Origin of the sequence: Pararoseomonas baculiformis, from assembly GCF_017813395.1 — a bacterium.
GTDB lineage: Bacteria > Pseudomonadota > Alphaproteobacteria > Acetobacterales > Acetobacteraceae > Roseomonas > Roseomonas baculiformis.
Window position 1 is genome coordinate 1 of the sequence record NZ_JAGIZB010000022.1, and the last position, 56,151, is coordinate 56,151.

At 70.5% G+C, this 56,151-nt stretch carries 51 protein-coding genes and 1 tRNA gene (1 of these 52 only partly in view); 27 read left to right on the plus strand and 25 right to left on the minus strand.

Annotated features, from left to right (window positions below; all coding sequences use genetic code 11):
* From J8J14_RS19020 to J8J14_RS19035, 4 genes are all read right to left on the minus strand, one after another.
* On the minus strand, window positions 1–330 hold a 330-nt coding region (locus J8J14_RS19020; protein WP_245215968.1), incomplete at its 3' end, for a 3-hydroxyacyl-CoA dehydrogenase NAD-binding domain-containing protein.
* 105 nt (window positions 331–435) lie between these two features.
* On the minus strand, window positions 436–1,308 hold the full coding sequence (galU, locus tag J8J14_RS19025) for a UTP--glucose-1-phosphate uridylyltransferase GalU (RefSeq protein ID WP_209381132.1): 873 nt from the start codon (window positions 1,306–1,308) through the stop codon (window positions 436–438).
* A 93-nt stretch (window positions 1,309–1,401) separates the two neighbouring features.
* A complete protein-coding gene (locus J8J14_RS19030; RefSeq protein WP_245215969.1) occupies window positions 1,402–2,088 on the minus strand; it encodes a J domain-containing protein in 687 nt (228 codons plus the stop codon).
* On the minus strand, window positions 2,085–2,774 hold the full coding sequence (locus J8J14_RS19035) for a vWA domain-containing protein (protein WP_209381133.1): 690 nt from the start codon (window positions 2,772–2,774) through the stop codon (window positions 2,085–2,087). The genes J8J14_RS19030 and J8J14_RS19035 overlap by 4 nt, the downstream gene beginning before the upstream one ends.
* 99 nt (window positions 2,775–2,873) lie before the next feature.
* On the opposite strand from J8J14_RS19035, the gene J8J14_RS19040 reads away from it, so the two are divergent.
* Window positions 2,874–4,544, plus strand: coding sequence for a hypothetical protein (locus J8J14_RS19040; protein ID WP_209381134.1), 1,671 nt, complete (start codon window positions 2,874–2,876; stop codon window positions 4,542–4,544).
* 47 nt (window positions 4,545–4,591) lie between these two features.
* On the opposite strand, the gene J8J14_RS19045 is transcribed toward J8J14_RS19040, so the two are convergent.
* Window positions 4,592–6,856: an NADP-dependent malic enzyme gene (locus J8J14_RS19045; RefSeq protein WP_209381135.1), complete on the minus strand. Its 2,265-nt coding sequence runs from the start codon at window positions 6,854–6,856 to the stop codon at window positions 4,592–4,594.
* A 135-nt stretch (window positions 6,857–6,991) separates the two neighbouring features.
* Here J8J14_RS19045 and J8J14_RS19050 point away from each other — a divergent pair, with 135 nt between their 5' ends.
* The gene (locus J8J14_RS19050; RefSeq protein ID WP_209381203.1) at window positions 6,992–7,192 is read left to right on the plus strand and encodes a hypothetical protein; all 201 of its coding nucleotides are present in this window, start codon (window positions 6,992–6,994) and stop codon (window positions 7,190–7,192) included.
* A 106-nt stretch (window positions 7,193–7,298) separates the two neighbouring features.
* Here the strand turns inward: J8J14_RS19050 and J8J14_RS19055 are convergent.
* Window positions 7,299–7,384, minus strand: a tRNA-Leu gene (locus J8J14_RS19055).
* A gap of 48 nt (window positions 7,385–7,432) precedes the next feature.
* Between J8J14_RS19055 and lipB the strand changes: the two genes are divergently transcribed.
* Both lipB and J8J14_RS19065 read left to right on the plus strand, forming a co-directional pair.
* Complete coding sequence (gene lipB, locus J8J14_RS19060) at window positions 7,433–8,104, plus strand: lipoyl(octanoyl) transferase LipB (RefSeq protein WP_209381136.1); 672 nt, start codon at window positions 7,433–7,435, stop codon at window positions 8,102–8,104.
* Window positions 8,105–8,273: 169 nt separating this feature from the next.
* Window positions 8,274–10,064 carry a cation:proton antiporter domain-containing protein gene (locus J8J14_RS19065; protein WP_245215970.1) on the plus strand — a complete coding sequence of 597 codons (1,791 nt, stop codon included), beginning with the start codon at window positions 8,274–8,276 and terminating at the stop codon, window positions 10,062–10,064.
* Between the two features lie 66 nt (window positions 10,065–10,130).
* On the opposite strand, the gene J8J14_RS19070 is transcribed toward J8J14_RS19065, so the two are convergent.
* Complete coding sequence (locus J8J14_RS19070) at window positions 10,131–11,513, minus strand: DEAD/DEAH box helicase (RefSeq protein ID WP_209381138.1); 1,383 nt, start codon at window positions 11,511–11,513, stop codon at window positions 10,131–10,133.
* A 274-nt stretch (window positions 11,514–11,787) separates the two neighbouring features.
* Between J8J14_RS19070 and mtgA the strand changes: the two genes are divergently transcribed.
* Complete coding sequence (mtgA, locus tag J8J14_RS19075) at window positions 11,788–12,504, plus strand: monofunctional biosynthetic peptidoglycan transglycosylase (RefSeq protein ID WP_209381139.1); 717 nt, start codon at window positions 11,788–11,790, stop codon at window positions 12,502–12,504.
* 315 nt (window positions 12,505–12,819) lie between these two features.
* On the opposite strand, the gene J8J14_RS19080 is transcribed toward mtgA, so the two are convergent.
* Window positions 12,820–13,584 carry a GntR family transcriptional regulator gene (locus tag J8J14_RS19080; protein WP_209381140.1) on the minus strand — a complete coding sequence of 255 codons (765 nt, stop codon included), beginning with the start codon at window positions 13,582–13,584 and terminating at the stop codon, window positions 12,820–12,822.
* 99 nt (window positions 13,585–13,683) lie between these two features.
* Here J8J14_RS19080 and J8J14_RS19085 point away from each other — a divergent pair, with 99 nt between their 5' ends.
* From J8J14_RS19085 to J8J14_RS19095, 3 genes are all read left to right on the plus strand, one after another.
* A complete protein-coding gene (locus J8J14_RS19085) occupies window positions 13,684–14,682 on the plus strand; it encodes a Bug family tripartite tricarboxylate transporter substrate binding protein (RefSeq protein WP_209381141.1) in 999 nt (332 codons plus the stop codon).
* A gap of 45 nt (window positions 14,683–14,727) precedes the next feature.
* Window positions 14,728–16,080 carry a 3-carboxy-cis,cis-muconate cycloisomerase gene (gene pcaB / locus J8J14_RS19090; RefSeq protein ID WP_209381142.1) on the plus strand — a complete coding sequence of 451 codons (1,353 nt, stop codon included), beginning with the start codon at window positions 14,728–14,730 and terminating at the stop codon, window positions 16,078–16,080.
* An 84-nt stretch (window positions 16,081–16,164) separates the two neighbouring features.
* Window positions 16,165–17,280, plus strand: a complete 1,116-nt coding sequence (locus J8J14_RS19095) for an NADH:flavin oxidoreductase/NADH oxidase (RefSeq protein WP_209381143.1) — start codon at window positions 16,165–16,167, stop codon at window positions 17,278–17,280.
* 6 nt (window positions 17,281–17,286) lie between these two features.
* Here the strand turns inward: J8J14_RS19095 and J8J14_RS19100 are convergent, their stop codons facing one another.
* The 3 genes from J8J14_RS19100 to J8J14_RS19110 form a co-directional block, all read right to left on the minus strand.
* Window positions 17,287–18,120 (minus strand): alpha/beta hydrolase, encoded by an 834-nt coding sequence (locus J8J14_RS19100; protein WP_209381144.1) that lies wholly within the window; start codon window positions 18,118–18,120, stop codon window positions 17,287–17,289.
* A gap of 157 nt (window positions 18,121–18,277) precedes the next feature.
* Entirely contained in the window at window positions 18,278–18,553 is a 276-nt protein-coding gene (locus J8J14_RS19105; protein WP_209381145.1) for an acylphosphatase, read from the minus strand.
* Window positions 18,550–19,251: an ATP12 family chaperone protein gene (locus tag J8J14_RS19110; RefSeq protein WP_209381146.1), complete on the minus strand. Its 702-nt coding sequence runs from the start codon at window positions 19,249–19,251 to the stop codon at window positions 18,550–18,552. The genes J8J14_RS19105 and J8J14_RS19110 overlap by 4 nt, the downstream gene beginning before the upstream one ends.
* A 47-nt stretch (window positions 19,252–19,298) precedes the next feature.
* On the opposite strand from J8J14_RS19110, the gene J8J14_RS19115 reads away from it, so the two are divergent.
* Window positions 19,299–19,628: a YnfA family protein gene (locus tag J8J14_RS19115; RefSeq protein WP_209381147.1), complete on the plus strand. Its 330-nt coding sequence runs from the start codon at window positions 19,299–19,301 to the stop codon at window positions 19,626–19,628.
* 23 nt (window positions 19,629–19,651) lie between these two features.
* Here J8J14_RS19115 and J8J14_RS19120 read toward each other — a convergent pair whose 3' ends face one another.
* The 5 genes from J8J14_RS19120 to J8J14_RS19140 all read right to left on the minus strand — a co-directional run bounded on the left by J8J14_RS19120 (window position 19,652) and on the right by J8J14_RS19140 (window position 27,123).
* Entirely contained in the window at window positions 19,652–21,610 is a 1,959-nt protein-coding gene (locus J8J14_RS19120) for a putative bifunctional diguanylate cyclase/phosphodiesterase (protein ID WP_209381148.1), read from the minus strand.
* Between the two features lie 128 nt (window positions 21,611–21,738).
* Window positions 21,739–22,971 (minus strand): metal-dependent hydrolase family protein, encoded by a 1,233-nt coding sequence (locus J8J14_RS19125; protein ID WP_209381149.1) that lies wholly within the window; start codon window positions 22,969–22,971, stop codon window positions 21,739–21,741.
* Window positions 22,972–23,007: 36 nt separating this feature from the next.
* Window positions 23,008–24,846, minus strand: coding sequence for a gamma-glutamyltransferase family protein (locus J8J14_RS19130; RefSeq protein WP_209381150.1), 1,839 nt, complete (start codon window positions 24,844–24,846; stop codon window positions 23,008–23,010).
* 1 nt (window position 24,847) lies between these two features.
* The gene (locus tag J8J14_RS19135; RefSeq protein ID WP_209381151.1) at window positions 24,848–26,092 is read right to left on the minus strand and encodes an NAD(P)/FAD-dependent oxidoreductase; all 1,245 of its coding nucleotides are present in this window, start codon (window positions 26,090–26,092) and stop codon (window positions 24,848–24,850) included.
* Between the two features lie 5 nt (window positions 26,093–26,097).
* A complete protein-coding gene (locus J8J14_RS19140) occupies window positions 26,098–27,123 on the minus strand; it encodes a 4-hydroxyproline epimerase (protein WP_209381152.1) in 1,026 nt (341 codons plus the stop codon).
* A gap of 133 nt (window positions 27,124–27,256) precedes the next feature.
* Here J8J14_RS19140 and J8J14_RS19145 point away from each other — a divergent pair, with 133 nt between their 5' ends.
* From J8J14_RS19145 to J8J14_RS19230, 18 genes are all read left to right on the plus strand, one after another.
* On the plus strand, window positions 27,257–28,117 hold the full coding sequence (locus J8J14_RS19145; protein ID WP_209381153.1) for an ABC transporter permease: 861 nt from the start codon (window positions 27,257–27,259) through the stop codon (window positions 28,115–28,117).
* Window positions 28,117–29,214: an ABC transporter ATP-binding protein gene (locus J8J14_RS19150; RefSeq protein WP_209381154.1), complete on the plus strand. Its 1,098-nt coding sequence runs from the start codon at window positions 28,117–28,119 to the stop codon at window positions 29,212–29,214. Before J8J14_RS19145 ends, J8J14_RS19150 begins: the two co-directional genes overlap by 1 nt.
* Before the next feature lie 23 nt (window positions 29,215–29,237).
* Window positions 29,238–30,290, plus strand: a complete 1,053-nt coding sequence (locus J8J14_RS19155) for an extracellular solute-binding protein (protein ID WP_209381155.1) — start codon at window positions 29,238–29,240, stop codon at window positions 30,288–30,290.
* Window positions 30,287–31,141 (plus strand): ABC transporter permease, encoded by an 855-nt coding sequence (locus J8J14_RS19160; protein ID WP_209381156.1) that lies wholly within the window; start codon window positions 30,287–30,289, stop codon window positions 31,139–31,141. Before J8J14_RS19155 ends, J8J14_RS19160 begins: the two co-directional genes overlap by 4 nt.
* Window positions 31,142–31,143: 2 nt before the next feature.
* Window positions 31,144–31,833, plus strand: a complete 690-nt coding sequence (locus tag J8J14_RS19165) for a GntR family transcriptional regulator (protein ID WP_209381157.1) — start codon at window positions 31,144–31,146, stop codon at window positions 31,831–31,833.
* A 212-nt stretch (window positions 31,834–32,045) separates the two neighbouring features.
* Window positions 32,046–33,059, plus strand: a complete 1,014-nt coding sequence (locus tag J8J14_RS19170; protein WP_209381158.1) for an ABC transporter ATP-binding protein — start codon at window positions 32,046–32,048, stop codon at window positions 33,057–33,059.
* Window positions 33,056–34,138, plus strand: a complete 1,083-nt coding sequence (locus J8J14_RS19175; protein ID WP_342452489.1) for an ABC transporter ATP-binding protein — start codon at window positions 33,056–33,058, stop codon at window positions 34,136–34,138. The genes J8J14_RS19170 and J8J14_RS19175 overlap by 4 nt, the downstream gene beginning before the upstream one ends.
* Window positions 34,135–35,652 carry an ABC transporter substrate-binding protein gene (locus tag J8J14_RS19180; RefSeq protein ID WP_209381160.1) on the plus strand — a complete coding sequence of 506 codons (1,518 nt, stop codon included), beginning with the start codon at window positions 34,135–34,137 and terminating at the stop codon, window positions 35,650–35,652. The genes J8J14_RS19175 and J8J14_RS19180 overlap by 4 nt, the downstream gene beginning before the upstream one ends.
* 3 nt (window positions 35,653–35,655) lie before the next feature.
* A complete protein-coding gene (locus J8J14_RS19185; RefSeq protein WP_209381161.1) occupies window positions 35,656–36,603 on the plus strand; it encodes an ABC transporter permease in 948 nt (315 codons plus the stop codon).
* Window positions 36,600–37,490, plus strand: a complete 891-nt coding sequence (locus J8J14_RS19190) for an ABC transporter permease (protein WP_209381162.1) — start codon at window positions 36,600–36,602, stop codon at window positions 37,488–37,490. Before J8J14_RS19185 ends, J8J14_RS19190 begins: the two co-directional genes overlap by 4 nt.
* A gap of 200 nt (window positions 37,491–37,690) precedes the next feature.
* Complete coding sequence (locus tag J8J14_RS19195) at window positions 37,691–38,449, plus strand: IclR family transcriptional regulator (RefSeq protein WP_209381163.1); 759 nt, start codon at window positions 37,691–37,693, stop codon at window positions 38,447–38,449.
* Window positions 38,446–40,161: a hypothetical protein gene (locus tag J8J14_RS19200; protein WP_209381164.1), complete on the plus strand. Its 1,716-nt coding sequence runs from the start codon at window positions 38,446–38,448 to the stop codon at window positions 40,159–40,161. Before J8J14_RS19195 ends, J8J14_RS19200 begins: the two co-directional genes overlap by 4 nt.
* Window positions 40,158–40,916, plus strand: a complete 759-nt coding sequence (locus J8J14_RS19205) for a hypothetical protein (RefSeq protein WP_209381165.1) — start codon at window positions 40,158–40,160, stop codon at window positions 40,914–40,916. The genes J8J14_RS19200 and J8J14_RS19205 overlap by 4 nt, the downstream gene beginning before the upstream one ends.
* The gene (locus J8J14_RS19210) at window positions 40,906–41,880 is read left to right on the plus strand and encodes a dipeptidase (protein WP_209381166.1); all 975 of its coding nucleotides are present in this window, start codon (window positions 40,906–40,908) and stop codon (window positions 41,878–41,880) included. Before J8J14_RS19205 ends, J8J14_RS19210 begins: the two co-directional genes overlap by 11 nt.
* Window positions 41,881–41,890: 10 nt before the next feature.
* A complete protein-coding gene (locus J8J14_RS19215; protein ID WP_209381167.1) occupies window positions 41,891–42,943 on the plus strand; it encodes an ABC transporter substrate-binding protein in 1,053 nt (350 codons plus the stop codon).
* The gene (locus J8J14_RS19220; RefSeq protein ID WP_209381168.1) at window positions 42,940–43,782 is read left to right on the plus strand and encodes an ABC transporter permease; all 843 of its coding nucleotides are present in this window, start codon (window positions 42,940–42,942) and stop codon (window positions 43,780–43,782) included. Before J8J14_RS19215 ends, J8J14_RS19220 begins: the two co-directional genes overlap by 4 nt.
* A gap of 4 nt (window positions 43,783–43,786) precedes the next feature.
* A complete protein-coding gene (locus J8J14_RS19225) occupies window positions 43,787–44,575 on the plus strand; it encodes an ABC transporter permease (protein ID WP_209381169.1) in 789 nt (262 codons plus the stop codon).
* Complete coding sequence (locus tag J8J14_RS19230; protein WP_209381170.1) at window positions 44,572–45,639, plus strand: ABC transporter ATP-binding protein; 1,068 nt, start codon at window positions 44,572–44,574, stop codon at window positions 45,637–45,639. The genes J8J14_RS19225 and J8J14_RS19230 overlap by 4 nt, the downstream gene beginning before the upstream one ends.
* A 45-nt stretch (window positions 45,640–45,684) precedes the next feature.
* Here J8J14_RS19230 and J8J14_RS19235 read toward each other — a convergent pair whose 3' ends face one another.
* From J8J14_RS19235 to hutH, 9 genes are all read right to left on the minus strand, one after another.
* The gene (locus tag J8J14_RS19235) at window positions 45,685–46,395 is read right to left on the minus strand and encodes a metal-dependent hydrolase (protein WP_209381171.1); all 711 of its coding nucleotides are present in this window, start codon (window positions 46,393–46,395) and stop codon (window positions 45,685–45,687) included.
* A 90-nt stretch (window positions 46,396–46,485) separates the two neighbouring features.
* Window positions 46,486–46,767, minus strand: coding sequence for a formate dehydrogenase subunit delta (locus tag J8J14_RS19240; protein ID WP_342452490.1), 282 nt, complete (start codon window positions 46,765–46,767; stop codon window positions 46,486–46,488).
* Window positions 46,764–47,579, minus strand: a complete 816-nt coding sequence (gene fdhD / locus J8J14_RS19245) for a formate dehydrogenase accessory sulfurtransferase FdhD (RefSeq protein ID WP_209381172.1) — start codon at window positions 47,577–47,579, stop codon at window positions 46,764–46,766. The genes J8J14_RS19240 and fdhD overlap by 4 nt, the downstream gene beginning before the upstream one ends.
* The gene (gene fdhF / locus J8J14_RS19250) at window positions 47,560–50,409 is read right to left on the minus strand and encodes a formate dehydrogenase subunit alpha (protein WP_209381173.1); all 2,850 of its coding nucleotides are present in this window, start codon (window positions 50,407–50,409) and stop codon (window positions 47,560–47,562) included. Before fdhF ends, fdhD begins: the two co-directional genes overlap by 20 nt.
* A gap of 13 nt (window positions 50,410–50,422) precedes the next feature.
* Complete coding sequence (locus J8J14_RS19255) at window positions 50,423–51,982, minus strand: formate dehydrogenase beta subunit (protein WP_209381174.1); 1,560 nt, start codon at window positions 51,980–51,982, stop codon at window positions 50,423–50,425.
* Window positions 51,979–52,485 (minus strand): formate dehydrogenase subunit gamma, encoded by a 507-nt coding sequence (locus tag J8J14_RS19260; protein WP_209381175.1) that lies wholly within the window; start codon window positions 52,483–52,485, stop codon window positions 51,979–51,981. Before J8J14_RS19260 ends, J8J14_RS19255 begins: the two co-directional genes overlap by 4 nt.
* Before the next feature lie 101 nt (window positions 52,486–52,586).
* The gene (locus tag J8J14_RS19265; protein ID WP_209381176.1) at window positions 52,587–53,483 is read right to left on the minus strand and encodes a LysR family transcriptional regulator; all 897 of its coding nucleotides are present in this window, start codon (window positions 53,481–53,483) and stop codon (window positions 52,587–52,589) included.
* Between the two features lie 31 nt (window positions 53,484–53,514).
* Window positions 53,515–54,711: an imidazolonepropionase gene (hutI, locus tag J8J14_RS19270; RefSeq protein ID WP_209381178.1), complete on the minus strand. Its 1,197-nt coding sequence runs from the start codon at window positions 54,709–54,711 to the stop codon at window positions 53,515–53,517.
* Window positions 54,704–56,151: the 3' portion of a histidine ammonia-lyase gene (hutH, locus tag J8J14_RS19275; RefSeq protein ID WP_209381179.1), read on the minus strand. Its footprint extends 49 nt past the window's final position; only the last 1,448 of its 1,497 coding nucleotides appear in the window; its start codon lies off the right edge, out of view; its stop codon occupies window positions 54,704–54,706. The genes hutI and hutH overlap by 8 nt, the downstream gene beginning before the upstream one ends.

The following is a 56,151-nucleotide window of genomic DNA, read 5'->3' on the forward strand; positions in this document are numbered from 1 at the left end:
CGCGCGCGCCACCTGCTCGGCCGCGGCGAACACATAGCTCAGATCCGCATGCCCGTCCCCGCGCCGCGACGGCGTGCCCACCGCCAGGAACACCGCATCCGCACCCTCCATCGCCTCCGACAGATCGGTCGTGAAGGACAGCCGCCCATCCCGCACGTTCTCGGCCACCAGCTTGTCCAGACCAGGCTCGTAGATCGGAATGCGACCACCCCGAAGCGCCTCAACCTTGGACGCCTCCGTGTCCACCACGCATACATCCACCCCGAACTCGGCAAAGCAGGCCCCGGAGACCAGGCCAACATAGCCCGCCCCGATCATCGCTACGCGCATCCTATCCCCCTGATACCGCCCCCGATGTCCAGGGGGTGACCGGTCGTTCCTATCGTTTCGCCTCTGCGGGGCCGATATGCGGCGGCACCGCGCGGGTGCCGGCTCTCACCCCATGTACTGGGGAAGGAAGGCGCGCACGGCATCCGCCAGGTCGGGGCGCTTGAGCGCGAAGGCGATCTGCGCCTCCAGGAAGCCCGCCTTGTCGCCGCAGTCGAAGCGCCGGCCCTGGTAGCGCAGGCCATGGAACGGCTGCCGGCCGATCAGCTTCGCCATGCCGTCGGTCAGCTGCACTTCGCCACCCGCGCCCTTTTCCATGGCCGAGAGCGCCTCGACCACCTCGGGCATCAGCACGTAACGGCCGATGATGGTGAGGTTGGAGGGCGCCTGTTCCACCGGCGGCTTCTCCACGAGCCCCTTCACCGAGACGAGCCGGCCCTTGTCCTCCAGCACGTCCAGCACGCCATACTTGTTGACGCGCTCCATCGGCACTTCCTCGATGGCGACGACGTTCCCGCCCGTCTCCATATAGGCGTCGGCCAGCTGCTTGGTGCAGGAGACCTCGCACTGCATCAGGTCATCCGGCAGCAGGATGGCGAAGGGGTCGTTCCCGATGAAGCTGCGGGCGCACCAGATGGCGTGGCCCAGGCCCATCGGCACCTGCTGGCGCACGGTGGTGATGGAGCCCGGCTCCACCGCGCTTGCGCGCAGCTCGGCCAGGATCTGGTCCTTGTTGCGCTCCTTGAGGGTGCGCTCCAGCTCATAGGCCACGTCGAAATGTTCGACGATCGCGGTCTTGCCGCGGCCGGTGATGAAGCAGAACTGCTCGATGCCGGCGTCGCGCGCCTCCTCCACCGCGTATTGGATGAGGGGCTTGTCCACGATGGGCAGCATCTCCTTCGCCAGCGCCTTGGTGGCGGGCAGGAAACGGGTACCCAGGCCCGCAACGGGCAGGACGGCCTTCTTCAGCGGCTTCGGCACGGGAGGCGATTCCCCTGTCACTATGTTCGGCGGCAGATGTGCCATGCCCGTTGAAACTTGGGAATGTGGCTGCCCTGTGGTCCCCTTCCGCGATCAGGCGCCGGTTCCGGCCAGCAGGATATCCCGCGCCGCGTTCACCCGCGCCGCAAGCCAGTCCGAGCCGCCGGCATCGGGATGCGCGCTCCTCATCAAGCGCGCGTGAGCAGCCCTGATATCGGCCCGGCTGGCGCCCTCCTGCAGCCCCAGGATGGCCAGCGCCTCCGCCCGGTCCATCACCGGATTCGCGGCCGCGGCCCCGGCTCCCGCCGTCCGCCAGCCCGCATGGGCCCGGTCCAGCCAGGCTTCCAGCAGCGGAACGCTCTCCGGATCCTCCGCCGCCGCTTCCTCAAGAAGGGCGCGCAACTCGGCCAGGGTGAGGTCCGCAAGGTCCCGCCCGGCCTGGACGCCGCGCGTTACCCGGCCGGAGAGCGTGCCCGCCGCGGGGTCGAGGCGCATGGAGAGCATGCCCGTCTGAACCGCATCCGCCGGCGCGGAGCCGAGCTGCGTCGGGGGCTGGCGAGACCGCCACCAGCGCCAGAGCGCCGGCCCGAACAGGGCGCCCGCCCAGATCAGCTGCCCCCCACGCCCGGTGAGCAGCAGCACCACCCCCAGCAGCAGGCCGATCCCTGCCAGCAGGGCCGCAGCGGCCCATTTCACCTGCGCCACGCTGGCCGTGCTGAAGCCGCGCAGCCCCAGCAGGCCCAGCGCCAGGATGGCCGCCCCGGCCGCGAGCCAGATCATGCCCGCGGCGCCGGCAGCTGCGCGAGAAGGGCGGCGGCGCCGGGCAGCCTTGCCAGGGCGGCCCGCCCGCCGCTGGCGAAGGCGGCGGCTCCCCGCAGCAGGGCCGCCAGCGTGCCGGGGCTGCGATGGTCGAAGGGCGCCCAGGCCCCGCCGGATTGCCGCGCGATGCCCCGCAGCACCGGGGTGGCCAGGGGATCGTCCCCCTCCTGGAATACAAAGGCAGGGGTTCCCCGCGCCCCCAGCCGCGACGCGGCGGCAAGAATCGGCCCGGCCTCCTCCTCCACGGCATCCCCCACGAACACCAGCGCATGCAGCCGGGCGCGGCTGGCCTCGGCCTCCGCATGGCGCAGCAGGCGCAGGATCTGCGTGTGGCCGCCCCGGCAACCCACCCCGGTCATCTCCGCCGCTAGCGCCCGCGCATCCGCCAGGAAGGGGGTGGCGTGGAACTCCCCATGCCCCCGGTAGAAGGCGAGGCTGACCGCGATCCCCCCGGGCGCCTCCGCGAACATCCCGGCTTGCAGGTGGCAGGCCCTGTCCCAGGTGGGCTGGCGGCTGGCCGTGGCATCCACGGCGAAGAGCAACCGCGCCGGGGAGGGCGCGGCCCGCAGGGCAGGCACGCCCGCGGCCTTCTGCAGGAAGGCGGTGACGGCGCTGGAGGCGGGGGCGGGAACCGGCGGCTTGGCCATGAAGGATAGATGGTGTGCCGCCATGCCCGGCGGAACGGGCGGGTGGCGCGAGGGGCGCGTCTCACCTAGCCTTTTCCGCCATACAAGGAGATCCCGGACATGCGACGCCGCCACCTGCTCCTCGCGGGCTGCCTCGCCCTTCCCGTGGCGCTTGGCGCCTATGCCCAGGCCGAGGCCGAGCGGCAGCTGGATGCGGCCATCGAAAGGCTGCGCGCCGGGCTGGGGCCGGATGGCGCGGTGGAATGGCGCAGCCGCAGCGTCGATCCGGCCACTGGCACCGCGCGCCTGCAGGGCCTGACCATCCGCCAGGGCAAGGACCGCCTCACCGCCGCCGAAGTGGTGCTGGACGGGTTGCAGGCGGACCGCCTGGGCCGCGCCGTGCTCACCGACCTCCGGATGGAGGAGGCGAAGCGCGCCGATGCACCCGCACCCATGGTGATCGCCGCCGGCCGGGTGAGTTTCGTCAACCTTGTCCTCCCCGCGGCCGGGGCTGGCCCGGGGGTGGACTGGTCCGCCCTCGCGGCCGGAGAGGCGCTGGCCGAGGGCATCCGCGTGGAGAATCCCGGCCGGGGCGAGGCCGAGCTGGCCCGGTTGAGCCTGGCCGGCTATGCGCCCGGGCGGGTGCAGGACGCAGTGCTGGAGGGCTTCCGCTTCACCGACCGCAGCGATGGGGAGGTGAGCATCCGCCTCGGCCGCGCGCAGCTGGCCGGCGCTGTTGTGCCGCGGATCGGGGCGGATCGTGATCCCTGGGCCCTTGCCGCCGATTCCGCCCGGATCGAGGGGGCGGAGCTGGTGGTGCAGAGCCAGCAGGTCTCGATGCGCCTGGGCCGCATGCAGCTCGATGGATGGGGTGAGGGGCGGCTTACCAGCTTTGCCCTGGAAGGGCTGAAGGTGGAGGGCGAGACCAAGGAGGCGGGCCCCTTCGTCGCCGAGCTGGGCCGGGCCGGGCTGTCCGGCTTTCCCGCGCGCGACACCGCCTACGCCATTGCCCATGACCTGAACCCGCCCCAGCCCATCCCCGGCCAGGACCAGGACGGCATGCTGGAGGGCCTCGCCGTCTCCACCGCGGGCGCGCCGCTGCTGCGGATCGCCACCGTCCGCGCCCGGAACAGCTGGGACGCCACGGCGCCGCGCACCCAGACCGGCACCCTGGCTGTGGAGGGCGTGGCGCTCGACCTGCCACCGGAGCAGGGCGGGGATTGGCTCGACGGGCTCGGCTTCAAGCGCATCCTGGCCAGGCTGGGCATGGAAAGCCGTTTCCTGCAGGACCAGGGTCGCATCCTCGCCGATCCGTTCCTGCTCCAGGCGGCCGGCATGGGCAGCCTTGGCATCTCCCTTGATCTCGGCGGGATCCAGATGCCCACGCCCGGGCAGCCCTCCGTGGCGAAGGAGGATCCGCTGGCCCTGATCGCCAACTGGACCATCGGCGGCCTGTCGATCCGCTACACGGAGGAGGGGCTGCTCCGCGCACTTCTTGCCCAGCAGGCGGCGCGGGAGCGCGTGCCGGAAAGCCAGCTGCGGGCGCGCTATGCCCAGATGGTCCAGCGTTTCCCCGTGCCCGGCGTCGCCCAGGGCAAGGAGGCGCCGCAGATCCGCGCCATCCGCGAAGCCCTGGCCAGCTTCGCCCGCGACCTCGGCACCATCGAGATCGCCATGCGCCCGGCCAAGCCCGTGCCCATGCCGGCCTTCATGACCCTGGCCGGGCAGCCGCCGGAACAGCTCGTGCGGGAACTGGGGCTCACCGCGCGGGCGACCCCGCCCGCCCGGTAGGGTCCATGCCCGGTGGTCCGCAGGGCATGCGGGCCACCGGAACCGCTTCAGGAAGGCTGGGCCGCCGCGATGGCCGAGAGATTCACGATGCCCCGCGCCGTGGTGCTGGGCACCATCACATGCACGGGCTTGTTCATGCCGAGCAGGATGGGGCCGAGCTGCAGCCCGTCCGCCGCCGCCTTCAGCAGGTTGTAGGCGATATTGGAAGCGTCGAGATTGGGGAAGACCAGCAGGTTGGCCGACCCGGCGAGCTTGCCATCCATCACGGCGCGGTCGCGGATGGCCGGTTCCAGCGCCGCGTCCGCATGCATCTCCCCATCCACCTCCAGCGCCGGGTCGCGCTCCCGGATCAGCTTCAGCGCCCGCCGCATCTTCCGGGCGGAGGGGGCGTCCGAGGCACCGAAGGAGGAGTGGGAGAGCAGCGCCACGCGCGGAGTCACGCCGAAGGCGCGCACCTGTTCGGAGGCGAGGAGGGTCATCTCCGCGATCTGCTCCTCATCCGGGTCCACCAGCAGATGGGTGTCCACGAAGAACAGCGTGCCGGCCGGCAGGATCACGCCTGTCATGGCATAGACGCGCCCGGCATCGGGGCGCTTGCCCACGATGTCGAAGGCCTGGTGCCAATGGGTCATCCAGTCGCCCGTGCCGCCGACGATGGCGGCATCGACCCGGCCGGTCTCCAGCAGCAGCGTGGCGGCGACCGTCGGCCGGGTGCGCAATGCGCGGGCCGCCGCATCGGGCGGGATGCCGCGGCGATCGACCTTGCGCTGATAAAGGGGAAGCAGCTCCGAGAAGGCCTCCGTGTCGGCGCCGGGGTCGAGCACCGTCACGCTGCCCTCCAGGTCCATCCGCAGGCCCATCTCCCGGACCTTGCGTTCGATCACCTCGCGCCGGCCGATGATCACGGGGTCGGCGATTCCCTCGTCCAGCACGGTCTGCACGGCGCGCAGCGTCCGCTCATCCTCGCCCTCGCCATAGGCGATGCGGCGCCCGGCATTGCGGGCGGCGGCGAAAACAGGGCGCATCAGGTCGCCCGAGCGGAAGACAAAGCGCTCCAGCTCCCGCTTATAGGCGGGGAAATCGTCGATCGGCCGGGTGGCCACGCCGGAATCCATGGCGGCGCGGGCCACGGCCGGCGCGATCTCCAGGATCAGCCGGGGATCGAAGGGCTTGGGGATGATGTAGTCCGGGCCGAAGATCGGCGCATGGCCGCCATAGGCCGCCACCACCACCTCGCTCGCCTCCGCCCGCGCCAGGCGGGCGATGGCCTCCACGCAGGCGACCTTCATCTCCTCGTTGATCGTGGTCGCGCCGGCATCGAGCGCGCCCCGGAAGATGAAGGGGAAGCAGAGGACGTTGTTGACCTGGTTCGGGTAGTCCGACCGCCCGGTGGCCACGATGGCATCCGGCCGCGCCATCCGCACGGCCTCCGGCAGGATCTCCGGCTCAGGATTGGCTAGCGCCAGGATCAACGGCTTCGGCGCCATGGAGGGCAGCCACTCCGCCTTCAGCACGCGCGGTGCCGAGAGGCCGAGGAACACATCCGCATCCGGCAGCGCATCGGCCAGGCTGCGCGCGTTGGTCGCCCGGGCGTAGCGGGACTTGTACGGGTCCATCAGGACCTCGCGCCCCTCATAGACCACGCCCTCGATGTCGCAGACCGTGATGTTCTCGCGCCGGGCGCCCATCGCGACCAGAAGGTCGAGGCATGCCAGGGCCGCCGCGCCGGCGCCCGAGGTGACGATCTTCGCCTGCCCGATCGGCTTGTCCTGCAGCAGCAGCCCGTTCCGCACCGCCGCCGCCACGATGATGGCAGTGCCGTGCTGGTCGTCATGGAAGACCGGGATCTTCATCCGGGCGCGCAGGGCGCGCTCGATCTCGAAGCATTCCGGGGCCTTGATGTCCTCGAGGTTGATGGCCCCGAAGCTCGGCTCCAGCACCGACACGGCCTCCACGAACCGGTCGGGGTCGCGCTCCTCCACCTCGATGTCGATGGAATCGATGTTGGCGAATTTCTTGAAGAGGACCGCCTTGCCCTCCATCACCGGCTTCGAGGCCAGTGCCCCGATGGCCCCCAGCCCCAGAACCGCCGTGCCATTGGTGATGACCGCGACCATGTTGCCGCGGGTGGTGTAGTCATAGGCCGTCTTCGGATCCGCCGCGATCTCCATGCAGGCGGCGGCAACGCCCGGCGAATAGGCCAGCCCCAGGTCGCGCTGGGTCGCCATGCGCTTGGTGGGCTCGATCGACAGCTTCCCCGGGCGGGGAAGGCGGTGATAGTCGAGCGCGGCTTTGCGGAAATCCTCGTCCATGGCCCGGTTATGGCCTTGCGGGCGGCGCGGCGCCAGACGGGATGCGATGCCCGGCGCGGCAGGGGGCGTTATCCCGTGATGGGAACCGCCCCCGGCGGCCCCGCGTTGCCGGGCAGAAGGATGCTGGAGGTGGCGATGCCGGGACCGTCTGATGATCCGGGTGGGGAGAGGCGCCCTGGCGACCGCGCGCTGCCGGGCACCCCGGGAACCGAGGAGGTGGTCTGCCCGGAATGCGAGGGAAAGGGTGAGCTGATGGGCAGGCCATGCCTGGCCTGCAACGGAACGGGCATGGTGATCGGAAGCCCGGGGCGGGACGATCCGCGGCCCATGGGCTGATCCGCTCGGGGCCGGGTGGCCTGGGCGGGCGGGCTGCTGCGCGCTACATGGCGCCCACGGGCGCCGTGGAGGCGGCCCGGGAGAGAGTTCCGAGTGATGAAGAGAATGGTGCGGTCGAGAAGATTCGAACTTCCACGGGGTTTCCCCCACCAGCACCTCAAGCTGGCGCGTCTACCATTCCGCCACGACCGCAGGCAGGAAGCGGCACATGGCCGCTCCGAGGTGGCGGGCGTATAGCGGATGAGTGCGGCGGCGGCAACAGGGGGGGGCGCCCCCGAATGGCTGATTTCTGAAGATCGCGTGCCCGTGCCTGATGCGCTGGCCGCGATGCGGGCGCGGGTGGAGGGGATCCGGGCCGGAACGGCGAAGGAGGCGATCTGGCTGGTGGAGCACCCGCCCAGCTACACCGCCGGCACCTCCGCCCGGCCGGAAGGGCTGCTGGACACGCGCTTCCCCACCTTCGATGCCGGGCGCGGGGGGCAGTGGACCTATCACGGGCCAGGCCAGCGCACGGCCTATGTCATGCTGGACCTTACCCGCCCGCATGGGCCCGTGCCCGCGCGCGACGTGCGCGCCTATGTCCACGCGCTGGAGGAGTGGATGATCCGCGCGCTGGACCGCTTCAACATCCGGGGTGAGCGGCGGGAAGGGCGGGTCGGCATCTGGGTGGCCGACCGGACGAATGGCACGGAGGCGAAGATCGGGGCGATCGGCGTGCGTGTCTCGCGCTGGGTCTCCTGGCACGGCATCGCGCTGAACGTGGAACCGGATCTCAGCCATTTCGGCGGCATCATCCCCTGCGGGATCAGCAACCACGGCGTCACCAGCCTGCACGCGCTCGGGTTGCCCGTGACAATGGAGGAAGCGGATTCCGCCCTGATGGCCGCCTGGGCGGAGGTTTTCGGGGAGTAAAGCCGACGTGCCTCCCTGCTTTGCGGCAGGGATGCGAAAGGGCGCGCGAATTTCGTGGTGTGACCCGGAAAATCGGGAAAAACTTCGGAATGTCACGGGGTTGTCGGTGGTATCGTGGCATGCGCGCCCCTATCCTGTGCGGAGACCCCGAACCGCACAGGATGGACCATTGCCCGATCATCACACCCCGCTCATCGCTACCATCGCCCTTGGCCTCCTGCTTGCCTTCATCCTCGGCATGATCGCCAACCGGCTGCGCGTCTCGCCCCTGGTCGGATATCTCCTGGCCGGCGTCGTGGTCGGGCCCTTCACGCCCGGCTACGTCGCGGACCAGCAGTTGGCGAACCAGCTCGCCGAGATCGGCGTGATCCTGCTCATGTTCGCCGTCGGCCTGCATTTCTCCCTGAAGGACCTGATGGAGGTCCGCAGAATCGCCCTGCCGGGCGCGGTGGGGCAGATCATCGTCGCCACTGTCCTGGGCATGGGCCTGGGCTGGCTCTTCAACTGGGGCATCGGCGGCGGGCTCGTCTTCGGCCTCGCGCTGTCCGTCGCCTCCACCGTGGTGCTCATCCGCGCGCTGCAGGAGCGCCGCATCGCCGAGACGGAGCGCGGCCGCATCGCCATCGGATGGCTCATCGTGGAGGACCTGGCCATGGTCCTCGCCCTCGTGCTGCTGCCCGCCCTTGCGCCGGCCCTGCAGGGCGGTTCGGAGCTTTCCCTCAGCGCCCTGGCGCTCACCCTCGGCATCACGCTGGGCAAGGTGGCCGCCTTCGTCGCGCTCATGCTCATCGCCGGCCGGCGCGTGATCCCCTGGGTGATGCACCACGCCGCCCATACCGGCTCGCGCGAGCTGTTCCGCCTGGCCGTCTATGCCATCGCTCTCGGCGTCGCCTTCGGGGCGGCGGAGCTCTTCGGCGTTTCCTTCGCCCTGGGCGCCTTCTTCGCGGGCATGGTGATGGGCGAAAGCCAGCTTTCCCAGCGGGCGGCCGAGGAAGCCCTGCCGCTGCGCGATGCCTTCGCGGTGCTGTTCTTCGTATCCGTCGGGATGCTGTTCAACCCCTATATCCTCGTCACGGCGCCCTTCGCGGTGCTGGCGGTGGTCGCCATCATCGTCATCGGCAAGTCGGCGGCGGCCTATGCCATCGTGCGCGCCTTCGGCCATCCTTCGGGCACGGCGCTGACCATCTCGGCCAGCCTGGCGCAGATCGGCGAGTTCTCCTTCATCCTCGCCGGGCTTGGCGGCGCGCTGGGGCTGCTGCCGCCGGAAGGCCGGGACCTGATCCTGGCCGGCGCCATCCTCTCCATCCTCATCAACCCCTTCCTCTTTGCCCTGGTGGAGAAGCGGCGCACCGCCGTGGCCGCCCGCGCCGCGCGCTCGGCCCGGCCCGTGCCGGAGATGAAGGGACTCGCCGAGCCGGCACAGCCCGCGCCCCCGCCCGCCCGCCCGGTGGAACCAGCCCCCGCCGCGCCCGTGCCGCCTCCCGCCCCGGTGGAGGCCGCCCCTGTCCCGGCGGAGCCATCCACGGTGGCGCAGGCCATCGAGGAGCTGCCGCTCATGGAGGATCATGACGTGGTGATCGGCTATGGCCGGGTGGGCTGCCTTGTCGCGCATGGGCTGCGCGAAGCCGGCCGCCCCGTGCTCGTCTTCGAGGATGCCGAGACAACCATCGCCAGCGCCCGCACCGATGGCGTTCCCGCCGTGCTGGGCAATGCGGCGGACCCGGAGGTGCTGGCCGCGGCCAACCTGTCTGCCGCCCGGCGCCTTTTCGTCACGGTGCCCGAGGCCTTTGAGGCCGGGCAGGTGGTGGAGCAGGCCCGCGCCCTGAACCGCGACCTGGAGATCACCGCCCGTGCCCATTCCGACGCGGCGGCGGAGCATCTGCAACGCCTGGGCGCGGACCATATCGTGCTCAGCGAGCGCGAGGTGGCGCGGCGCATGCTGGAATACGCGGAGCGCTGACGGAAGCGGCGGCCCCGCGCATCTCCTGAACGAGAAAGGGCGCCCCGAGGGGCGCCCTTTCTGTTTTCAGCGGCTGCTGTCGCGGAAATCGGAGTCCCGCCAGGAGCGATCCTTCCGCTCCCCACGGGGCGCCTCCGGCCGTCGCTGCTGATTGCCGAAGCCCTGGCCGCGGCCCTGGCCGCCGCCGGGGCGCCCGGCAGCCTGGCCGCCGGGGCGGCCCTGCGCCTGGCGCTGCCCTTCGCGCGGCTGGCCGCCGCGGCTGTCGTCCCGCCGGGGCGGGCGCTGCTGCTGCTGGCGGTTCGGCCGGCGCGGCACCGGGCCGGTGGGAATGTCGCCCTCGGCCGGCACCTGCTGGCGGGTCAGCTTTTCCACGGCGCGGAGGAGGGAAACCTCATCCGGCGCAACCAGCGCCACCGCCTCGCCCGAGGCGCCGGCACGGGCCGTGCGGCCGATGCGGTGGACATAGGTTTCGGGCACCTCCGGCAGGTCGTACTGGATGACGTGGGTCACGCCCTCCACGTCGATGCCGCGGGCCGCGATGTCGGTGGCCACCAGGATCGGCGCCGTGCCGCGCTTGAAGGCTTCCAGCGCCCGCTCGCGCTGACCCTGGCTCTTGTTGCCATGGATGGCGCCGGCGGCCAGGCCGTCCTGCTCCAGCTGCTTCACGATGCGGTCCGCGCCGTGCTTGGTGCGGCTGAACACCAGGGCACGGCCCACGCCCTCGCCGCGCAGCAGGTCGGCCAGGATGGCCCGCTTGCCTTCGGCACGGGTGTGGATCACGCGCTGGTTCACCCGCTCGGCTGTGGTGGCGACGGGCGTCACCTCCACGCGCACGGGGTCGGGCAGCAGCTCCTTCGCGAGCTTGGCGATGTCCTCCGGCATGGTGGCCGAGAAGAACATCGTGTGCTTCGTGCGCGGCAGCATGCCGGCGATGCGGCGGATCGAGGGCCAGAAGCCGCGGTCGAGCATCTGGTCGGCCTCGTCGAGGACGAAGACCTCAATGCCGTCCAGCTTCATGGCGCGCTGGTTCAGCAGGTCCATCAGCCGGCCCGGCGTCGCGATCAGCACGTCCACGCCCTTGGCCATGGCGCGCTTCTGCGGGTTCTCCGGCACGCCGCCGAAGACCAGCGCGGTGCTGGGGCGGATATGGCGGCCATAGGCCCGGATGCTCTCATGGATCTGCGAGGCGAGCTCGCGGGTCGGGGAGAGGATGAGCACGCGGCAGGTGAAGGGCGCCGCGCGCTTCGGGTCATTCGCCAGGCGGTGCAGCAGCGGCAGGGAGAAGGCCGCCGTCTTGCCGGTGCCGGTCTGGGCGATGCCCAGCACGTCGCGGCCCGCGATGGCGGCCGGAATGGCCTGGGCCTGGATGGGGGTGGGGGTGGTGTAGCCCTCTTCCTCCAGCGCGCGCAGAAGGGGCGCCGCGAGGCCGAGCTCGTTGAACTGTGTCATGGATTCCAATCGGGGCAGCCCGGTCCGGGGCCGCCAAGGCGGGTGGAGGCGCCCCGCGTGTCCGGTCGCATCCAGGGTATCAGACAGTGCGACGCCCTGGTCAGGGCCGCGCGCATCATTGCGCGGGGCGGCCGTCTCACGCGGCCAGGGCGCGTCCGCGGCTTGTGGCCGGGAACGGGCCCTACATGGGGCAGGCGGTGCTGCGACGCAAGATGGAAGGGGGCAGGGCACGCGTGCGCTTGACGCGGGGCGGAACCCCGGCCAGCACGGGGGGATGGGGCGCCAACAACTCCTGCATCTCCCGGCCTTCCGGCTGAGCTGGCGGCAGCGCCTGCTGCGCGTCGCCCTGGTCCTGCTGCTGGCGCCCCTCGTTCTGATCCTGCTGTTCCGCTTCGTGCCGGTGCCCTTCACGCCGCTGATGGTCATACGCTCGGTCCAGGGAGAGGGATGGCGGCATGACTGGGTTCCGCTGGAACGGATCGCGCCCGCCCTGGCCCATTCGGTGATCGCATCCGAGGACAACCGCTTCTGCGAGCAGGCCCTGGGCTTCGATTTCCAGGCGCTGCAGGGACAGATCGAGGGCTGGTGGGACGGCGAGCGCCCGCGCGGCGCCAGCACCATCACCATGCAGACCGCCAAGAACCTTCTCCTCTGGCCCGGCCGCGACCCGGTGCGGAAGGCCGTCGAGGCCTGGCTGACCCCGCAGGTCGCCATTCTCTGGCCGAAGGAGCGGGTGATGGAGGTTTATCTGAACATCGTGGAGTTCGGCCCGGGCATCTACGGGGCCGAGGCGGCCGCCCAGGCGTTCTTCGACAAGCCAGCCTCCGCCCTGACCCGCCGGGAGGCGGCGCGGCTGGTCGCGGTGCTGCCCAACCCGCTGAACTGGTCCGCCGCGCGGCCTTCCGACCATGTGCAGCGCCGGGGCGGCATCATCGAACGGCGGGTGGGGCAGCTTGGCCCACTGCTGGACTGCGTGCGCCCGGATGCCTGATGGGGCCCGCGTTGGCAGCCTTGCTGAACGGATGCTTCCCGGAGAGGGCTCTGCCCTCTCCGGACCTCGCCCGCCAAGGGCCTGAGGCCCTTGGAACCCCGTCTGGCTGCCGCGGATACGCTGCAAGCAGGGGTTTCTGCCCCTCATCCTGCCCTTGCAGTCGCCTCCGGTCATGGACCGGAGGCGCACCGTCAGCCGAGCCTTCCAAACTACTAAAAGAAGATGATGGAGAGGGGTCCGGGGAGAGGAAGAATTCCTTCTTCCTCTCCCCGGGACAGACCACCACCCCAGCATCAGACCAAAGCCCCGCCGCCATCACCCGCGCCCGGGCGCCCTTCGCAGCCGGCTGACATAGGAGAAGCGCCCGGCCGGGTGCAGGCTGAGGCTGACGGCCAGGGGTGCGCCGGAGGGGTCCAGGTAGCGGTGGGTGATCGCGAGGGCGTGGGCGCCCGCCGGGATGTCCAGCGCTTCGGCCGCTTCGCCTGATGGGATGCCCGAGGCGCGGATCTCCTGCACCACTTCGGCGATCGGCCGGCCGGACCAGGCGGCCAGCACGGCGGCGATCAGCTCCCCGGCCTCCCCGCCGCGCAGACGCTGTTCCAGATCTGGCGGCGCGGCCTCGGCATCGGCATGGGTTTCGGTCCAGCAGAGCGCGGGCCCGCCATCGGCGGGGACCCGGCGGCTGGCAATCCGCAGCCAGTGGCGGCCCGCCCGTAGCCCTTGCTCCTGCTCCATCGCGTGATCCGCCACGACGGACCCGACCTCCAGGATCTCGCGCCGCGTCTCGGCCGCGTATTGCAGCAGGTCTCCGATCTCCGCGAGGGATTGGAGATAGACGCCCCGGTTGTTCGGGCCGAGGGCCGTGACCCGCGTGCCCGCGCGCCGCCGCCGGGAAACCAGTCCCAGCTCCTCCAGCCGGTCCAGCGCTGCGCGCATCGTGGCGCGGCTGACGCCCCGCTCCGCCGCCATTTCCAGCTCGGGCGGCATCTGGGAGCCGAGCGGGTGGCGCCCATCGGCGATTTCCTTGGCGAGTTCCCGGGCCAGGGAGACATAGCGCGGCTCGGACGGGGCAGGCGGCATCGCGGCATTGGTAGGGCCTGCCCGGGCGTTGACAAGCGGGCGCGAACTCCAATAGGACCGGACCAATACAAAAGTTCGAACCTTTTGATGGAGGAACCCATGGCCCCGACACGCCGCACGATCCTGTCCGCCTCCCTCGCCGCTGCCGCCAGCCTATCGGCACCCGGGGTGCTCCGTGCCCAGCCCGCCGGCTATCCGGAGCGGCCCATTCGCCTGATCCTGCCCTTTTCCGCGGGCGGGCCGACGGACACGCTGGGGCGCGTCTTCGCCGAGCAGCTTTCGAAGCAGATGAATGCGCGCGTGCTGGTGGAGAACCGCACCGGCGCGGGCTCCACCATCGGGGCCGATGTGGTCGCCAAGGCCGCGCCCGATGGCTACACGCTGCTGTTCAACAATCTCTCCCACTCCATCAATCCCAGCCTCTACCGCCGCATGCCTTATGACAGCGTGGCGGATTTCGTGCCGGTGAGCGTGCTGATGGAGGGGCCCGTCGTCGTGCTGGTCGGGGCGAACTCGCCCTTCCGCACGCTGAAGGAACTGATCGAGGCCGCCCGCGCGCGGCCGGACCACTATGACTTCGGCTCGGCGGGCAACGGCTCCGCCGCGCATGTCTCCATGGTGCAGATCCTGGCCCGCACCGGGGCCCGCATGAACCACATCGTCTATCGCGGCGTGGCGAATGCGATGACGGACCTGCTGGCCGGCACCATCGTGTCGGTGAACGACACCTCCACCACCGCGCTCGGCAGCATCCGCGGCGGCATGGTGCGCCCGCTTGCCGTCACCTCCCCCGCCCGCGTTCCCTTCCTGCCGGACCTCCCGACGGTGCGCGAGAGCGGCATCCCCGAGCTGGCGGATTTCCAGATGTCCACCTGGAACATGCTCTTCGCCCCGGCCGGCACGCCGCAGCCCATCATCGATCGCCTGCATGGCGAGGTGCGGAGCGCGATGAAGGATCCCGGTTTCGTCGCCAGGCTCGCCGAGCTGGGGAACGTGCCCATGCCGGATGCGAATCTCGCCGGCACCCGCGCCTTCCTCGTCTCCGAGGTGGAGCGCTGGCGCGATGTCATGAACCAGGCGGGAATCCGCCCCGAATAAGCGCCCGCGCAGCCGTATCAACCGTCCGAGGTCACCGCCCCAGCCATGCCCAGCACGCCCCTCGATTCCGCCCTGTTCCGCGACATGTTCGGCACGCCGGAGATGCGCGCCATCTTCTCCGACGAAGCGCTGGTCGGCCGCTATGTGGAGGTGGAGGTCGCGCTTGCCCGGGCGGAGGCCCGTTGCGGGATCATACCCGCCGAGGCGGCGGAACGGATCGCGGCCGCCGGCGCGAAGCCCAGCTTCGACTGGGCGCGGCTGAAGCAGGAAACGGAGAATGTCGGCTATCCGATCCTGCCCCTCGTCCACCAGCTTTCGGAGTTGGCGGGGGAGGCGGGGCGCTATGTCCATTGGGGCGCCACCACCCAGGACATCATGGACATGGCGAGCGTGCTGCAGATCCGCGCCGCGCTGGACCTGGTGGAAGCCGATATCGAGGCGCTGCGCGGAATCCTGGCCGATCTCGCCGCGCGCCACCGCGATACGCCCATGGCCGGCCGCACCCATCTGCAACAGGCGCTGCCCGTCACCTTCGGCTACAAGGTCGCCATCTGGCTCGCGGCCATGGACCGGCATGCGGAGCGGCTGGCGCAGCTTCGCCCGCGCGTGCTGGTTGGCCAGTTCGCCGGCGCGGCGGGAACCCTCGCCTCGCTCGGGGAGGATGGCTTCCGGGTGCAGGAGGCTCTTTGCCAGGAACTCGGCCTGGGGCAGCCCGCCATCACCTGGCATGTGGCGCGGGACGGGCTGGCCGAGGCCGTGGCCTTCCTGGGGCTGGTGACGGGCACGCTGGCGAAGGTCGCCACCGACATCATGCTGATGATGTCCACCGAATTCGGCGGCGAGGTAATGGAGCCCTTCGTGAAGGGCCGCGGCGCCTCCTCCACCATGCCGCAGAAGCGCAACCCGATCTCCTCCGAGATCATGCTCGCCACCGCCAAGGCGGTGCGGCAGCAGGTGGCGCTGATGCTGGACGCGATGGTGCAGGATTTCGAGCGCGCCACGGGGCCCTGGCACCTGGAATGGCTGGCCCTGCCGGAGAGCTTCACCCTGACCGCCTCCTGCCTGCATCAGGCGAAGTTCGCCCTTTCCGGGCTGACGGTGGATACGGGCCGGATGCGCGCCAACCTGGACATGTCGGGCGGCCTCATCGTCGCGGAGGCGGTGATGATGGCGGCGGCTCCCGCGCTCGGGCGCCAGCACGCGCATGACGTGGTCTATGATGCCTGCCGCGCCGCGATCACCTCCGGCCGCGGCCTCGCCGAGGCGCTGATGGAGGTGCCGGAGGTGGTGGAGGCGCTCGGCGGGCCGGACGGCGTGCGGCGGCGTTGCGATCCGGCGAATTATCTGGGCCTTGCCCCCGCCATGGTGGACCGGGTGCTGGCGGCGCGGCGCCGCTAGGGCCTGGCCAAGGGGGCCTTGTGCTCATGGCATCCGGGCCGAGAATGGCCCGAGCACCGTGACCGCAAGGAAAAGCCCCTACCGATGAGCCCGTTGTTCCAACCCCTGCGCCTCGGCGGGCTCGAACTGCCCAACCGCATCACCATTGCCCCAATGTGCCAGTACTCGGCCGAGGAGGGGCGGGCAGGGGACTGGCACCTCATCCATCTCGGCCATCTCGCCCTTTCCGGCGCGGGGCTGCTGGTGCTGGAGGCTACGGCGGTGCTGCCGGAAGGCCGGATCAGCCCCGTCGATCTCGGCCTCTATTCCGATGACACGGAAGCGGCGCTGGATCGCGTGCTGCGCGCCGTGCGGGGGCAATCCGCAATCCCCCTGGCCATCCAGATCAACCATGCCGGCCGCAAGGCCTCCAGCCGTGCACCCTGGGAAGGCGGCACGCAGATCCCGCCCGATGCGCCCGGCGGCTGGAAGACCCTGGCGCCCTCCGCCATCCCGCATTCCGAAGGCGAGGACACGCCGCTCGCCCTGGATCGCGCGGGCATGGACCGGGTGCGGGACGGCTTCGTGGATTGCGCCCGCCGCGCCGTGCGCATCGGCCTGCAGGGAATCGAACTGCACGCGGCCCATGGCTACCTGCTGCACCAGTTCCTCTCCCCCCTCGCGAACCGCCGCAACGACGAATATGGAGGCACCGCCGCGAACCGGATGCGCTTCCCGCTGGAGGTGTTCGAGGCCGTCCGCGCCGCCATCCCAGGGGAAATCCCGGTCTGGATGCGCGTCTCCGCCACGGACTGGGTGCCGGGAGGCTGGGACATCGAGGACACGGTCGCCTTCGCCCGCGCCCTGGGCGAGCGCGGCTGCGCCGCCATCCATGTCAGCACCGGCGGGGTTTCCCCCAGGCAGTCCATCCCGCTCGGCCCGGGCTACCAGGTGCCCTTCGCCGCGCGGGTGAAGGCCGAAACCGGGCTCACCACCATCGCTGTCGGGCTCATCACCGAGCCAGCGCAGGCCGAGGAGATCATCGCCTCCGGCCAGGCCGATGCCATCGCCCTGGCACGCGGCATCCTCTACGACCCGCGCTGGCCCTGGCATGCCGCGGCGCAGCTCGGCGCCCGCGTCACGGCGCCGAGGCAGTACTGGCGGTCCCAGCCGCGGGAGTACAAGGATCTCTTCGCGGGCGCCGCCTTCGGGCAGCGCTAGGCGGTTCTAGCGGCGGGAACCCTCGGCCAGCAGCCAGCGGAGCAGCAGCTGGCGCGAGGGTGGATCGCCATAGAGCACGGGATGGCCGGACCATTCCGAGCGGACCAGCCTGCTGCCGGGGATGGCGGCCGCAAGCGCCTCCCCCATGGCTGTGGGCACGACGGAGTCCTCGGCCGAAACCATCACCAGCGTCGGCGGCAGGCGGGAGGCTGCGGCGCGGAGGGCGCCGATGCTGTCCATCGGATGCCGGTTCAGCCAAGCCAGGCCGGGCAGCCAGGGCATGTGCTGGCGGATGGTCTCGGTCATGGAGGTGAAGCCGCTGTCGATCACCAGCAGGTCCGCCACCCCGGTGGCGGCCAGATGGACCGCCGGGGCGGAGCCGATGCTCTCGCCCAGCACGGCGAGGCGGCGGGTGGGCCAGCGCGCCCTGGCCCAGGCGGCGGTGGCCTCCGCCGTGGCCTTCAGCGCCGCCTCCGAAGGGGCGCCAGGATTGCCGGAATAGCCAGGATATTCGGCCGCCACCACGGGAATGCCGGCCTCGGCAAGGCCGGTGGTGATGGTGGCGGCCAGCGCGGCGGAGGAGGCATTGCCATGCAGGTAGAGGAGAACCGGCGCCTCCGGGTTCGCCCCCGTATCGGCATGAAGGAAGGCGATACGGCCGGCGCCGGGCAGCTCGACATGGCCTGTCCGCCAGATGCCGGAGGCGGCGACCGGCGTATCCCCGTGGCGGACGGGAAAGAGGAAGCGCTCCTGCATGGCCCAGAGCGTGACGGCCGGGGCCAGGACCAGAAGGACAAGAAGAAGGACGGCGAGAATGGCGATTCGGGCAAGTAGGGACACGGCGTAGCCTATCACCCCCGCGCCGCGCGTCAGCTGCCTGATCCCGGCCTGAAGGCGGAGCTGCCGGGCGGGATGGCCGTGCGAGCCTTATGTCTGCTGGCGCAGCAGGCCGGTTCCCGCCCTTCGCGATCGGCGGGCGGGGGCCATGGAAGGTCCTCTACGCCGTCGGCCGCCGGTGGAAGCCCGGCTCATCCGGCAATTCGGCGAAGCTCTCCTCGATCTTCTCAACCCGTGCCAGGGGCGGGCCATGCCGCGCGGCGAGAAGGACGGAGCCCACCGCCGGCTCCTCGCCGGCCAGCAGGGCCTCCACCGACCCATCGGCGCGGTTCCGCACCCAGCCTGTCAGCCCGGCCGCGCTCGCCTCCCGCACCAGCCAGTCGCGGTATCCCACGCCCTGGACGCGGCCCCGGATCCGCAGGAGGCGGGCCTTCAACGGGACAGTTCCAGCAGCCGCGCGGCCAGGGCGATGTCCTCCGCGATACCGGCGCGGCGGGCCAGGGCTTCGGAATCCGTGCCCCAGAAGGATTCCTGGTAGGTTTCGTCCAGGATCGCGAGGCGATGCGCCTCCGCCGCGTCGATCCGCCCGGCCGAGAGGGCAAGACCGAGCACGAGGCTGCCCAGCGCCGGCACCGCGATCCCCAGGGCCGAGACGCCGAAAGCCGAGTGCGCCGCCACCGCCGCATGCAGCGCCCTCAGCGAGGAGGGGGCCTGCGTGACATGGACGATGCCCTTCGTCACCGCCAGCGGTGCGTCATAGTGAAGGGCGGCCCAGTCCAGCAGCGGTTGCCAGTTCTCGGCCTGGAGTGCGGCCAGGCGCCGGTCCTCGGCGCGGTAGCACAGCAGGTCGCTCTCCGCATATTCGGCGATGGCGGCCACGCTGGGGGCGGGATCGGGCGCGATGCGGTCCACGGCGGTGCCGACGAGGCGCGTCAGCGGCACCTCCTCCATCGACATCTCGTTTCCCTTGGCCCCGCCCGCGGCGTGCCATTCGGCGGCGACGGCCTCCGCCAGGGGGCGGCTCGGCAGGTGCAGGGTGGTGCCACCTGGCAGGCGCAGCGGGCGCCCATCCAGGGCGATGCTCCAGCCGGAGTCCATGGGCTGGACGGCGGCCTCATTCCAGAAACGCTTCATGCGGCGGGAATTGGGGTGCCAGGGGGGGGCATGGCAAGCTGTCCCGCATGGGATCTGCACTGATCTATGGCGCGGCGGCGCTGGCGGAAATCGGCGGCTGCTTCGCCTTCTGGGGATGGCGGCGCCTGGGCTGGCCGGCCTGGGCGCTATTGCCCGGCATGGCTTCCCTGGCCTTGTTCGCCGGGCTGCTGACCCTGGTGGAAGCCTCGGCGGCCGGGCGGGCCTATGCGGCCTATGGCGGCGTCTATGTGGCGGCTTCCCTCGCCTGGCTCTGGGCGGTGGAGGGAAGGGTGCCGGATGCCTGGGATCTCGGTGGCACGGCCCTCTGCCTCCTGGGCGCGGCCGTGATCCTCTGGGGCGGCGGGGACGGGCGGTGAGACCGCCGGCCCGCGCCGCCGGATCAGGGCGGGAAGGCCCCGGCCGGGCTGGAGCAGGGCGCCAGGGGCTGCCCGGGAAAGGCATCGGGGACGGCCAGCGCAAGATCGGCGGCGGGGCGGCCGAGCAGGTAGCCCTGGGCATAATCCGCGCCCAGCGCCTGCAGCATCCCCCAGTCCTCCGTGGTCTCCACGCCTTCCACCACCACCTTCAGGCCGAAGCTCTGCGACACCGCCAGCAGGGCGGTCAGCACGGTTCCGCGCTGCGCCGGGGGAAGGGCAAGGATCGAACGGTCCAGCTTCACCAGGTCGAAGCGGAACTCCCGCAGGCAGGCGATGTTCGAGAAGCCCGAGCCGAAATCGTCCAGCGCGACCTGCACGCCCATGGCCTGCAGCCGCCGCACGGCCTCCCGTGCCCGGGGGAAGCGGAGCAGGGGGATCTGCTCGGTCAGTTCCAGCGCCAGGCGCCCGGGCGGCAGCCCGGTCTCGCGCAGGATGTTCGCCACCATTCCCGCCAGGTCCGGTTGCTGGAACTGCACGGGGGAGATATTCACGGCGATGCGCCATTCGCCCCCGGCCCGCACGGCCGTCTCGCAGGCGCGGCGCAGCACCCAGGCGCCGATCTGGATGATCAGCCCGGTTTCCTCGGCAACGGGGATGAATGTGTCGGGCGGGACAGGGCCGCGATCCGGATCCTCCCAGCGCAGCAGCGCCTCCACCGAAACGAGCGATCCGTCGCCGCAGCGGCGGATGGGCTGGAAGGCCAGGGAGAGGTGCCCCCGCGCGATGGCCAGGCGCAGCGCCGCCGGAAGCGCCGCGGCGGAACGAACGGCTTCCAGGGCCGCGGAAGGGGCGGCCCCGGCCGGCGGCTCCACCGCTGGCTCCAGGAAGCGGAGGCTGTGCCCGCCATTGTGCTTGGCCTCGTAGAGCGCGCGGTCCGCGCCGCGCAGGAGGTGGTCGGGCGTGGTTCCGTCCTCGGGCATCATGGCCACGCCGACGCTCGCGCCGACCCGCAGCGTGGTGCCGTCGTTGAGGACGAAGGGCGAAGAAAGGCTTTCCACGATCCGCTCGCCCACCGCCCTGGCATCCTCGCGCCCGGCGGCGCCCAGCACGGCCGCGAACTCGTCGCCGCCGAGCCGGCCCACCACATCCGAGGGCCGCGCGGCGTTCCGCAGCCGGCCGGCGACCAGGCGCAGGAGCTCGTCCCCCGCCGCATGGCCATGCAGGTCATTGACCATCTTGAAGCCATCGAGGTCGAGCTGCAGCACCGCCGCGGGCTGGTCCGGGCTGGCGGTGCAGCGCTCGATCGCCTCATACAGGGCGCGGCGATTGGGTAGCCCCGTCAGCGTGTCGTGCATGGCGAGATGGCTGAGGCGCTGCATCGCCTCCACCTCGTCGGTCCGCTCCCGTGTCGTGCCCCGGTAGCCGACGACCAGCCCCGCCTCGTCCAGGATGGGCACGCCGTTCACCCGGAAATGGGCAATGCTGCCATCCGAGCGGCGCGCGCTGTACTGGAAGTCCCGAAACGGCTTTCCGGCGCGGTTGGCGGCGAGCTGCTGGTCCCAGGCAGCCGCAGGTGTGATCGGGTCGAGGGCGCGCAGCTCCGCCACGCAGCCACCCAGCCGGACCCCGGGCACGTCGCGGTGCACGCCGCGGTGGTCCGAGACGAAGGTGAACCGGCCCTGCGCATCCACCTCCCACACGAGGTCCGAGGAGCATTCCGTCAGGTCCTGCGCCCGGCGGAGGGCCTGCTTGAGCTTCAGGTTGATGGCGGTCAGCCGCCCCACATGTTCGCGGTGGGAGGAGCGCAGGAACAGGACCAACAGGAGGAGCAGGGCGACATGGCCCAGCACGCTCAACCCGTCGAGCGTCCAGTCCCGGCCACCGTCCTGCAGCCCTTCCCGGATGGCGACCAGGAGGTCGGCCAGCATGAGGATGACCTGCCCCGGGACCAACAGAAGAACCGCCAGCCTCGCGCGCGTCATCCCTCATCCGCCTGTGCAATCCCGCAACCGACGGTAGAACATCCGGGGCATGCGATCAACTTTCCTTGATCGCGGATGGGGCTGTGCCGCCGGAACTGCCGCCCGCAGGACCGGGGCCCAGCCCCGCCTCAGTTCAGCTCGTTCTTGAAGAAGCGCCCATCCCGCATGATCGCCCGCATCGCGGCGCCCTGGTTCTGCAGGCAGGAGAGGTCCTTCAGCGGGTCGCCATCCACCACTAGCAGATCCGCCCTGGCGCCAGGGGCCAGCACGCCGATCTCGCCCTCCATCATGCAGAGCCGGGCGGCGAGGGTGGTGGCGGAGAACAGGACCTCATGCACCGGCAATACCCGGGCGCGGATCTCGAACTCCATGGACTGGTACTTGTGCAGCCCGCCCAGCAGGTCCGAGCCGAAGGCCATGGGCAGGCCGGCGCGGCGCATGATGTCCAGCGATTCCAGGCCGGCCTTGCGCACCGTCTCGATCTTGGCGACCGATTCCGGGCCGAGCCCCATCGCCGCGCCTTCCAGCGCCAGCCCCTCATAGGCGACGAGGGTGGGGCAGGCGATGGCGCCGGCCTTCACCGCCATCTCCGCCGTCTCGGGCTGGATGAGGTTGCAGTGCTCCAGGGAGTAGACGCCACATTCCACCGCACGGCGGATCGCCTTGTCCGTATAGAGGTGAGCGGCGACATAGGTGCCGGCATTCTCCGCCTCCTCCACCGCCGCGCGGATCTCCTCGCGCGAGAAGCCGAGGGCGTGGATGGGATCATTGGGCGAGGCGACCCCGCCATTCGCCATGATCTTGATGAAGCGCGCTCCGGACTTGATCTCCTCCCGCGCCGCGCGCCGCACCTCGTCCACCCCATCCACCAGCCGGCCGAGCGAACCGACGCGGGCGGAGAAGATCCCGTCCCGGTCGTCGGAGCGGCTGCGGAAATCCGAATGCCCGCCCGTCTGGCTCAGCGCCTTGCCGCAGGGCACGACGCGCGGCCCGTCGAGCAGCCCCTCATCCACCGCGATGGCGATGCCGGGCTCCGCCCCGCCCAGGTCGCGCACGGTGGTGAAGCCGCGCATGAGCATCCCATGCATCACCTTCGCCGCCCGCATCATGGCCAGGGAGGAAGGCTGCGCCGAGTTCTCCGCGATGTTCACCATGGCGGCGACGACATGCACATGGGCGTCCACCAGGCCGGGCATGATGGTCTTGCCACGCAGGTCCACGCGGGTGGCCGAGGAGGAGGTGATGGGCTTGTCCGAGACCTCCCGGATGCGGTCGCCCTCCACCAGAACCTCCATCCCGCCGCGCAGCTCGGTGGCGCCGGGTTCCAGGAACTGGCCATTGGTGAAGACATAGGACGTCATCGGATTCCCCCTTCTTGGCGTGACGCAGCCGGCGCGCTAGCGCGCGACCGCGTATCCCTGCATGCCGCGCGGATTGGCCGCGGCCTTGACCATGTGCGTTTCCCCGTCCGCCTCGCGCGCGCAGGCGGAAAGGCGGCCCTCGGACCAGGAATCGCCCAGCGTCACCTTGTGGCCGCGGCGGCGCAGCTCCTCCACCGTGGCATCCGGGAAGCGGTTCTCCAGCGTCAGCGTGCCGTAGGCCGTCTCGCGCGGCCAGAAGGAGGCGGGCGCGTGGTCCGTGTGGAACGCGGGCGCGTCGATCGCTTCCTGCAGGTTCATGCCCTGATGGGCATGGTGCAGGAAGAGCAGCAGCGACCACTGCTCCTGCTGGTCGCCACCCGGCGTGCCGAAGGCGAGATAGGGCTTGCCGTCGCGATAGGCGAAGCTGGGCGTCAACGTGGTGCGCGGCCGGACATTCGGCGCCATGGAGGAGGCGAGCCCGTCCTTCAGCCAGAACATCTGTCCACGCACGGTCAGCGAGAAACCGAGGCCCGGGACGACGGGGCTGGACTGGAACCACCCGCCCGAGGGCGTGGCCGCGACCATGTTGCCCCAGCGATCCACCACATCGACATGGCATGTGTCGCCGCGATGCGTGCCGCCGGCCGTCGTCACGGCCTCGCCCGCGCGGTCCTGGCCGCCGCGCGCATCCTCGCGCGCGACCGTCGGCTCGCCCGTGCCGACACGCGGCTCCTTCAACGTGCCGGCCGCGGCCAGCGGCGGCAGGATGGGGTCGCGGCCATCGGGCGAACCCGGGCGGAACTCATGCGAGGCCTGGTCGGTGATCAGCGCGCGGCGCCGCGCCGCATACTCGGCCGACAGCAGGGCGTCCAGCGGCACGGGCGCGCTGTCGCCATACCAGCAATCGCGGTCGGCGAAGGCGAGCTTGATGGCCTCGGCCACCACATGCACGAAATCGGGCCCCAGCGGATCCATCTTCGCCAGGTCGAAGCCCTGCAGGATGTTGATCGCCTGCAGGAAGGACGGGCCCTGGCTCCAGGGGCCGCATTTGAACACGCGGTAGGCACCATGGTCGGAGAAGACCGGGCGTTCCACCGGCACCTGCCAGGCCGCCATGTCCTGCCCTGTCAGCAGGCCGCGGTTCCTGCGGCCGGACACGTCCCACACCTCCGCCTCGCGGTAGTAGCGGTCCACCGCCTCCGCCACCGGCCCGCGGTACCAGTGATCCAGCGCGCGGCGGATCTGCGCCTCGCGCCCGCCCACTGATTCAGCATCCTTCAGCAGGCGCTCATAGGTTTCGGCCAGGGCGGGGTTGCGGAACAGGCGCCCGGTTTCCGGAACCTTGCCGCCGGGCAGGTACACCTCGGCCGATGTGGGCCAATGCGTCTCGAACAATTCGCGCACCGAAGCGATGGCGGCCGGAATGCGGGAAACCAGCGGATAGCCCTCCCGCGCGTAGTAGATCGCGGGCTCCAGCACCTCGCGCAGCGTCGCGGTGCCCTGGTTCAGCAGCAGCGTCATCCAGGCGCCGAAGGCGCCGGGCACGCAGGCCGGCAGCAGCCCCGAACCGGGAACAAGGTCCAGCCCCAGCCCGCGCATCCGCTCCATGGTCGCGGCGGCGGGAGAGGGGCCCTGGCCGCAGATCACGATTGGCTCCTCGGCGCCCGCGGGGCAGGCGATGATGGGCGCGTCGCCGCCGGGGCCGTTCAGATGCGGCTCCACGACCTGCAGCACGAAGCCGGAGGCGACGGCGGCGTCGAAGGCATTGCCGCCCCGCTCCAGCACGCCCATGCCGGCCGCCGAGGCAAGCCAGTGGGTGGAGGCAACGGCGCCGAAGGTGCCCCGCAATTCGGGGCGTGTGGTGAAGCCGGACATGTCAGGTTCTCCCGAAGCGGGCGGGGTCGAAGGGGCGGAGATCGGCGCCGGGCGCGCCGGTGGTGCGCAGGGCCGTCAGGACCCGCGCGGTGACGGCGGCCAGGGTGAGGCCGAGATGCTGGTGGCCTGTCGCGACGAGCGCATTGGCGAGGCCCGGCACCGGGCCGATGGCGGGCAGGTAGTCCGGCAGGGTCGGCCGGTCCCCCTGCCAGCGCGAGCTCGGCTCGGGCACCGGGCCGAAAAGGTCCCGCGCATGGCGGACGAGGATGTCGGCGCGCGACCAGTCCGGCGCGCGCTTCGCCGCCCCGAGCTCCACCGTGCCGGCCAGCCGGGTGCCGTGCTCCATGGGCGTGGCGATGAAGCCGCGCTCGGCGAAGGAGACGGGGCAGGGCAGGGGCACCGCGCCCTGTGGCAGCATGGCGTGGTAGCCGCGCTCGGCCGTCAGCGGCAGGCGGATGCCCAGCAGCGGCGCCAACCGCGCGCTGGCGAGCCCGGCGGAGAGAATGATGGAGTCCACCGCCCGTTCCCCGCCGGGAATCTCGATCGCGGCAATGCGCCCTCCCTCCCGCCGCAGCCCCGTCACGGGTTGGGCCAGGATTTCGCCGCCCTCCGCGGCGAAGCGCGCCGCCAGCTCGCGCACGAGGCGTTGCGGCTCCACCGCATGAGCCGTCTCCGGGAAGAACTGCCCGCCCGTGACCGACGCGGAAAGGGAGGGCAGCCGCGCCGCCACCTCCTGCGGCGAGAGGCTTTCCAACCGCACGCCATGCGCGGCCATGATCCGCGCCTCCTCGGCCGCGGCCTTCCGCCCGGCCTCGCTCTCCGTCACCGCGAATGAGCCCTCGTGGCGAAGGAGCGGCGCGAGCGATGGCGTGTCGAGCAGGCGGCGCCAATCGGCCACGGCTGTCCGCAGCAGATCTGCCAGCGCTGCCGTGCCCGCCTCCACCCGCGCCGGGCGGCTGGCGGCGGCCATGCGCAGGAACCAGGGCAGCATGGCCGGCAGCCCGCGCCAGCGCAGGGTCAGCGGCCCCAGAGGGTTCGCCAGCATGCGCGGCACGGAGGCGATCATCTCCGGCCTCGCCAGCGGCTGCACCTGCTCGATCGCGATATGCCCCGCATTCCCGGCGGAGCAGACCGAGCCTGGCGGCGCGGGATCGACCAGCAGCACCGGCCTGCCGGCGCGCTGCAGGGCGCGCGCGCAGGCCGTGCCCACCACCCCCGCGCCGATGACCGCGACCGGCTTCGCCACCTGCATCACACCAGGAAGCCCGCGCGCAGCGGGTCGCGCTCATTCACGAAGATGGTGTTGATGCCATGGGTGCGCGCCCAGCCCGCGATGCTGGGGATGATGGCCTGGTGATTGCCCACCACCGCCTTTCCTTCGACACGCCCATCGAAATGCGTGCCGATGATGCTCTCATGGATGAACTCGCCACCCACCGAGAGCTGCCCGCGCGCGGCCAGCTGCGCCATGCGGGCGGAGGTGCCGGTGCCGCAGGGGGAGCGGTCCACCGCCTTGTCGCCGTAGAACACGGCGTTGCGCGCATGGGCGCGCGGGTCCCGCGCCTTGCCGGTCCACATCACATGGCTCACGCCATGGATGGTCGCATCCTCCGGATGCACCACATCGACGATCTGGTTCAGGCGCCGCCGCAGCTCCGGGCTGTAGCGGATCACGTCATCGGCTGAGAAATCCTCCAGCCCCGCATAGCCGGGCTGCGGCTCCACGATCGCGTAGAAATTGCCGCCATAGGCGATATCGACGCGAAGCCGCCCCATGCCCGGCATCTCCACCTCCACATCCGGCAGGGCCAGGAAGGAGGCGATGTTGCGGATGCGAACGCTGTCCACATGCTCCCCGCGCCGCTCATAGGTGGCGACCACCTTGCCCGCGGGCGCGTCGAGGTTCAGCTCGCCCTCCCTGGCTGGCCGGGCCAGCCCGTTCTCGATCGCCATCGTCACCGTGCCGATCGTGCCGTGGCCGCACATGGGCAGGCAGCCCGATGTCTCGATGAAGAGGATGGCGATGTCGCAATCCTCCCGCGTCGGCGGATAGAGGATGGAGCCGGACATCACGGAGTGGCCGCGCGGCTCGAACATAAGGGAGCGGCGGACCCAGTCGTGATGGGTGAGGAAATCCATCCGCTTCTCGCTCATCGTGGCGCCCCGCAGGAAGGGTGCGCCACCGGTGACGAGGCGGACGGGATTCCCGCAGGTATGCCCGTCGATGCAGGAGAAGCTGTGGTTCCCCGGCGGTACCGGCGTCTCGATCCCCTGCATCGGCCTGAGCCCCCCCTGCAATTCGGGTTCCTGGCTATAAAGGACATTTTATCCAATTGACAGGGTGCTTGGCTTTCCCTTTGCATGGCCGCAACGCGCAAGCGGAGGCCGCTGGAGAAGCGTATTGGCAAGCATGGCAACGGCCGAACGGATCGGGAAGGCGGCGGCAGCGCCGCGTGTCGCGCATGCGCGCGTCTCGGTGGCTGGCGTGCTGGTCTGGGCGCTGATCGTCACCGGCATCCTGGCCATGGCCGTTCCGCTGGTGATGACGGCCTATATCAGCTTCTTCCGCGATGCCGTGGTCGTCTTCCCGCCATCGGGCTACTCCTCCTCCTGGTACACGCGCATCATGGAATTCCCGCGCTTCGGCGATGCGCTGGGCACCAGCCTGCGCATCGCCGCGATGGCGACGCTTGGGAGCCTGGCCCTGGGCATCCCGGCGAGCCTTGCCCTGGTGCGCTACCGCTTCATCGGGCGCGGGGTGCTGAACGTGCTCCTGCTCTCGCCCCTCACCGTGCCGGGGGTGGTCATCGGCCTCTCCGTCTATGTCGCGGTGGTGGAAACCGAGATCGCGACCGAATTCCCGCTGATCGGCTCGGACATCGTCCTCGTCCTCGCGCATCTGCTGATCACCGTGCCCTGGGTGGTGCGGCTCTGCGTCGCCAACCTCGTCGGGCTTGACCGCTCCATCGAGGAGGCGGCGGCAAATCTCGGGGCGCGGCCCTGGTCGGTGCTGTGGCGGGTCACGCTGCCCATGATGCGGCAGGGCATCGTGGCGGCCGCGCTCTTCGCCTTCATCGTCTCCTTCGAGAATATCGAGATGACGCTTTTCCTGATCGCGCCGGGCCAGACCACGCTGCCGATCTCCATCCTGCAATATCTTGAATACAAGGTCGATCCGCTGGTGGCCGCGGTGGTGATGGTGCAGACCCTCGTCATCGCCAGCCTGCTCCTCCTGCTCGACCGCTATGTGAAGCTGAGCCGTATCGTCTGATGACCGACACCTATCTCCGCATCCAAGGCCTCACCAAGCGCTTCGGTGCCAGCGTCGCGGTGCGCGACGTGGATCTCGATGTCCGGCAGGGCGAGTTGGTCGTGCTGCTCGGGCCTTCCGGATGCGGCAAGACCACCACGCTTCGCATGATCGCCGGCTTCGTGGAGGCGAGCGAGGGGCGCATCCTGCTAGAGGGGCAGGACTATGCCGGCCTGCCGCCCTATCGCCGCGAGATGGGCATGGTCTTCCAGAGCTATGCGCTTTTCCCGCACATGACGGTGGCGCAGAACGTCACCTTCGGCCTGCGCATGCGAAAGCTGCCCAGGCCGGAGATCGAGGCGCGGCTGGCCGAGACACTGGACATGGTGAAGCTGTCCACCATGGCGGAACGCTATCCCCGCCAGCTCTCGGGCGGCCAGCAGCAGCGCGTGGCGCTGGCCCGAGCCCTGGCGATCCGCCCGAAGGTGCTGCTGCTGGACGAGCCGCTTTCTAACCTGGATGCCAATCTGCGCCAGCAGGTGGCGCGGGAGATCCGCGCCCTGCAGCGCGCGGCGGGGCTCACCGCCCTCATGGTCACCCATGACCAGGATGAGGCCATGATGATGGCGGACCGGCTGGTGGTGATGAGCGACGGCTTGGTGCAGCAGGTCGGCACGCAGGAGGAGCTCTATGAGCGTCCGGCCAACACCTTCGTCGCGCGCTTCATCGGGCACAGCAACCTGATCCGCGGCATGCTGGAGGGCGGCGAGCGCCTCGTCATCCCCGGGGCCACGATCGGCCTGGCCGGGCATTACGACAGCTCCGGCGACTGCACCCTTGCCATCCGGCCGGAGCGCGCCCGCATCTGCGCGCCGGATGACCCGGCGGCGCGCATCACCGCGAAGGTCGAGGATGCCACCTATGTCGGCGCCCATGTCGAGGTGCTGCTGGTGCTGCCCGATTCCACCCGCGTGATCCTGCATGACCCGACCGATGGCGGCGCCGCCCGCCGCTTCGCGCCGGGCGACCTGGCTGGCATCGCCTGGGACCTCGCCAGCGAGAGGCTGTTCGACGACGCGGGGGCACCGCTCGCCGCCCGCAGCCCTGTCCACGCGTGAAACCTCTGACGAAGGAGCCCACCATGACCGACCGGCAACCAGGCGCTTCCCGGCGCCAGCTCCTCGGCCTCGGCGCCGCGGCGGCGGCCCTGCCTTTCATGCCACATGTGGCACGGGCCCAGGCATCGGGCCGCATCGTCGTCAGTACCTGGGGTGGCGACTACGCCAACCTGCTCGGCAGCAATATCGATCAGCCCCTGCTGGCGCCGAAGAACATCGAGGTGACGCAGGATGTGGGCACGGAGCCCGCGCGCGTCGCCAAGCTCATCGCCCAGCGCCGCCTGCCGCGCGGCAATGTGGACGTGATCTGCACCCAGGCGCCCCAGGCCTATGACCTGAACGAGGCGGGGCTGCTGGAGCCGCTGGACGAGAGCAAGGTGCCCAACATGCGGCACCTCCTGCCGGAACTGCGCACCGGCTACGCCCTGCCGCATATCTTCAGCCCGCAGATCTTCATCTACAACACCGAGCGCGTGCAGGCCCCGCCCAAGACCTTCGGCGATCTCCTGGCGGACCGCTACAAGGGCAAAGTCGGGCTGCTGGACAACAGCTTCATCTACATCGTCATGGCCGCGGCCCTGGCGAAGACCGGCGACGCGATGAACTTCGACGCCGCCAAGCCGGATCTGGAGAAGCTCGTCCGCGACGGCAACAAGACCTACACCGTCACCGACGCCTTTGCCCCGGCCCTGCGCTCCGGCGAGATCGATGTCGGGCCGGTCTGGCAGGCGCGCACCATCTTCTGGCAGAAGGCCGGCCTGCCCGTGCAGAGCTCCTTCCCGACGGAAGGCAGCGTCGTCTACGTCTCCTCCATGTCCGTGCCGAAGAACTCGCCGAACAAGGCGGCCGCCTTCGCCTATCTGAACGCCATGCTGGAGCCATCCGCCCAGCGCGGCTTCGCGGACAGCATGGGCTACCTGCCCACCAGCAGCCAGGCCACGCTGGAAGGCGAGGTGGCGCGGCGCCTGGCCCTGCCGGAGCCGCGCCCGAAGCTGGTGGCGCCGGACTATGCCAAGCTCTCGGCGGCGCGGAACGACCTGAATGACTGGTGGCGCCGCCTCCTGGATGGCCGATGAGCCGTCGTCCACAGGGCCTCACGGCCGGCATGCTGATCGGGCCGGCCACGTTCCTCGTGCTGGGGGCGCTGGTCGCGCCCCTGGCGCTCCTCGCCCGCTACAGCCTCAACCGCTACGACCGCGCCAACTTCATGGTCGAGGCGCTGACGCCCGAGAACTACCTGCGCTTCCTCGATGATCCTTTCTACACCGGCGTGCTCTGGACCACCCTGTCCATCGCGCTGGTCACCACCACCCTCTGCCTTCTGCTCGGCTTTCCCATCGCCTACCGCCTCGCGCGTTCGCAGAGCCGCTGGAAATCGGTGGGCGTGCTGCTGGTGATCCTGCCGCTCTTCATCGGCAGCACCGTGCGCGCCCTGGGCTGGATGGGCGTTCTGGGCCGTGGCGGGCTGGTGGACAGCGTGGTGGGCGCGGTTTCCCCGGGGTCGAGCTTCCCGCTTCTCTACACGTCCTTCGCCGTGGTGGTCGGGATCCTGTCGATCAACCTGCCCTATATGGTGCTCACGCTGCAGAGCGTGATCGAAGGGATCGATTCCCGGATCGAGGAGGCAGCGGACAGCCTGGGCGCCGATCCCTCGCGCCGCTTCTGGCATGTGGTGCTGCCCCTGGCCCTGCCCGGCCTGGCCACGGGCGGCGTGCTCGTCTTCATCCTGGCGATGAACGCCTATGCCACGCCGCTGCTCCTGGGCGGGGCGCGCTTCCAGATGATGGCGCCGATGCTGTTCCGCGAATATGCGGTGAACAACAACTGGCCCTTCGCGGCGGCCATCGCCTTCATCCTGATGATCACGACCCTGACGCTGACGGCGGTTTCCAGTGCCTTCGTCCAGCGGCGCTACAAGGCGGCGTGACCATGCCGGGCCGCAAGCTGCACCGGCAGACGGTGGTGGAATCCGCCACCGACGAGCTGCGCCGCCGCATCCTTTCCGGCGAGTTCCGCGAGGGCGAGGCACTGCGCCAGGATGCGCTGGCCGAGGAATTCGGCATCAGCCGCATTCCCTTGCGCGAGGCCTTCCGGCAACTGGCGGCGGAGGGGCTGGTCACCATCCATCCCCATCGTGGCGCGGTGGTCAGCTCCCTCTCCCCGGAGGAGATCGCGGAGCTGTTCGACCTCCGCGCGCTGCTGGAACCCGATCTGATCCGCCGTGCCGTCCCGCGCCTCGGCCCCGCCGACCTGGCGGGGGCCGAGACCATCCTTGCTGCCTATTCCGCCGCGATAGACCGCGCCGACCTCAATGCCTGGGGCGAGCTGAACACCGAATACCACCTGGCCCTCTACCGCCCCGCCGGGCGGGCCCAGACCCTTGCCCTGGTGCGGACCCTTCTGGCGAACACGGACCGCTACACCCGGCTGCAGCTTGCCGTCGCAGGCGGCACGGATCGCGCGAAAGCGGAGCATGCGGAGCTGCTGGAGATCTGCCGCCGCGGTGCCGCGGAGGAGGCGGCACGCTTCACCCGCCGCCATGTGCTGGAGGTGAAGCGGGACCTGCTGCGGCTGATCGCCGCGGCGGCGGATGACGCGCCGATGCAGGCCGCCGACTGAGCCGCGCGGCGCCCGCGATGGCATGGGGATTGCGAAACCCATTTCACCGGATCACGGGGGCGCCTTGAAAGCTGCATGTCACGGCCCGCATCATTGCCCAACCTGCTGGCGCGCGGACCCTTCCGCATGCACCATCCCCCGGACGCGCCGCCAGGGCGCGCGAGGGTGGGAATGGCCGCAGGCATGGCAGGCATGATCCGGATCGCCAGGCCATGCGGCCGACGGGGGAGCATCGGGGCGTGAGCGGCCCGGCGCTCGAACTGCGCGACCTCTCCGTCAGCTTCGCGACGGAGCGCGGGCGGCTCCAGGTGCTGGACGGCATCTCCTTCTCGGTTCCCGGGGGCCGAACCCTGGCGCTGGTGGGGGAAAGCGGCTGCGGCAAATCGGTCGCCTCCCTCGCGGTCATGGGCCTGCTGCCGCCCAGCGCGACGGTGGAGGGTGCCATACGCCTGGAAGGGCGCGAGATCGCGGAACTGCCGAAGGAGGAGCGGCGAAAGCTTCGCGGCGCCGACCTGGCCATGATCTTCCAGGAACCCATGACCAGCCTCAACCCGGCCTTCACGGCCGGGGAGCAGGTGGCCGAGGCATTGCGCCTTCACCAGGGGCTGGACCGGGCCAGGGCGCATGAGGCCGCGGTGGCGATGCTGGAATCGGTCCGCATCCCCGAGGCGGCGCGGCGCGCTAGGCAATACCCGCACCAGCTCTCCGGTGGCATGCGGCAGCGCGTGATGATCGCCATGGCGCTGGCCTGCCGCCCGCGCGTGCTCATCGCGGATGAACCCACCACCGCCCTCGACGTCACCGTGCAGGCGCAGATCCTCTCCCTGCTGGACGATCTGCGCGCGGGCACCGGCACCTCCGTCCTGCTCATCACCCATGATCTCGGCGTGGTAGCGGACCATGCTGACGAGGTGGTGGTGATGTATGCCGGCCGCGTGGCCGAGAGCGGTCCCACCGCCCAGGTGCTGGCCCGGCCGCAGCATCCCTATACCGTCGGGCTGCTGGGCGCCGCGCCGCGGCTGGATGGCCCGCGCGGCACCCGGCTGGCGACGGTGGAGGGCACGGTGCCCGACCTGGCCAACCCCCCGGAGGGCTGCCGCTTCAAGACGCGATGCCCCTTCCGCATCGCGATCTGCGACACGAGGCCGCCTCTGCACGAGGTCGGCCCCGGCCATCGCAGCGCCTGCCACCGTGCCCCGCTCGACCAGATCCTGGAGGCCGCGTGACCCCGCCGTTGCTCGAACTGGATGGCGTGGTGCGCCACTTCCCCGTGCGGGACGCACTGGGCCGCCGCCGCGGCGCCGTGCGCGCGGTGGATGGCGTTTCCCTCTCTGTCGGGGAAGGCGAGGTGCTGGCGGTGGTCGGCGAGAGCGGCTGCGGCAAGTCCACTCTCGGCCGCCTCGCGCTGCGGCTGGAGGAGCCGGATGCCGGCGCCATCCGCTTCGCGGGGCAGGACCTCCGCGCCATGGCCCCGGCCGCGCTGCGCCGCCAGCGCCGGCACATGCAGATGATCTTCCAGGACCCCTATGCCAGCCTGGACCCGCGCATGACCGTGGGCCAGGCGGTTGCGGAGCCCTTGCGGCTGCACGGCATCGTCCCGCGCGCCGGCGAGCGCGCACGCGTGCAGGAACTTCTCGCGCGCGTCGGGCTGCGGCCGGAACATGCGGATCGCTGGCCGCATGAATTCTCCGGCGGCCAGCGGCAGCGCATCGCCATCGCGCGCGCCCTGGCCAGCGGACCCCGGCTGATCGTGGGCGACGAGCCCGTGAGCGCGCTGGATGTCTCGGTGCAGGCGCAGGTCATCAACCTCCTGCAGGACCTCATCCGTGAGTTCCGCCTGGCCTTCGTGCTCATCAGCCATGACCTGGCCGTGGTGCGCCACGTCGCGGACCGCGTGGTGGTCATGTATCTCGGCCGCATCGTGGAGGAAGGGCCGGCAGCCCAGCTCTTCTCCGCATCACGGCACCCCTATACGCGGGCGCTGCTGGCCTCCGTGCCCGGCACGGGAGGGAAGGGGGCGCCTCTGCAGGGGGACCTGCCCAGCCCGATTTCCCCGCCCGCGGCCTGCCGCTTCCACACGCGCTGCCCCCATGCGCAGGCGGTCTGCCGGGAGCAGGACCCGGTGCTGGCCGCGGGGGCCACCGCCGCCACGCCGTCGCATCGTGCCGCCTGCCACTTCCAGGACGTGCTGCCCCCCTTCTCCCCGGCCAGGGAGGATGACGTGGGCGGCGAGCGCCTGGCCCGGCTGCAAGCCTTCTTCGCCACCAGGCCTCCCTCTGACGAAAGCATCGGAACCGCCGCATGAATGCCCGCTTCCTCGCCCCGCTCGCCGTGGTGGCGGCCCTCGCCGCCGGGGCCGCACAGGCCCAGAACCTTCCGAACCTGCGCATCGGGCTCCGCGAGGACCCCGACATCATGGACCCGACCCTGGCGCGCAGCTTCGTCGGCCGCATCGTCTTCGCCAGCCTTTGCGACAAGCTCTTCGACATCAACGACAAGCTGGAGATCGTTCCCCAGCTCGCGACCACGCATCGCTGGGAGGATCCGAAGACCCTCGTCATCACCCTGCGGGAAGGCGTGACCTTCCATGACGGGGAGAGGATGGATGCCGAGGCCGTCCGCTACTCCCTCACGCGCCACCTGACCATGCAGGGCAGCTTCCGCCGCGGCGAGATCACGGATCTCGAAGCCGTGGAGGTGGTGGACCCGCTGACGGTACGCCTGCGCCTGAAGCAGCCCTCCGCGCCCTTCCTGAGCCAGCTGACGGATCGCGCGGGCATGATCGTCAGCCCCAAGGCGGCCGAGGCGGCAGGCCGGGATTTCGGCGCGAAGCCCGTCTGCGCCGGTCCCTTCCGCTTCGTGGAGCGCGTGGCGCAGGACCGCATCGTGCTGGAGCGCTTCGCGAATTACTGGAACGCGGCGAACATCCACTTCAACCGCGTCACCTTCCAGCCCATCACGGACAGCACGGCGCGGCTGGCGAACCTGCAATCCGGCGCGCTGGAGCTGATCGAGGTGACGAGCCCCAGCGACGTGCCCGGCATTCGCCGGGACCGGCGCCTCAGCCTCACCACGGTGGATGGGCTGGGCTACTGGGGCATCATCTACAATGTCGGGAATGGCGCCCGCGCCCAGGGGCCGCTGGGACAGGACAGCCGCATCCGCCAAGCCTTCGACCTCGCCATCGACCGCGAGGCGCTGATCCAGGTGGTGTATGAGGGGCTGCACACGCCTTCCTCCCAGCCCATCCCGCCCGCATCGCCGATGCATGTGCGCGACCTGCGGGTGACCGCGCCCAACCTGGACCGCGCCAAGGCCCTTCTGCGCGAGGCCGGCATCCGCACCCCGGTCGCCGTGGACATGATGGTGGCCAACAGCCCCGAGCTGCGCCAGGCGGCGGAGGTGATGCAGTCCATGGTGGCGGAGGCCGGCTTCGAGCTGCGCATCGTCGCCACGGAATTCGCCTCCGCCCTCCAGGCAGCCGTGCGCGGCGACTTCCAGACCTATCTCAGCGGCTGGTCCGGCCGGCCCGACCCGGACGGCAATGTGTGGACTTTCATCCACAGCCGCGGCGCGCAGAATGACGGCAAGTATTCGAACCCCGAGGTGGACCGGCTGCTCGACCAGAGCCGTGCGGAGAGCGACCCGGCCAGGCGCACCGCGCTCTACGCAGAAGCCTTCCGGATCGCGCTGAGCCAGGACCGCGCCCGCAGCTATCTCTGGCACCCCAAGACCATTGTCGCGCACACCACCCGGCTGCAGGGCTTCGCCCTGGTGCCCGATGGCCTGATCCGCCTCCAGGGCGTGCGGCTCCGCTAGCCGATGTGGGGATGGCTGCTGCGCAGGCTGGGGCAGATCATCCCCACCCTGCTGATCCTTTCAGTGCTGATCTTCGCCCTGCAGCAGCTGATGCCGGGCGATCCCGCCATCATCATGGCGGGGGAGGAGCGCGGTGACCCGCAGGTGCTGGCGGAGATCCGGGCGGAGCTGATGCTTGATCGCCCGATCTGGGAACAGTACGGCGCCTGGCTCTGGCGCCTGCTGCATGGGGATCTCGGCTTCTCCTGGCGGATCCGCCAGCCCGTGGGCGAGCTGATCCTGGAGAAGCTGCCCGTTACACTCCAGCTCGGGCTCATGGCCTTCGTCATCGCCGTGGTGATCGGCGTGCCGGCAGGCATCGTCTCCGCCGCCTATCGGGACAGGCCCGCGGACTGGGCCGCCAATGGCATCGCCCTGGCCGGCATCTCCACGCCCAATTTCTGGCTGGGGATTATGATGATCCTGCTTTTCAGCGTGAATCTCGGCTGGCTGCCGCCTTCCGGCTATGTCCCGATCACCGAGGACTGGCGGCAATCCCTGGCCACCACCATCATGCCGGCCTTCGTGCTGGGCGGCGGTATCGCGGGCGTCTTCATGCGCCATACCCGCGCGGCGATGATCGGGGCGCTGGGCCAGGACTATGTCCGCACCGCCCGCGCCAAGGGCCTGCCGGAGAAGGTGGTGATCACCCGCCACGCGCTGCGCAACGCGCTGATCCCCGTCGTCACCCTCGCCACCATCGAGCTCGGCCGCCTCCTGGCCGGGGCGGTGCTGACCGAGCAGATCTTCTCCATCCCCGGCTTCGGCAAGCTGATCGTCGATGCCGTGTTCAACCGCGACTATCCGGTGGTGCAGGGCGTGGTGGTGGTGACGGCGCTGATCTTCGTCACCCTCTCCCTGATCGGGGACCTGCTCTACATGGCCATCAACCCGCGGCTGCGCGCGGCATGAGCGCGACGGCATCGCCAACGGGCGCCCCCGCCATCCCGCGCGCCGAGAGCCCGGTGCGGCGCGCGCTCCGCCGCTTCCTCCGGCACCGGCTGGCGGTGCTGGGGCTGATCGTGGTGGTGGTCTTTGTCGCGGCCGCCATCCTGGCGCCCTGGATCGCGCCCTACGACCCCGTCGCCACCTCCTGGTCCCGCATCCGCCGCCCGCCCTCGGAACTCCACTGGTTCGGCACGGATGAGAATGGCCGGGATGTCTTCTCCCGCGTGCTCTGGGGCGCGCGGGCCTCGTTGATGGCCGGCGCGCTGTCCGTCACGGCCGCGCTTCTGCTGGGCGTGCCCTTCGGCCTGCTTGCCGGCCTGGCCGGCGGATGGGTGGACACGATCATCTCCCGCATCACCGACGCGATGCTCTCCGTGCCCTTCCTCATCCTCGCCATCGCGCTCGCCGCTTTTCTCGGACCGGCGCTGGAGAACGCGATGCTCGCCATCGCCATCTCAGCCAGCCCCATCTTCGTGCGGCTGGCGCGCGGCATGGCGATGGAAGCGCGCGCGACGGAATGGGTGGAGGCCGCGCGTTCCCTCGGCAATCCGCCCTGGCGCATCGCGCTGGTGCATGTGCTGCCCAACATCGTGCCGCCGCTGCTGGTGCAGGCCACGCTCTCGATCGCCGAGGCCATCATCGCGGAGGCCTCGCTCTCCTTCCTCGGCCTCGGCCAGCAGCCGCCGAATCCGTCCTGGGGTTCGATGCTGAACGCGGCGCAGCGCTTCCTGACCCAGGCGCCCTGGATGGCAATCTATCCGGGCCTTGCCATCTTCCTTGTCGTGCTCGCCTTCAACCTTCTCGGCGATGGCCTGCGCGACGCGCTCGATCCGCGCGCCCGGGGCCGCTGAGCGCAGGCTTTCCCCACCCACCTGATACGCCGGGACGACACCTATCCGATGCGATGCATCGGATAGGTGTTCACGTGTGCCTGCCGGCCAGGCGCGGTGACACGAAAATTTCGTCAAGCCCCGCGAAAAGGTTTGACGTAGATCAATGACGGCCTGAAGATCGCTACGAATGCAATACAACGTATTCAGGTAATATACAAATGCCGGATGGCTACGAAGCGGGGGAAGAGAGCGGGGAGGCGGCCGAATCCGGCGTGCGGCCGCTGGCCTCGGCGCTGAAGACGCTCGCCCTGCTCGACCATCTCGGGCAGGTCCGGCAGCCCGTGCGGCTCGCCACCCTCTCGCGCCAGCTCGGCGCCGGCCGGGCCACGATCTATCAGCGCCTCGTCACCCTCATGGCCGCTGGCTGGGTGGAGCAGACCTCAGAAGGCTATTTCCGCCTCACCCTCCGCGCCGCGCGGGTAGCCCAGGCCGCGACCGAGCAGGCCGGCCTCGGGGCCCGCACCCTGCCGGTGCTGGAACAGCTCTCCGCCGAAACGGGCGAGGCGGCATCCCTCGCCGTGCTCGAAGGCGATCTTCCCTGCATCGTGCAGCGAGTGGAGCCGCAGGGCGTGCTGCGCGTGGAGATGCGCGTCGGCGCCACCATGGACCTCGCCGGAAGCGCCTCCGGCCGCGTGCTGCTCGCGCATCTCGACCCCGCGCGTGCCCGGCGCCTGGCTCCGGAACTCGACCCCGCGATCCTCGCGGCGGTGCGCGAGAGCGGCCATTCGATCTCCTCCGGCCAGACCATGGAGGGCATCCGCGCCGCCGCGGTCCCGGTCTTCGGGCATGACGGCGCCTGCGCCGCCGCCCTCTCCCTCGTCGCCCCGGTGCAGCGCTTCGCGCCGGATGGATGGATCCAACCCCTGCGCGCGGCGGCCGATGCCCTGCGCGCCATCATGGAGGGCCGCACCGCGTGAGCGCCGCGCTTCCCATCCCGCAAGCCCCGTCCGCGCCACGCCCGGCGCCGCGCGATCCGGACTTCCTCATGCGCCCGGAACGCCTGGCCGCTTTCCAGCCGAGCCGCGTCAGCGCTTCCCGCGCGCTGATGGCCCAGGCCATTGCGGAGCGCTGGAAGATCACCACGCGCCGCTTCGACATCGGCGCCGATTCCGCCGGCACGGCCGTGTACGAGATCGCGACGCCGGGCGGCAGCTTCAGCTTCATGGCCTTCTCCAATACGCCGCAGCGCGCCGGCCGCACCGGCCGCATCATCGGCCGCGCCTGGGACATGACCGGCTCCCTCGTCGAAGGCGTGGCGAGCGAGGCGGTGATCGAGACCACGCGGCGGGAGCTGCCCAAGCTCTATGCCGGCCGTGCCACGCCGGGCACGCTGATCTGGTGCCGCTCCAACCGCAGCATGCGCGTCTTCGATGCGACGGTGGCCGCGCTTGCAGAGGGGCGCCAGCCCGAGCCCGCCCTGCTGGCGCAGGTCTGCTACCTGATGCGCAACACCGGGCTGGACGGGAACGGTACCTTCGGCACGCGCTCCTTCCTCTCGCTCGAGGAAGGACATGCGCTGCGCCATCCGCTCGCCGCGCAGATGCTGGCCGCCTACATGATGCGAGAGTTCGCGGCCGATCTGGCGAACCACCTGGCTGCGCTGCAGTCGCCCGGGGCCGTGGCGCTCTCCGCGGAGAACCGCCGCTTCCTCGGAGTCGGCAACGGATCCGCGCTCGGCCTCATCCTCTTCATCAACAACCATCCCCGCCTGATCGATGCCTGGATCCGCGCACGGGAGGAGGCGATCGCCGCCGCCCGCGCCCTGCCGGTGGGCAAGGACGATGCGAGGCTGACCCATTTGGAGACGCTGCTGCGCCGCGCCGCGCGCTTCCGGCGCGAGGACCGCATGGTCTATGACGCCTTCGCCCCCAGCGCCCTAATCGCGGAGCAGCTGGAAGAGGTGGCCATGCTCGTCGCCAGGCTGCGCGAGACGGGCAGCGATGCTCTCTATCCGCTGGACGAGCTGGCGAAGCAGGTTGGCGCCCGCTTCCATCCCGAGGCGGAGGAGACCCTTCTTTCCCTCATGATCGAGCTGGTGCCGGAGCAGGCGGATCGCCTCGCCCGCGCCATGATCGTCACCGAGGAAATGGAGGCGCGCCCGGCCATGCGCTTGGCGGAACTGCGCGACATCCTCCGGCGCGAATACCAATGGGCGCTGGAATGGAACCTCTCCGCGCCCGGCTCCTACGACCATATCTGGTACAAATCCGCCACTGCCGAGGAGCCGCGCCGGGGCCTGAAAAGCGAGGCGCCGGCGGACGCCTTCAACCTGGGGCTGGACGTTCCGGGCTTGGTGCAGGCGCTGGACAAGGCGATGGCGGGACGCGACCCGGCCGAACCCGTCGCGCGGCTTCTGCTCGCGCGGCCGGACCTGCGCCAGATCATCACCCGCGTGCAGAGCCTGGCCGGGCTTCGCTACCACCAGCCCCGCGCCAACATCATGGGCGACGACTTCGTGCCGGCGCATCTCGTGCGGCTGATGAATGTCGCCCTGCATGGCGTAGACAAGACGCGCGACTACCTCGCCCGCAACCTGCGCGGCGTGCTCTTCCACGGCGCCCCGACAGCGGCCGATCTCGCCGCGGGCGCCGAGCCCGACTGGTTCTATCCCCCGGAGCCGCAAGCATGAGCGCCGTCTGCACCGAGGGTCCCGTCACCCTCCTGCCGCGCGAGGTCCGGCTGGTGGTGGAGCGCATTCTTCTCCTCACCGCCCTTCCGGCGGGCGCCATCCCGGCCGTCCGGGACACCGTGCTCTATTCCGCCGCTGCCGGGCTGGGCGGGCTGCCCCTGCTGCGCCAGCGCTTCGAGATGCTGCGCGATGCCAATCCCGGAGCCATGCGCGTGGATGAGGCCGCGCCGGGCAAGCTCGCCATCGATGCCGGCGGCCAGCATGCCTGGGTGGTCCTGCCCATGATCCTGGACGCGCTGGGCGAGGCCTGTGCCCGCGAAGGCGCGGCCCTGGCGAGCGTGGCCAATCTCCACGATCCGGAGGAGCTGCGCGCCGCCTGCGCCCTTGGGGCGCGGAACGGGCTGGCCATCTTCATCACCAATGGCCCCGCCACCGGGCCGGCCACCGGGCCCGGCGCCACGCTTCTGCAGGGTGAGGGGAGCGGCGCCATGCTGCTGGCGGCCCCGTCCGGCGTCGCCGACACCGTGCTCGGCCGCGTGCTGCGCGAGGGCGTGGTGGTGGAACCGGCGCTGTGGTGGGAGCTGCACCACCTGTCCAACACCGCCCTCGCCACCGACACGCCGGAATCCCGCCGCCATGCGGGCCCTGTGATCGTGGAGCCCGATGGGCGCGTCATCGGCCGCACGGACCATGACGACGACACGGATATCTCCCTCCTCCTCAGCCCGAAGCCGGAGTCCGCGAATGCTCATTGACGGCCTGCAATGTGGCCACTTCACGCCGGAGGTCTTCGCGGCGCTGCGGCGGGGGAATATCGGCGCCGTCACCGTCACCTGCGGCTTCTGGGAGGACCCGATGGAGTCCTTCGACGCCCTGGGCCGCTGGCGCGACCTGGTGGCGGAGAACGAGGCGACCTGCGCCGTGGCCCGCACGCCGGCCGAGATCGAGGCGGTGAACGCCTCCGGCCGTACCGCCGTAATCCTGGGATTCCAGAACACGGATCTCTTCGGCGGGCGCATCCGGCTGGTGGAGATGTTCGCGGAGCTCGGCGTGCGCGTGGTGCAGCTGACCTACAACAACCAGAACGCTGTCGGCGGCAGCTGCTACGAGCCGAATGATGGCGGGCTGGCCCGCTTCGGCCGCGAGGTGGTGCGGGAGATGAACCGCGCCGGCATGCTGATCGACTGCTCCCATGTCGGCGAGCGCACCACGCTGGAAGCCATCGCGCATTCGGAGAAGCCGATCGCGGTGACGCATGCCAATGCCACCAGCCTCGTGCCCCACAACCGCAACAAGAGCGACGCCATCCTGCACGCCCTGCGCGACACGGGCGGGGTGATGGGCTGCGCGGTCTACCGCAACATCACCGGCGACTACTACTGCGCCTCGGTCCGCAACTGGTGCGAGATGGTGGCGCGCACCGTGGACATCGCGGGGATCGACACGGTCGCGGTCGGTACCGATTACGGCCATGACAACACGCCGGCGGACTATGCCTGGATGCGCATGGGCCGCTGGACGCGCGGGATCGATTATGGCGCCTCTTCGGCCGGCAAGCCGGTGAAGACGCCCAAGGCGGAATGGCTGGCGGAAGGCGTCTCGGGCCTCGGGAATATCCCGGAGGGTCTGCGCGAGGTCGGGTTCCAGCCGGCCGAAATCGAGAAAATCACAAGAGGCAACTGGATCAGGCTCTACGGGGCCACGTTCCGGCCGAGCTGAGGAGGCGAGAATGGCAGAAAGGGGTTTCACCCGGCGGTCGGCCCTTGTGCTGGGCGGCGGCATCATGGCGGGGCTGGCCACGCCGAATTTCCGCCGCGTCCGCGCGGCGGAGGTGTTGCACGTCAACACCTGGGGCGGCGTCTGGGAACGCGCCGCCATCAAGAACCTCTTCGAGCCCTTCACGCGCGAAACGGGGATCGAGATCCGCCCGGTCTCGCCCGTCTCCTTCGCGAAGCTGGCCCAGCAGGTCCGCAGCGGCGCCTATGAGTTCGATGTCACCACGCTCGGCGCCGGCGAGATCATCCGCGCCAACCAGGCGAACCTGGTCGAGAAGCTGGACAACACCGACCTGGCGAAGAGCCCGCCCTTCCCGGGCGCGGTGTTCCAGAACGGCGCGAGCAGCCACGCCTTCGCTACCGTCATCGCCTATCAGAAGGCGAAGTATCCCAATGGCGGCCCGCAGAACTGGGCCGACTTCTGGGACCTGCAGAGGTTTCCGGGCTCGCGCTGCATGCAGCGCTACGCCTCGCGGATCCTGCCCATCGCCCTCGCGGCGGATGGCGTGCCGGCGGACAAGCTCTATCCCATGGACATCAACCGGGCCTTCCGCAGCCTGGACAAGATCAAGCCGGCGGTGCGCGTCTGGTGGACCCAGGGCCAGCAGTCCCAGCAGCTCCTGCGGGATGGCGAGATCGATTGCATCGCCCTGTGGCATGCGCGCACGCTGGAGCTGATCGACCAGGGCCAGCCCGTCGAGATCGTCTGGAACCAGGCGGAGATCGAGCGCGCCTACTGGGTCGTCGCCCGCGGCACGCCCAACAAGGACAACGCGCTGCGCTTCCTGGAAGCCGCGCTGCGGCCGGAGCGGCTGGCGGGCTTCTGCCGGGATTCGCTCAACGGCCCGCTGAACCCGGCTGCCTTCAACCATCTGAGCCCGGCGGAAGCCGCCCGGATGCCGACCGCGCCCGCCTACAAGGACAAGGTGTTCGAGCAGGACATCCTGAACTTCGGCGGCGATGTGAACGCCGTGACCCAGCGCTTCGAGCGCTGGATCGGCACTTGAGCGCCACGGCCGCCGCCACGGGGGAAAGCAGCCTGAAGTCCTGGCTGCTTCTCGCACCGCTCCTGGTGTTCCTGGCGGCCTTCTTCGTCGTGCCGCTGGCCCAGGTGGTGGTGATGAGCGTGACCGAGCCGGAGTTCGGCTTCGGCCATTACGCCGAGATCGTGACCGACGGCTTCCACCTGCGCGTGCTGATGGAGACCTTTGTCACAGCACTCGTCGTTTCCCTCTGCTGCCTCCTGCTCGGCTTCCCGCTCGCCTATGCCATGGCCGCCGCCCCGGCCAGCCTCGCCGCCGCCATGATGGTGGTGGTGACCATGAGCTTCTGGACGAGCTTCCTCGTCCGCACCTATGCCTGGATGGTGCTGCTGGGCAATCGCGGCCCCATCGCGCAATTCGCCGAATGGCTGGGCTTCGCGGCGCCGGAGCTGCTCTTCACCCGCTTCAGCTCCACCATTGCCATGACCCATATCCTGCTGCCCTACATGGTGCTGAGCCTCTACGGCGTGCTGAAGCGGATCGAGCCCGCGCTCCCGCGCTCCGCCGCCAGCCTGGGTGCCACGCCTGCCGCCGTGATCCGCCATGTGGTGCTGCCTCTCGCCGCGCCCGGCATCGCGAACGGGCTCACCCTCGTCTTCGTCCTCTGCCTCGGCTTCTACGTCACGCCCATCCTGCTCGGTTCCCCGCGGGAGCAGATGGTGGCGGGCGTGATCGGGCAGCAGGTGGAGGAGTTCCTGGCCTTCGGTGAGGCCTCGGCCATGGCGGTGGTGCTGCTCGCCAGCACGCTGATCGTGCTGGGCCTCTATCATCGCCGCTTCGGCCTCGACCGGCTCTGGGGCTGAACCGATGCGCCTGCTCATGCTCCTCCTCGGCGCCGTGGTGCTGGCCTTCGTGGCCACGCCGCTGATCATCGTCGTGCCCATGTCCTTCAGCACGGCCGTCTCGCTGGAATTCCCGCCGCCGGGCTGGTGGACCGGCTACTACGCCGCCTATTTCAGCGATGCGCGCTGGACGCGGCCCACGCTGAACAGCCTCGGCATCGCGGCGGCGGTCGCGGTGCTCACCGTCATCCTGGTCACCCCCGCCACCTTCGCCCTGGTCCGCCACCGCTTCGCGGGCAAGGCGCTGGTGAACCTGCTGCTCATGCTGCCGCTGGCCGTGCCACATATCGTCATGGCCATCGGCTACTACGCCTTCCTGGCGGATGTGCGGCTGCTGCAGACCTTCCCGGGCATCATCCTGGCCCATACGGCGCTTTCCGTGCCCATGGCCTTCCTGGTTCTCTCGGCCAACCTCAAGGGCTTCGACCGCACGCTGGAGCGCGCGGCCATGTCCCTCGGCGCCAGCCCGGCCGCCACCTTCCGCCATGTCACCCTGCCCGTGCTCTGGCCCGGCTTCGCCGCCGCCGCGCTTTTCGCCTTCGTGCAAAGCTTCGACGAGACGGTGGTCGCGCTCTTCATATCCGGCCGGGACACCGAGACCCTGCCGCGGCGGATGTTCGACAGCATCCGCACCACGGCCGATCCTGTGATCGCCGTCGTCTCCACCCTGCTTTTCGTGGCGGTCGCCGCGCTGGTGATCCTGCCCATCCTCTGGCGCGGCATCGCGCGCCGCCGATCGGAAGCCCGCCCGTGACCAAGCCCTATCTGGAGCTGAAGAACCTCTCCAAGAGCTATGACGGCCGCAGCCGCGCGCTGGATGCCGTCAACCTCACCGCGGCGAAGGGAGAGTTCATTACCTTCCTCGGCCCCAGCGGCTCGGGGAAGACCACCACCCTCATGCTCATCGCCGGCTTCGAGGCGGCGACGGAGGGCGAGATCCTGGTCGATGGCGTCCCCATCACCCGCGTGCCGCCGCACAAGCGCGGCATCGGCATCGTCTTCCAGAACTACGCGCTCTTCCCGCACCGCACGGCGCTGCAGAACGTGATGTTCCCGCTGCAGATGCGGAAGATGCCGAAAGCCCGGGCCACCGAGAAGGCGCGCGCCATGCTCGCGCTCGTCGGGCTCGAACGCTTCGCCGAGCGCCACCCGCGCGAGATGTCCGGCGGCCAGCAGCAGCGCGTGGCCCTGGCGCGGGCCCTGGTCTTCGACCCGGCCCTGCTGCTGCTGGACGAACCCCTGGGCGCGCTGGACAAGAACCTGCGCGAGAACCTGCAGATCGAGATCAAGCGCATCCAGCGCAGCCTGGGCGTGACCACCATCTTCGTGACCCATGACCAGTCCGAGGCGATGGCCATGTCGGACCGGATAGTGGTCTTCGAGGGCGGGCGCATCCAGCAGGCCGGCACGCCGCTGCAGGTCTATGATCGCCCGGTGAACGAGTTCGTCGCGCGCTTCGTGGGGGACAGCAATCTTCTTCCCCTGCACCTCACCGATCCCGCCTCGGGGCTGGGCGAGATCGCCGGCATCGGCCCGGTGCGGCTGCCGCCCCAGCCCGCGCGCCAACCCGGCGAAAGGGCGACGCTGCTCCTCCGCCCGGAGGTGCTGGGCCTCGCCCAGCCAGGCGCGTCGAACACCTGCCGGATGCGGGTGGAAACCGTCGTGCATTTCGGCGACAGCGCGCTGCTGATCGGCGATGCCGGCGGCACCGCCCTCCGGGCCCGGTTGCCGGGCCAGGCCGCCCAGGGCATTTCGGAGAGGGCGGAGATCGCCCTTTCCTGGAATCCGGCCGCAGGGCACCTCATCCCGGCCGCCTGAACCGGGCGGCCCGGGCGGGGAGGGCCGGGGCCCTCCCCGGCAGGATCAGACCTCGAAAGCCTCGCCCGGCTTGGGCAGGCGCACGCGGCCGGACTGGTCGCCCATCTCCCGCATGAAGTCGTCGGCCGAGGGGGCGATGATGGGGAAGGTGCCGAAATGGCAGGGGATCACCACCGGCACATCCGGCAGGAAGCGCCGCATGGCCAGGGCCGCGCCGCGCGCGCCCATGGTGAAGCGGTCGCCCATCGGTACCATCGCCACCTTCGGGCGATAGAGCTCGCCGATCAGCGCCATGTCCGAGAACACGTCGGTGTCGCCCATGTGGTAGACCACCGGCTGCGACCCGTCCTTCGGCGTGATCACCACGCCGTTCGGCAGGCCGAGATCCTGGATCATCCCGTTCTCGCCGGGGGCGGCCGAGGAATGGAAGGCGATGGTCAGGGACACCGTGAACTCGCCCTGATCCGTCGTGCCGCCGGTGTTCATCATGTCGGTCTTCCCGACGCCCTGGCGGGAGAAGAACTGGCAGATCTCGGCATTGGCGACGAGCTTCGCCCCGGTGGCCTGGCAGATGGCCGCCGTGTCGCCGGTGTGGTCGCCATGGCCATGGGTCAGCACCACATGGGTCGCGCCCTTCGAGGCTTCCTCGACCGTGCCCTTGAAGGTCGAGTTTCCCTTCAGGAAGGGGTCGATCAGCACAACGGAGCTGCCGAATTCCAGGCGGAAGGCCGAATGCCCGAACCAGGTGATCTTCATGCGATCCTCCTTCGCAAACCGGCCCTGGTGTAGCGGGGGAGGGGGGTATGGGCCAGCCGGCCCAGCGCAAATGCCCGTGCGATGCGGGCCTCAGCCCGCGTCGCTGGCCATCTGCCCCAGCTCCGCCGGCCCCTCCGCCTCGCGCTCCGTGGGGCTTTCGGCCCGAATCGGCGCCTTGAGGGCATCGATCACCAGGGGATCGAGCCCCTGGCCGCCGGCGGCCAAGTGGCGGTGCAGATCCTCAATCATCCGGCGGGTCCAGAAGGCGCGGATATGCTCGGCGATCCCGGCCCGCGCCTCCTCCGGCGGATAGGCGCGGAAGAAATCCGCCATCTGGTTCGCCATGCGGACCAGCTTCTCCGCCCCGCTCACAGCGCTGCCTCCCGCACGCGCTGCATGCCGTGGAAAACGGTCACCGTGTCCCGCCGCGCCACCGCGATGAGATTCATGTCCAGCGCCCGCGCCCGGTCCAAGGCCAATGCTGTGGGAGCGGAGATCGCCACCAGCGTCCGCGCGCCGATCGCGGCCGCCTTCTCCACCAACTCGAAGGAGCAGCGGCTGGTGACGATGACAAAGCCCGCCGAAGCCTGCACGCCATCCCGCATCAGGGCTCCGGCCAGCTTGTCCAGCGCATTGTGGCGGCCGACATCCTCCCGCACCGCCCGCAGGCTTCCATCCGCCCTTGCGAAGGCAGCGGCATGCACCGCGCGGGTTTCGTCATTCAGCGGCTGGGCCGCTTCCAACGCATCGAGGGCGCGGCGGATGGCGGCCAGGTCGATATCAGGGGCCGGTCCCTCGGGACGGACGGCCTGGGGCATCTGGTCCAGCTCCTCGATCCCGCAGAGACCGCAGCCCGTGCGCCCGGCGATGGAGCGGCGCCGCGCCAGATGCGCCGTCAACGCCGTGGGGGCCAGGCGGATCGCCAGCCGCAGCCCGCGCGGTTCCTCCTCCACCGCGACTTCGCGGATGCCGGCCGCATCGGCGACGATCCCCTCCGTCAGGCTGAAGCCAAAGGCAAAATCCTCGAGGTCGCGCGGCGTCAGCATCATCACGGCGAAGGGCACGGAGGAATAGACGAGGCTGACCGGCACCTCCTCCGGCACCGCGCGGATGGTGGGGCGGGCAGCGCCATCCACCCCCAGCACCAGCGCCTCGGCGGGCCGGCTACTCGGCGGCAGGGACATCGTGCCGCACGGCGATACGCTTCAGCATGGCCTCGCCCTCTTCGAACTCCGCCTGCCAGGCGGAGGGCTGGTTCGTGCGACGGACCTGCACGGCGGTGACCTTGTATTCCGGGCAGTTGGTCGCCCAGTCCGAATAATCGGTCGTCACCACATTCGCGCCGGTCACGGCATGGTGGAATGTGGTGTAGACCACGCCCGGCTGCATCCGCTCGCTGATCACGGCCCGCAGGCTGGTCTCGCCCGACCGGCTTTCCAGGGCCACCAGCTCCCCGTCCCGGATGCCGCGATGCTCGGCGTCGAAGGGGTGGATCTCCAGCACGTCCTCCTCATGCCAGCGGCTGTTCTCCGTCCGCCGGGTCTGCGCGCCGACATTGTACTGGGACAGGATGCGGCCCGTGGTCAGGATCAGCGGGAAGTTCACCCCGGTGCGCTCATCGGTCGGCACGAATTCCGTGACCATGAAGCGCCCCTTGCCGCGCACGAAGCGGTCCACATGCATCATCGGCGTGCCCAGCGGCGCCGCCTCGTTGCAGGGCCATTGAAGGGAGCCGACCTCCTCCAGCTTGGCATAGGACACGCCCGCGAAGCTTGGCGTCAGCCGCGCGATCTCATCCATGATATCCGCGGGATGGGCGTAGTCCATCGGGAAGCCCAGCGCGTTGGACAGCGCCATCGTCGCCTCCCAATCCGCCTTGCCGCCCAGCGGCGCCATCACCCGGCGCACGCGGTTGATGCGGCGCTCGGCATTGGTGAAGGTCCCGTCCTTCTCCAGGAAGGAGGAGCCGGGCAGGAAGACATGGGCGTATTTCGCCGTCTCGTTCAGGAACAGGTCCTGCACGATCACGCATTCCATCGCCCGCAGCCCGGCCGTGACATGCTTCGTGTCCGGATCGGATTGCGCGATGTCCTCGCCCTGGATGTAGATGCCCTTGAAGCGGCCGCCCACCGCCTCGTCCAGCATGTTCGGGATGCGCAGGCCGGGCTCGGGCGAGAGCGGCACGCCCCAGATAGCCTCGAACATCTCCCGCGTCGCATCGTCGGACACATGGCGGTAGCCGGAGAACTCATGCGGGAAGGAACCCATGTCGCAGGCCCCCTGCACGTTGTTCTGCCCGCGCAGGGGATTCACCCCCGCGCCGGGCCGGCCGATATTGCCGGTGGCCATCGCCAGGTTCGCCATGGCCATGACGGTGGTGGAGCCCTGGCTGTGCTCCGTGACCCCCAGCCCGTAATAGATTGCCGCCGCCCCGCCCGTGGCGTAGAGCCGCGCCGCCGCACGGATCTCCGCGGCCGGCACGCCCGTGATCCCCTCCACCGCCTCCGGGGAGTTTCCGTCGAGCGCGATGAAGCGTGCCCAGCTCTCGAACTCCGCCAGGTCGCAGCGCGCGCGGACATAATCCTCCGCCACCAGGCCTTCGGTCACCACCACATGCGCCAGCGCATTCACCAGCGCCACATTGGTGCCGGGCAGAAGCTGCAGATGGTGGTCGGCCCGGACATGCGGCGTCTTCACCAGGTCGATCCGCCGCGGGTCCGCCACGATCAGCCGCGCCCCATCCCGCAGCCGCCGCTTCATCCGGGAAGCAAAGACCGGATGCCCGTCCGTCGGGTTGGCCCCGATGACCAGGATCACATCCGCCTGCTCGACCGATGCGAAATCCTGCGTCCCGGCCGAGGTTCCCAAGGTCGTCTTCAGCCCGTAGCCGGTGGGGGAGTGGCAGACCCGGGCGCAGGTATCGACATTGTTGTTGCCGAAGGCCCCGCGGATCATCTTCTGGACAAGGAAGGTTTCCTCGTTCGTGCAGCGGGAGGAGGTGATGCCCCCGATCGCCTCCCGCCCATGTTCCGCCTGGATCCGCCGCAGTTCGGAAGCCGCGTGGCTGATCGCCTCCTCCCAGGATACCTCCCGCCAGGGATCGGTGATCCGCGCCCGGATCATCGGCTTCGTCTTGCGGTCGTGGTGCGTCGCATAGCCGAAGGCGAAGCGCCCCTTCACGCAGGAATGGCCCTCATTGGCCTTCCCGTCCTTGTACGGGACCATGCGAACAAGGGTGTCGCCCTTCATCTCCGCCTTGAAGGAGCAGCCCACGCCGCAATAGGCGCAGGTGGTAACCACCGAATGCTCCGGCGTGCCCAGCGCGATCACGGATTTCTCGTTCAGCGTCGCCGTCGGGCAGGCCTGCACGCAGGCGCCGCAGGAGACGCATTCGGAGGACATGAAATCCGTCCCGCCCGGCGAGACCTTCGATTCGAAGCCGCGCCCCTCCATGGTCAGGGCGAAGGTGCCCTGCACCTCCTCGCAGGCACGGATGCAGCGCGAGCAGGCGATGCATTTGGAAGCCTCGAAGGTGAAATACGGGTTGCTCTCATCCTTCGGCGCGTCGCGATGGCTGGCGCCGTCATGGCCGTAGCGCACCTCCCGCAGCCCGACCGCGCCCGCCATGTCCTGCAACTCGCAATCGCCATTGGCCGAGCAGGTCAGGCAGTCCAGCGGATGGTCCGAGATATACAGCTCCATCACCCCGCGCCGGCGCTTGGCGATGCTGTCGTTCTGCGTGTGCACCACCATCCCGTCCTCGGCCGGGGTGGTGCAGGAAGCCGGGAAGCCGCGCCGCCCCTCGATCTGCACGAGGCAGAGGCGGCAGGAGCCGAAGGGCTCCAGGCTGTCCGTCGCGCAGAGCTTCGGGATCCTGGTCCCCAGCGTCATCGCCGCCGCCATCACGGAGGTCCCGCGCGGCACGGCCACCGCATGGCCATCGATGGTGAGGGTGACGGTATCCTCGGCCAGCCGGATCGGCGTGCCGTAATCGGTTTCCTGGATCAGGGGCATGTCCGTCGCTCCCTCATTCCGCCGCCTGGGGCATGGCCCGGTGGGCGGCGTCGAAATCCTCGGGGAAATGCTTCAGCGCGCTGCCCACCGGCACGGGCGTCAGCCCGCCCATGGCGCAGAGCGAGGCATCCGTCATCAGCTCCAGCAGGTCATCCAGAACAACGCGGTTCCTCTCCGGCTGGATGCCGGCGGTGATGCGATCCACCACCTCCATCCCGCGCACGGCGCCGATCCGGCAGGGCGTGCATTTCCCGCAGCTTTCGCCCGCGCAGAACTCGAAGGCGAAGCGGGCCTGGCGGGCCAGGTCCACGCTGTCGTCGAACACCGTCACGCCACCATGGCCCAGCAGCCCGCCCGCGCGGGCGAAAGCCTCGTAGTCCAGCGGCGTGTCCAGCAGGGATTCCGGAAAATAGGCACCGAGCGGCCCGCCCACCTGCACGGCGCGGAAAGGGCGCCCCGTGGCGGTGCCGCCCGCCCAATCCTCGATGATGGCGCGCAGCGGAAGGCCAAAGGGCAGCTCCACCAGCCCGCCCCGGCGCACATTCCCCGCGATCTGCACCGCAAGTGTCCCCAGGGAGCGCCCCGTGCCGAACTCCGCATAGGCCTGCGCCCCATGCGCCATGATCCAGGGCATGGCGGCGAAGGAGAGCACGTTGTTCACCACGGTCGGCTTGCCGAACAGCCCCTCGATGGCCGGCAGCGGCGGCTTGGCGCGCACCACGCCCCGCTTGCCCTCCAGGCTGTTCAGCAGCGATGTCTCCTCGCCGCAGATATAGGCCCCGGCACCCATCCGCACTTCCAGGTCGAAGCGGCGGCCGGAGCCCTGGATATCCTCCCCCAGCCAGCCCGCGCGCCGTGCCGCGATGATCGCGGCCCGCATCGCCCTGATGGCATGGGGGTATTCCGAACGGGTGTAGATGAAGCCCTTCGTCGCCCCCACGGCGATGGCGGCGATCGCCATGCCCTCGATCAGGCAGAGGGGATCGCCCTCCATCAGCATCCGGTCGGCGAAGGTGCCGCTATCGCCCTCATCGGCATTGCAGACGATGTATTTCTGCTCTGCCTGGGCCAGCCGGACCGTGTTCCACTTGATCCCTGTCGGGAAACCCGCTCCGCCGCGCCCGCGCAGGCCGGAGAGCTTCACCTCGTCCACGATCGCCTCGCCCGACATGGCGAGGGCCCGCTCCAGCCCCGTGAAGCCGCCATGGGCACGGTAATCCTCCACCGAGGCGGGATCGACGATGCCGCAGCGGGCGAAGGTCAGGCGGATCTGCCCGGCGAACCAGGGATGCTCCTCCGGCCGGCCGATCCGCAGCGGATGCGCGCCACCCGCCAGCAGCCCCGCGTCGAAGAGGCCCGGCACATCCGCCGCCCGGACCGGCCCGTAGCCAATGCGCCCTTCCGGCGTTTCCACCTCCAGCAGCGGCTCCAGCCAGATGGCGCCGCGCGTGCCCGTGCGCACCACATCCAGCTCGGCGCCGCGCCGCGCTGCCTCGGCCGACAGCGCGCGCAGCGCCGCCTCGGCCCCAAGGGCAAGAGCGGCGGCGTCCTGGGGCAGGTAGATCCGGATCATGCCCGCCGCGCCTCCCGCGCCACCTCGTCCAGCGCCGCCTCATCCAGCCGCCCCAGCGGATCTCCATCCAGCAGCGCCGCCGGGGCGCAGGCGCAGAGGCCGAGGCAGAAGGCCGGTTCCACGGTCAGGCTGCCATCAGCGGTGGTGCCGCCCCAATCGATCGCGAGCCGCGTGAGCAGCCCGGCCGAGAGCCGGTCCACCCCCATGGCCTGGCAGGCTTCCGCCCGGCAGAGCTTCAGCACGTGACGCCCGGGCGGGGTGGCGCGGAAATCGTGATAGAACGTCACGACCCCATGCACCTCGGCGCGGGAGATGTTCAGCGCCTCCGCCACCATCGGCACGGCCTCGGGCGGGATGCAGCCGAATTCCTCCTGCAGGGCATGGAGGATGGGCAGGCAGGCACCATCCAGCCGGGAATGGGCGGCGATGACCTCAGCCGCCAGGGCGCCATCCCAACCCGGACTGGGCGCGGCGGAGTGGAGCGGGGCGGCTGGTGCGGACATGTTCTCCCTGCGATCGCGTTTTCTTCGTTTCGCCGGGCAGTCGCGCACCGGAAGCCGCTGAAATCAAGCAGGCGGTCCCGTCGGGTAATAGGAAAACCCGATCAAACCTCCTCGCGCGACTCCGAAATCCGAAGCGCCTCCGCCAGCAGGGCCGCGGTCAGGGGCGGGGTGGGGTCATGCAGCGGCACCACCAGCCCGATCCGGTACCCGGCATCCGGCGAAACCAGGGGCAGGGCATGCAGCCCGCCCGCCCCGCCCATGGTGGCGGCCACGCTCTCCGGCAGCACCGTCATCCAGTGCCCGCTGCGGACATGGGCGATCAGCGTGACGATGGAGTTGGACTCCACCGTCGCCTCCACCGCCACCCCGGCCTGCTGCAGGAGCTGGTCCATGATCCGGCGGTTCTGCATGTCCGGCGTCAGCAGGCAGAGTGGCTGGCCCGCCAGTTCCGCCCAGGCCACCGCATCCCGCCCACACCAGGGGGAGCCCGCCGGCACCACCAGCCGGTAACGCTCGGTGGCGAGGGGCACGCTGCGCACCCGGCCCAGCTTCTCGTTGCCGATATAGGTGATGCCCGCATCCGCCTCGAGATTCTCGATCATCTCCAGCACGGCGGCCGAGGTGCGGGAAAGAATGGTGAAGCGCATGCCCGGATGCCGGCGACGGCAGGCGAGGGTGAGGGCCGGCACCATGGCCAGCGCCGTCGGGATCACCGCCAGGCGCAGATGTCCCTGCAACCCGCCCCGCGCCACCTGCAGCTCCTGCCGCATGGCGCGCACGTCGCCCAGCAGGCGCCGACCCCATTCGACAACCTTCTCGCCCTCCGGCGTCAATCCCTGGAAACGCGAGGAACGATGGACCAGAAGCACGCCCAGCTCGGTTTCCAGCTGCTTGATCCCGGCGGAGAGCGTGGGCTGCGCCACGCCGCAGGCCTCCGCCGCCCGGCGAAAGTTCCGTTCCCGCGCCAGGGCCAGCAGGAAGCCGAGCTTGTCGATCATTCCCCCTCCTGGCCCCCAGGGCAGGGCGGGCTCAAGCGTCGCGCCCCGCCACCACGCGCCCCACGCAGGGATTGCCGCCCAGCCAGTAGCACAGCTCGGCCGGCGCCTCGATCCGGTAGAGGGCCAGGTCGCAGCGCATTCCCGGCGCCAGCATGCCGCGATCCTCCAGCCCCAGCGCGGCCGCTGCGTGGCGCGTCACGCCCAGCAGCGCCTCCTCCACCGTCAGCCGATAGAGGGTGCAGGCCATGTTCAGCATCAGCAGCAGGGAGCGCGCGGGGGAGGAACCCGGATTCATGTCGGTCGCCACCGCCATCCGCAGGCCCGCCGCGCGCATGGCGGCGATATCCGGGTGCCGCTCCTCCCGGATGAAGTAGGTGGCGCCCGGCAGCAGCACCGCCACCGTGCCCGCCGCCGCCATGGCCGCCAGCCCCGCCGCCGAGGCATGTTCCAAGTGATCTGCCGAAAGCGCTCCGAAACGCGCCGCCAGCGCCGCCCCGCCCAGGTCGCTCAGCTGGTCCGCATGCAGCTTCACCGGCAGGCCCTGGGCACGCGCCGCCTCGAAGACGGCGGCCGTCTCGTCCGGCGTGAAGGCGATGCGCTCGCAGAAGGCATCCACCGCGTCCACCAGCCCTTCGGCGGCCAGCGGCGCGATCATCCCCGCCACCAGCGCCGCATATTCTCCCTGCCGCCCCCTGAATTCCGGCGGCACGGCATGGGCGCCGAGAAAGCTCGCCTGCACGGAAACGGCGCGCTCCGCCGCCAGCGCCCGCGCCGCGCGCAGCATCCGCCGCTCCGCCTCAAATTCCAGCCCATAGCCGGACTTCACCTCGATGGTGGTCACGCCCTCCGCCAGCAGCCCGTCCAGCCGGGGCAGGGCGGCGGCCAGCAGCGCATCCTCATCCGCCGCGCGCGTGGCGCGCACGGTGGAAAGAATGCCGCCACCCTCGCGCGCGATCTCCTCATAGGTGGCACCGGCGAGGCGCCGCTCGAACTCGCCCGCGCGGTTTCCACCGAAGACGAGATGCGTGTGGCAATCCACCAACCCGGGCAGGATCCAGGCCCCGCCGCAATCCGTCACGGGCGCATCATGCGCGGGCAGCGCCGCACGCGGCCCGATCCAGGCGATGCGCCCGTCCCGCACCGCCAGCGCCCCGTCCCGCACCACGCCCAGCCCATCCTGCATGGTGCAGAGATGGGCATTCACCCAGACGCGGTCGAACTCAGGCATCGGAGAGCACGGCGAAGCGCCCTTCCGCGATCAACCCCGAAACCGCCGCGATATCCGGCGCCATGTAGCGGTCCATGTCCCAGGCCGCCGCCACGCCGCGCACCAGCGCATGGGCGGCTTCCAGCGGCAGGGACGAGCGCAGCGGCCGGTGGAACTCGATCGCCTGGGCCGCCGCCAGCAACTCGATGGCCAGGATGTCCCGGAGATTGTTCGCCATGGGCACCAGCCGCAGCGCGGCGCCCGTGGCCATGCTCACATGGTCCTCCTGGTTCGCCGAGGTCGGCAGGCTGTCCACGCTGCGCGGATGGGCAAGCGCCTTCTGCTCGCTCGCCAGCGCCGCCGCCGTCACCTGCGCGATCATGAAGCCCGAGTTCAGCCCGCCTTCCCGTACGAGAAAGGCGGGCAGGCCGGAAAGCGCCGGGTCGGTCAACAGCGCCATCCGCCGCTCGGACAGTGCGCCGATCTCCGCCAGCGCCAGCGCGATATGGTCGGCCGCGAAGGCCACCGGCTCCGCATGGAAGTTCCCGCCGGAGAGCACCTCGCCTTCCGCCGTCACCAGCGGGTTGTCCGTCACCGCATTCGCCTCGCGCTCCAGCACCGCGGCGGCATGGTCCAGCGCGTCCAGGCAGGCGCCCATCACCTGGGGCTGGCAGCGGATGGAATAGGGGTCCTGCACGCGCGGATCGTTCTCGCGATGGCTCTCGCGGATCTGGCTTCCGGCCATCAGGCCGCGCAACGCCGCCGCGGCACGGATCTGCCCGGGCTGGCCGCGCAGCGCATGGATGCGCGCGTCGAAGGGCGTGTCGGAACCGCGCACGCCCTCCGTGCTCATCGCCCCGGCCACCAGCGCCGTCGCGAACAGATCCCGCGCCTGGAACAGCCCTACGAGCGCGATGGCCGTGGACACCTGCGTGCCGTTCAGCAGCGCCAGCCCTTCCTTCGGACCGAGCGGGAGGGGCGAGAGCCCGACTTGCGCCAGCGCCTCCGCGCCGCTGACGGCGCGCCCCCCGATGCTGGCCTCGCCCTCGCCGATCAGCACCATGGACAGATGCGCCAGCGGTGCCAGGTCGCCCGAGGCACCCACGGAGCCGCGCGCCGGGATCACCGGCAGCACATCGGCCTCCAGCAGGCGCAGCAGCGCCTCCACCGTTTCCTCCCGCACCGCGGATGCCCCGCGCGAGAGCGAGAGCGCCTTCAGCGCCAGCACCAGCCGCACCACCGGCCGGGGCAGGGGCTCGCCCACGCCCGAGGCATGGCTGCGGATCAGGTTCAGCTGCAGCTGCACCAGCGCATCCGGGGCGATGCGCGTGCCCGCCAGCTTCCCGAAGCCGGTGTTCACGCCATACATCACCTCGCCGGCCCGCAACCGCGCCGCCAGGGCCGAATGACTCGCCCGAACCGCCTCGCGCCAGCCCTCGTCGAGCCGGAGGGAGGCACCGC

Bases quoted from the DNA above. Each gene is read 5' to 3' on its own strand.
- J8J14_RS19030 (WP_245215969.1), bottom strand. From the start codon at position 2,088: ATGATCTGGCTCGCGGCCGGGGCGGCCATCCTGGCGCTGGGCCTGCTG.
- J8J14_RS19035 (WP_209381133.1), bottom strand. From the start codon at position 2,774: ATGGCCAAGCCGCCGGTTCCCGCCCCCGCCTCCAGCGCCGTCACCGCC.
- J8J14_RS19040 (WP_209381134.1), top strand. From the start codon at position 2,874: ATGCGACGCCGCCACCTGCTCCTCGCGGGCTGCCTCGCCCTTCCCGTG.
- J8J14_RS19045 (WP_209381135.1), bottom strand. From the start codon at position 6,856: ATGGACGAGGATTTCCGCAAAGCCGCGCTCGACTATCACCGCCTTCCC.
- J8J14_RS19050 (WP_209381203.1), top strand. From the start codon at position 6,992: ATGCCGGGACCGTCTGATGATCCGGGTGGGGAGAGGCGCCCTGGCGAC.
- lipB (WP_209381136.1), top strand. From the start codon at position 7,433: ATGAGTGCGGCGGCGGCAACAGGGGGGGGCGCCCCCGAATGGCTGATT.
- J8J14_RS19070 (WP_209381138.1), bottom strand. From the start codon at position 11,513: ATGACACAGTTCAACGAGCTCGGCCTCGCGGCGCCCCTTCTGCGCGCG.
- mtgA (WP_209381139.1), top strand. From the start codon at position 11,788: ATGGGGCGCCAACAACTCCTGCATCTCCCGGCCTTCCGGCTGAGCTGG.
- J8J14_RS19080 (WP_209381140.1), bottom strand. From the start codon at position 13,584: ATGCCGCCTGCCCCGTCCGAGCCGCGCTATGTCTCCCTGGCCCGGGAA.
- J8J14_RS19085 (WP_209381141.1), top strand. From the start codon at position 13,684: ATGGCCCCGACACGCCGCACGATCCTGTCCGCCTCCCTCGCCGCTGCC.
- pcaB (WP_209381142.1), top strand. From the start codon at position 14,728: ATGCCCAGCACGCCCCTCGATTCCGCCCTGTTCCGCGACATGTTCGGC.
- J8J14_RS19095 (WP_209381143.1), top strand. From the start codon at position 16,165: ATGAGCCCGTTGTTCCAACCCCTGCGCCTCGGCGGGCTCGAACTGCCC.
- J8J14_RS19110 (WP_209381146.1), bottom strand. From the start codon at position 19,251: ATGAAGCGTTTCTGGAATGAGGCCGCCGTCCAGCCCATGGACTCCGGC.
- J8J14_RS19115 (WP_209381147.1), top strand. From the start codon at position 19,299: ATGGGATCTGCACTGATCTATGGCGCGGCGGCGCTGGCGGAAATCGGC.
- J8J14_RS19120 (WP_209381148.1), bottom strand. From the start codon at position 21,610: ATGACGCGCGCGAGGCTGGCGGTTCTTCTGTTGGTCCCGGGGCAGGTC.
- J8J14_RS19125 (WP_209381149.1), bottom strand. From the start codon at position 22,971: ATGACGTCCTATGTCTTCACCAATGGCCAGTTCCTGGAACCCGGCGCC.
- J8J14_RS19130 (WP_209381150.1), bottom strand. From the start codon at position 24,846: ATGTCCGGCTTCACCACACGCCCCGAATTGCGGGGCACCTTCGGCGCC.
- J8J14_RS19140 (WP_209381152.1), bottom strand. From the start codon at position 27,123: ATGCAGGGGATCGAGACGCCGGTACCGCCGGGGAACCACAGCTTCTCC.
- J8J14_RS19145 (WP_209381153.1), top strand. From the start codon at position 27,257: ATGGCAACGGCCGAACGGATCGGGAAGGCGGCGGCAGCGCCGCGTGTC.
- J8J14_RS19150 (WP_209381154.1), top strand. From the start codon at position 28,117: ATGACCGACACCTATCTCCGCATCCAAGGCCTCACCAAGCGCTTCGGT.
- J8J14_RS19155 (WP_209381155.1), top strand. From the start codon at position 29,238: ATGACCGACCGGCAACCAGGCGCTTCCCGGCGCCAGCTCCTCGGCCTC.
- J8J14_RS19160 (WP_209381156.1), top strand. From the start codon at position 30,287: ATGAGCCGTCGTCCACAGGGCCTCACGGCCGGCATGCTGATCGGGCCG.
- J8J14_RS19165 (WP_209381157.1), top strand. From the start codon at position 31,144: ATGCCGGGCCGCAAGCTGCACCGGCAGACGGTGGTGGAATCCGCCACC.
- J8J14_RS19170 (WP_209381158.1), top strand. From the start codon at position 32,046: ATGCGGCCGACGGGGGAGCATCGGGGCGTGAGCGGCCCGGCGCTCGAA.
- J8J14_RS19180 (WP_209381160.1), top strand. From the start codon at position 34,135: ATGAATGCCCGCTTCCTCGCCCCGCTCGCCGTGGTGGCGGCCCTCGCC.
- J8J14_RS19185 (WP_209381161.1), top strand. From the start codon at position 35,656: ATGTGGGGATGGCTGCTGCGCAGGCTGGGGCAGATCATCCCCACCCTG.
- J8J14_RS19190 (WP_209381162.1), top strand. From the start codon at position 36,600: ATGAGCGCGACGGCATCGCCAACGGGCGCCCCCGCCATCCCGCGCGCC.
- J8J14_RS19195 (WP_209381163.1), top strand. From the start codon at position 37,691: ATGCCGGATGGCTACGAAGCGGGGGAAGAGAGCGGGGAGGCGGCCGAA.
- J8J14_RS19205 (WP_209381165.1), top strand. From the start codon at position 40,158: ATGAGCGCCGTCTGCACCGAGGGTCCCGTCACCCTCCTGCCGCGCGAG.
- J8J14_RS19210 (WP_209381166.1), top strand. From the start codon at position 40,906: ATGCTCATTGACGGCCTGCAATGTGGCCACTTCACGCCGGAGGTCTTC.
- J8J14_RS19215 (WP_209381167.1), top strand. From the start codon at position 41,891: ATGGCAGAAAGGGGTTTCACCCGGCGGTCGGCCCTTGTGCTGGGCGGC.
- J8J14_RS19225 (WP_209381169.1), top strand. From the start codon at position 43,787: ATGCGCCTGCTCATGCTCCTCCTCGGCGCCGTGGTGCTGGCCTTCGTG.
- J8J14_RS19235 (WP_209381171.1), bottom strand. From the start codon at position 46,395: ATGAAGATCACCTGGTTCGGGCATTCGGCCTTCCGCCTGGAATTCGGC.
- fdhD (WP_209381172.1), bottom strand. From the start codon at position 47,579: ATGTCCCTGCCGCCGAGTAGCCGGCCCGCCGAGGCGCTGGTGCTGGGG.
- fdhF (WP_209381173.1), bottom strand. From the start codon at position 50,409: ATGCCCCTGATCCAGGAAACCGATTACGGCACGCCGATCCGGCTGGCC.
- J8J14_RS19255 (WP_209381174.1), bottom strand. From the start codon at position 51,982: ATGATCCGGATCTACCTGCCCCAGGACGCCGCCGCTCTTGCCCTTGGG.
- J8J14_RS19260 (WP_209381175.1), bottom strand. From the start codon at position 52,485: ATGTCCGCACCAGCCGCCCCGCTCCACTCCGCCGCGCCCAGTCCGGGT.
- J8J14_RS19265 (WP_209381176.1), bottom strand. From the start codon at position 53,483: ATGATCGACAAGCTCGGCTTCCTGCTGGCCCTGGCGCGGGAACGGAAC.
- hutI (WP_209381178.1), bottom strand. From the start codon at position 54,711: ATGCCTGAGTTCGACCGCGTCTGGGTGAATGCCCATCTCTGCACCATG.